The sequence below is a fragment of the Curtobacterium sp. MCSS17_006 genome, from assembly GCF_003234215.1.
Taxonomy (GTDB): domain Bacteria; phylum Actinomycetota; class Actinomycetes; order Actinomycetales; family Microbacteriaceae; genus Curtobacterium; species Curtobacterium flaccumfaciens.
The window spans coordinates 1-54,788 of the sequence record NZ_QKSO01000013.1; the positions used below are offsets into that span (position 1 = coordinate 1).

Annotated in this window: 55 protein-coding genes (1 of these 55 running past the window's edge); 30 read left to right on the forward strand and 25 right to left on the reverse strand. The window is 72.1% G+C overall.

The genetic code is table 11. The features are described from left to right. The first annotated feature begins 79 nt into the window (after positions 1-79). A complete protein-coding gene (locus DEJ21_RS12785) occupies positions 80-2,167 on the forward strand; it encodes a fructose-specific PTS transporter subunit EIIC (RefSeq protein WP_111224823.1) in 2,088 nt (695 codons plus the stop codon). Positions 2,168-2,263: 96 nt separating this feature from the next. On the opposite strand, the gene DEJ21_RS12790 is transcribed toward DEJ21_RS12785, so the two are convergent. Together DEJ21_RS12790 and DEJ21_RS12795 are read right to left on the reverse strand one after the other, a co-directional pair. Continuing rightward, positions 2,264-3,298, reverse strand: coding sequence for a UDP-N-acetylglucosamine 4,6-dehydratase family protein (locus DEJ21_RS12790; RefSeq protein WP_110864239.1), 1,035 nt, complete (start codon positions 3,296-3,298; stop codon positions 2,264-2,266). Positions 3,299-3,359: 61 nt separating this feature from the next. Then, complete coding sequence (locus tag DEJ21_RS12795; protein WP_111224824.1) at positions 3,360-5,057, reverse strand: beta-N-acetylhexosaminidase; 1,698 nt, start codon at positions 5,055-5,057, stop codon at positions 3,360-3,362. A gap of 50 nt (positions 5,058-5,107) precedes the next feature. Between DEJ21_RS12795 and DEJ21_RS12800 the strand changes: the two genes are divergently transcribed. Together DEJ21_RS12800 and DEJ21_RS12805 are read left to right on the forward strand one after the other, a co-directional pair. Beyond that, positions 5,108-6,292 (forward strand): ROK family transcriptional regulator, encoded by a 1,185-nt coding sequence (locus DEJ21_RS12800; protein WP_181435877.1) that lies wholly within the window; start codon positions 5,108-5,110, stop codon positions 6,290-6,292. 51 nt (positions 6,293-6,343) lie between these two features. Beyond that, positions 6,344-7,114: a DedA family protein gene (locus DEJ21_RS12805; protein ID WP_258375046.1), complete on the forward strand. Its 771-nt coding sequence runs from the start codon at positions 6,344-6,346 to the stop codon at positions 7,112-7,114. A gap of 3 nt (positions 7,115-7,117) precedes the next feature. Here the strand turns inward: DEJ21_RS12805 and DEJ21_RS12810 are convergent, their stop codons facing one another. Continuing rightward, on the reverse strand, positions 7,118-7,321 hold the full coding sequence (locus DEJ21_RS12810; RefSeq protein ID WP_071404335.1) for a DUF2945 domain-containing protein: 204 nt from the start codon (positions 7,319-7,321) through the stop codon (positions 7,118-7,120). Positions 7,322-7,519: 198 nt separating this feature from the next. On the opposite strand from DEJ21_RS12810, the gene DEJ21_RS12815 reads away from it, so the two are divergent. Together DEJ21_RS12815 and DEJ21_RS12820 are read left to right on the forward strand one after the other, a co-directional pair. Next, positions 7,520-8,572 carry a serine/threonine-protein kinase gene (locus tag DEJ21_RS12815; protein WP_111224826.1) on the forward strand — a complete coding sequence of 351 codons (1,053 nt, stop codon included), beginning with the start codon at positions 7,520-7,522 and terminating at the stop codon, positions 8,570-8,572. A gap of 55 nt (positions 8,573-8,627) precedes the next feature. Beyond that, positions 8,628-9,248, forward strand: coding sequence for a phosphoribosylanthranilate isomerase (locus DEJ21_RS12820; RefSeq protein WP_111224827.1), 621 nt, complete (start codon positions 8,628-8,630; stop codon positions 9,246-9,248). 100 nt (positions 9,249-9,348) lie between these two features. Here DEJ21_RS12820 and DEJ21_RS12825 read toward each other — a convergent pair whose 3' ends face one another. The 3 genes from DEJ21_RS12825 to DEJ21_RS12835 all read right to left on the reverse strand — a co-directional run bounded on the left by DEJ21_RS12825 (position 9,349) and on the right by DEJ21_RS12835 (position 11,303). Further along, positions 9,349-10,107, reverse strand: coding sequence for an HAD-IIB family hydrolase (locus DEJ21_RS12825; RefSeq protein WP_111033922.1), 759 nt, complete (start codon positions 10,105-10,107; stop codon positions 9,349-9,351). Positions 10,108-10,189: 82 nt separating this feature from the next. Further along, entirely contained in the window at positions 10,190-10,624 is a 435-nt protein-coding gene (locus DEJ21_RS12830; protein WP_017886352.1) for an acyl-CoA thioesterase, read from the reverse strand. An 82-nt stretch (positions 10,625-10,706) separates the two neighbouring features. Continuing rightward, the gene (locus tag DEJ21_RS12835; protein WP_111224828.1) at positions 10,707-11,303 is read right to left on the reverse strand and encodes a nitroreductase family protein; all 597 of its coding nucleotides are present in this window, start codon (positions 11,301-11,303) and stop codon (positions 10,707-10,709) included. An 84-nt stretch (positions 11,304-11,387) separates the two neighbouring features. Between DEJ21_RS12835 and DEJ21_RS12840 the strand changes: the two genes are divergently transcribed. Continuing rightward, positions 11,388-12,311 carry an AEC family transporter gene (locus tag DEJ21_RS12840; RefSeq protein WP_111224829.1) on the forward strand — a complete coding sequence of 308 codons (924 nt, stop codon included), beginning with the start codon at positions 11,388-11,390 and terminating at the stop codon, positions 12,309-12,311. A gap of 139 nt (positions 12,312-12,450) precedes the next feature. On the opposite strand, the gene DEJ21_RS18280 is transcribed toward DEJ21_RS12840, so the two are convergent. Beyond that, positions 12,451-12,600 carry a hypothetical protein gene (locus DEJ21_RS18280; RefSeq protein WP_181433171.1) on the reverse strand — a complete coding sequence of 50 codons (150 nt, stop codon included), beginning with the start codon at positions 12,598-12,600 and terminating at the stop codon, positions 12,451-12,453. Here DEJ21_RS18280 and DEJ21_RS12845 point away from each other — a divergent pair. Beyond that, on the forward strand, positions 12,599-12,946 hold the full coding sequence (locus DEJ21_RS12845) for an aldehyde dehydrogenase (RefSeq protein WP_258375047.1): 348 nt from the start codon (positions 12,599-12,601) through the stop codon (positions 12,944-12,946). The genes DEJ21_RS18280 and DEJ21_RS12845 overlap by 2 nt on opposite strands. A 69-nt stretch (positions 12,947-13,015) precedes the next feature. Here DEJ21_RS12845 and DEJ21_RS12850 read toward each other — a convergent pair whose 3' ends face one another. Beyond that, a complete protein-coding gene (locus tag DEJ21_RS12850) occupies positions 13,016-13,264 on the reverse strand; it encodes a nuclease (RefSeq protein ID WP_111224830.1) in 249 nt (82 codons plus the stop codon). A 135-nt stretch (positions 13,265-13,399) separates the two neighbouring features. Then, complete coding sequence (locus DEJ21_RS12855; RefSeq protein ID WP_111089401.1) at positions 13,400-14,236, reverse strand: exodeoxyribonuclease III; 837 nt, start codon at positions 14,234-14,236, stop codon at positions 13,400-13,402. Positions 14,237-14,376: 140 nt separating this feature from the next. Between DEJ21_RS12855 and DEJ21_RS12860 the strand changes: the two genes are divergently transcribed. The 6 genes from DEJ21_RS12860 (at position 14,377) to DEJ21_RS12885 (ending at position 17,470) form a co-directional block, all read left to right on the forward strand. Next, on the forward strand, positions 14,377-14,883 hold the full coding sequence (locus DEJ21_RS12860; protein ID WP_111022762.1) for an Asp23/Gls24 family envelope stress response protein: 507 nt from the start codon (positions 14,377-14,379) through the stop codon (positions 14,881-14,883). Continuing rightward, positions 14,880-15,071 (forward strand): DUF2273 domain-containing protein, encoded by a 192-nt coding sequence (locus tag DEJ21_RS12865; protein ID WP_027464859.1) that lies wholly within the window; start codon positions 14,880-14,882, stop codon positions 15,069-15,071. The genes DEJ21_RS12860 and DEJ21_RS12865 overlap by 4 nt, the downstream gene beginning before the upstream one ends. Continuing rightward, positions 15,068-15,439 carry a hypothetical protein gene (locus tag DEJ21_RS12870; protein ID WP_111022763.1) on the forward strand — a complete coding sequence of 124 codons (372 nt, stop codon included), beginning with the start codon at positions 15,068-15,070 and terminating at the stop codon, positions 15,437-15,439. The genes DEJ21_RS12865 and DEJ21_RS12870 overlap by 4 nt, the downstream gene beginning before the upstream one ends. Further along, complete coding sequence (locus tag DEJ21_RS12875; RefSeq protein ID WP_111224831.1) at positions 15,436-16,050, forward strand: hypothetical protein; 615 nt, start codon at positions 15,436-15,438, stop codon at positions 16,048-16,050. The genes DEJ21_RS12870 and DEJ21_RS12875 overlap by 4 nt, the downstream gene beginning before the upstream one ends. Continuing rightward, complete coding sequence (locus DEJ21_RS12880) at positions 16,047-16,649, forward strand: hypothetical protein (RefSeq protein WP_111029743.1); 603 nt, start codon at positions 16,047-16,049, stop codon at positions 16,647-16,649. The genes DEJ21_RS12875 and DEJ21_RS12880 overlap by 4 nt, the downstream gene beginning before the upstream one ends. Before the next feature lie 65 nt (positions 16,650-16,714). Then, the gene (locus tag DEJ21_RS12885; RefSeq protein WP_258375049.1) at positions 16,715-17,470 is read left to right on the forward strand and encodes an aminoglycoside 3'-phosphotransferase; all 756 of its coding nucleotides are present in this window, start codon (positions 16,715-16,717) and stop codon (positions 17,468-17,470) included. On the opposite strand, the gene DEJ21_RS12890 is transcribed toward DEJ21_RS12885, so the two are convergent. Both DEJ21_RS12890 and DEJ21_RS12895 read right to left on the reverse strand, forming a co-directional pair. Beyond that, positions 17,467-18,819 carry a M23 family metallopeptidase gene (locus DEJ21_RS12890; protein ID WP_111039186.1) on the reverse strand — a complete coding sequence of 451 codons (1,353 nt, stop codon included), beginning with the start codon at positions 18,817-18,819 and terminating at the stop codon, positions 17,467-17,469. The genes DEJ21_RS12885 and DEJ21_RS12890 overlap by 4 nt on opposite strands. 74 nt (positions 18,820-18,893) lie before the next feature. Further along, the gene (locus DEJ21_RS12895; RefSeq protein WP_146247766.1) at positions 18,894-20,561 is read right to left on the reverse strand and encodes a hypothetical protein; all 1,668 of its coding nucleotides are present in this window, start codon (positions 20,559-20,561) and stop codon (positions 18,894-18,896) included. Positions 20,562-20,657: 96 nt separating this feature from the next. Between DEJ21_RS12895 and pyrE the strand changes: the two genes are divergently transcribed. Together pyrE and DEJ21_RS12905 are read left to right on the forward strand one after the other, a co-directional pair. Further along, entirely contained in the window at positions 20,658-21,209 is a 552-nt protein-coding gene (gene pyrE, locus DEJ21_RS12900) for an orotate phosphoribosyltransferase (RefSeq protein ID WP_071404348.1), read from the forward strand. After that, entirely contained in the window at positions 21,206-23,524 is a 2,319-nt protein-coding gene (locus tag DEJ21_RS12905; protein ID WP_111224834.1) for a septum formation family protein, read from the forward strand. Before pyrE ends, DEJ21_RS12905 begins: the two co-directional genes overlap by 4 nt. A 218-nt stretch (positions 23,525-23,742) precedes the next feature. Here the strand turns inward: DEJ21_RS12905 and DEJ21_RS12910 are convergent, their stop codons facing one another. After that, the gene (locus DEJ21_RS12910) at positions 23,743-24,696 is read right to left on the reverse strand and encodes an aldo/keto reductase (RefSeq protein WP_111224835.1); all 954 of its coding nucleotides are present in this window, start codon (positions 24,694-24,696) and stop codon (positions 23,743-23,745) included. Between the two features lie 108 nt (positions 24,697-24,804). On the opposite strand from DEJ21_RS12910, the gene DEJ21_RS12915 reads away from it, so the two are divergent. After that, positions 24,805-25,449, forward strand: coding sequence for a HEAT repeat domain-containing protein (locus tag DEJ21_RS12915; protein WP_111224836.1), 645 nt, complete (start codon positions 24,805-24,807; stop codon positions 25,447-25,449). Between the two features lie 424 nt (positions 25,450-25,873). Here the strand turns inward: DEJ21_RS12915 and DEJ21_RS12920 are convergent, their stop codons facing one another. Continuing rightward, the gene (locus DEJ21_RS12920) at positions 25,874-26,563 is read right to left on the reverse strand and encodes a metal-dependent transcriptional regulator (protein WP_027464846.1); all 690 of its coding nucleotides are present in this window, start codon (positions 26,561-26,563) and stop codon (positions 25,874-25,876) included. Between the two features lie 37 nt (positions 26,564-26,600). Here DEJ21_RS12920 and DEJ21_RS12925 point away from each other — a divergent pair, with 37 nt between their 5' ends. Further along, complete coding sequence (locus tag DEJ21_RS12925) at positions 26,601-27,491, forward strand: CPBP family intramembrane glutamic endopeptidase (protein WP_181435878.1); 891 nt, start codon at positions 26,601-26,603, stop codon at positions 27,489-27,491. A 190-nt stretch (positions 27,492-27,681) separates the two neighbouring features. Here the strand turns inward: DEJ21_RS12925 and DEJ21_RS12930 are convergent, their stop codons facing one another. The 4 genes from DEJ21_RS12930 to DEJ21_RS12945 all read right to left on the reverse strand — a co-directional run bounded on the left by DEJ21_RS12930 (position 27,682) and on the right by DEJ21_RS12945 (position 33,356). Next, positions 27,682-29,637: an alkaline phosphatase family protein gene (locus tag DEJ21_RS12930; protein WP_258375050.1), complete on the reverse strand. Its 1,956-nt coding sequence runs from the start codon at positions 29,635-29,637 to the stop codon at positions 27,682-27,684. A 91-nt stretch (positions 29,638-29,728) separates the two neighbouring features. Continuing rightward, positions 29,729-31,168 carry an iron uptake transporter deferrochelatase/peroxidase subunit gene (gene efeB / locus DEJ21_RS12935; RefSeq protein ID WP_258375051.1) on the reverse strand — a complete coding sequence of 480 codons (1,440 nt, stop codon included), beginning with the start codon at positions 31,166-31,168 and terminating at the stop codon, positions 29,729-29,731. Next, a complete protein-coding gene (locus DEJ21_RS12940) occupies positions 31,165-32,358 on the reverse strand; it encodes an EfeM/EfeO family lipoprotein (RefSeq protein ID WP_111224904.1) in 1,194 nt (397 codons plus the stop codon). Before DEJ21_RS12940 ends, efeB begins: the two co-directional genes overlap by 4 nt. 200 nt (positions 32,359-32,558) lie before the next feature. Beyond that, positions 32,559-33,356: an HAD-IIA family hydrolase gene (locus DEJ21_RS12945; RefSeq protein WP_027464991.1), complete on the reverse strand. Its 798-nt coding sequence runs from the start codon at positions 33,354-33,356 to the stop codon at positions 32,559-32,561. 178 nt (positions 33,357-33,534) lie between these two features. Between DEJ21_RS12945 and DEJ21_RS12950 the strand changes: the two genes are divergently transcribed. Next, a complete protein-coding gene (locus DEJ21_RS12950) occupies positions 33,535-34,233 on the forward strand; it encodes a TetR/AcrR family transcriptional regulator (RefSeq protein ID WP_163343243.1) in 699 nt (232 codons plus the stop codon). 64 nt (positions 34,234-34,297) lie between these two features. Then, positions 34,298-34,942, forward strand: a complete 645-nt coding sequence (locus DEJ21_RS12955; protein WP_111224840.1) for a TrmH family RNA methyltransferase — start codon at positions 34,298-34,300, stop codon at positions 34,940-34,942. 103 nt (positions 34,943-35,045) lie between these two features. On the opposite strand, the gene DEJ21_RS12960 is transcribed toward DEJ21_RS12955, so the two are convergent. Beyond that, positions 35,046-36,035: a LacI family DNA-binding transcriptional regulator gene (locus DEJ21_RS12960; protein WP_111048005.1), complete on the reverse strand. Its 990-nt coding sequence runs from the start codon at positions 36,033-36,035 to the stop codon at positions 35,046-35,048. A gap of 218 nt (positions 36,036-36,253) precedes the next feature. Here DEJ21_RS12960 and DEJ21_RS12965 point away from each other — a divergent pair, with 218 nt between their 5' ends. Continuing rightward, positions 36,254-37,147, forward strand: coding sequence for an endonuclease domain-containing protein (locus DEJ21_RS12965; RefSeq protein ID WP_111224841.1), 894 nt, complete (start codon positions 36,254-36,256; stop codon positions 37,145-37,147). Between the two features lie 10 nt (positions 37,148-37,157). Then, positions 37,158-37,961 carry an NAD(P)-dependent oxidoreductase gene (locus DEJ21_RS12970; RefSeq protein ID WP_111224842.1) on the forward strand — a complete coding sequence of 268 codons (804 nt, stop codon included), beginning with the start codon at positions 37,158-37,160 and terminating at the stop codon, positions 37,959-37,961. 106 nt (positions 37,962-38,067) lie between these two features. Here DEJ21_RS12970 and DEJ21_RS12975 read toward each other — a convergent pair whose 3' ends face one another. The 3 genes from DEJ21_RS12975 to DEJ21_RS12985 are packed head-to-tail and all read right to left on the reverse strand — an operon-like array spanning position 38,068 to position 41,740. Next, complete coding sequence (locus DEJ21_RS12975) at positions 38,068-40,302, reverse strand: YhgE/Pip family protein (protein WP_111224843.1); 2,235 nt, start codon at positions 40,300-40,302, stop codon at positions 38,068-38,070. After that, entirely contained in the window at positions 40,299-41,087 is a 789-nt protein-coding gene (locus DEJ21_RS12980) for a hypothetical protein (protein ID WP_111224844.1), read from the reverse strand. Before DEJ21_RS12980 ends, DEJ21_RS12975 begins: the two co-directional genes overlap by 4 nt. Then, a complete protein-coding gene (locus DEJ21_RS12985; protein WP_111029758.1) occupies positions 41,084-41,740 on the reverse strand; it encodes a TetR/AcrR family transcriptional regulator in 657 nt (218 codons plus the stop codon). The genes DEJ21_RS12980 and DEJ21_RS12985 overlap by 4 nt, the downstream gene beginning before the upstream one ends. Positions 41,741-41,900: 160 nt before the next feature. Here DEJ21_RS12985 and DEJ21_RS12990 point away from each other — a divergent pair, with 160 nt between their 5' ends. After that, positions 41,901-45,572, forward strand: a complete 3,672-nt coding sequence (locus DEJ21_RS12990; RefSeq protein ID WP_181435879.1) for a S8 family serine peptidase — start codon at positions 41,901-41,903, stop codon at positions 45,570-45,572. Between the two features lie 163 nt (positions 45,573-45,735). Then, positions 45,736-45,900, forward strand: coding sequence for a hypothetical protein (locus DEJ21_RS18285; protein ID WP_155896763.1), 165 nt, complete (start codon positions 45,736-45,738; stop codon positions 45,898-45,900). A gap of 105 nt (positions 45,901-46,005) precedes the next feature. Here DEJ21_RS18285 and DEJ21_RS12995 read toward each other — a convergent pair whose 3' ends face one another. Further along, a complete protein-coding gene (locus DEJ21_RS12995; protein WP_071248465.1) occupies positions 46,006-46,179 on the reverse strand; it encodes an antitoxin in 174 nt (57 codons plus the stop codon). A gap of 210 nt (positions 46,180-46,389) precedes the next feature. Here DEJ21_RS12995 and DEJ21_RS13000 point away from each other — a divergent pair, with 210 nt between their 5' ends. From DEJ21_RS13000 to DEJ21_RS13025, 6 genes are all read left to right on the forward strand, one after another. Next, complete coding sequence (locus DEJ21_RS13000; protein ID WP_017886319.1) at positions 46,390-47,724, forward strand: adenylosuccinate synthase; 1,335 nt, start codon at positions 46,390-46,392, stop codon at positions 47,722-47,724. 2 nt (positions 47,725-47,726) lie between these two features. Then, complete coding sequence (locus tag DEJ21_RS13005) at positions 47,727-48,287, forward strand: low molecular weight phosphatase family protein (protein WP_258375062.1); 561 nt, start codon at positions 47,727-47,729, stop codon at positions 48,285-48,287. A gap of 214 nt (positions 48,288-48,501) precedes the next feature. Next, entirely contained in the window at positions 48,502-48,993 is a 492-nt protein-coding gene (locus DEJ21_RS13010; RefSeq protein ID WP_111224847.1) for an SRPBCC family protein, read from the forward strand. Between the two features lie 257 nt (positions 48,994-49,250). Further along, on the forward strand, positions 49,251-50,225 hold the full coding sequence (locus DEJ21_RS13015) for a CPBP family intramembrane glutamic endopeptidase (RefSeq protein WP_111224848.1): 975 nt from the start codon (positions 49,251-49,253) through the stop codon (positions 50,223-50,225). Further along, a complete protein-coding gene (locus DEJ21_RS13020) occupies positions 50,212-51,537 on the forward strand; it encodes a sensor histidine kinase (RefSeq protein WP_111224849.1) in 1,326 nt (441 codons plus the stop codon). Before DEJ21_RS13015 ends, DEJ21_RS13020 begins: the two co-directional genes overlap by 14 nt. Continuing rightward, the gene (locus DEJ21_RS13025) at positions 51,534-52,205 is read left to right on the forward strand and encodes a response regulator transcription factor (protein ID WP_111224850.1); all 672 of its coding nucleotides are present in this window, start codon (positions 51,534-51,536) and stop codon (positions 52,203-52,205) included. The genes DEJ21_RS13020 and DEJ21_RS13025 overlap by 4 nt, the downstream gene beginning before the upstream one ends. A 31-nt stretch (positions 52,206-52,236) precedes the next feature. On the opposite strand, the gene DEJ21_RS13030 is transcribed toward DEJ21_RS13025, so the two are convergent. Then, positions 52,237-52,731, reverse strand: coding sequence for a hypothetical protein (locus DEJ21_RS13030; RefSeq protein WP_111224851.1), 495 nt, complete (start codon positions 52,729-52,731; stop codon positions 52,237-52,239). A gap of 32 nt (positions 52,732-52,763) precedes the next feature. Next, positions 52,764-53,624: a GDSL-type esterase/lipase family protein gene (locus tag DEJ21_RS13035; protein ID WP_146247768.1), complete on the reverse strand. Its 861-nt coding sequence runs from the start codon at positions 53,622-53,624 to the stop codon at positions 52,764-52,766. Positions 53,625-53,830: 206 nt separating this feature from the next. On the opposite strand from DEJ21_RS13035, the gene DEJ21_RS13045 reads away from it, so the two are divergent. Then, entirely contained in the window at positions 53,831-54,469 is a 639-nt protein-coding gene (locus tag DEJ21_RS13045; RefSeq protein WP_146247769.1) for a TetR/AcrR family transcriptional regulator, read from the forward strand. A gap of 152 nt (positions 54,470-54,621) precedes the next feature. Here DEJ21_RS13045 and DEJ21_RS13050 read toward each other — a convergent pair whose 3' ends face one another. Beyond that, positions 54,622-54,788 carry the end of a PP2C family protein-serine/threonine phosphatase gene (locus DEJ21_RS13050; protein ID WP_111224855.1) on the reverse strand. Its footprint extends 1,117 nt past the window's final position, so 167 of the gene's 1,284 nt are visible here — the last part of the coding sequence; its start codon lies off the right edge, out of view — the gene reads right to left on this strand; the stop codon is at positions 54,622-54,624.

Genomic DNA, 54,788 nt, shown 5'->3' on the forward strand with positions numbered 1-54,788 from the left:
CAGAGCCAGCCAGAACACCCCCACTCCCCGAACACCCGCACGACCCGCGCGATCAGCGCCATTGCGAAGGAGCAAGCACATGTCCGCAGACTCGAGTCCGCGCCTCATCAGCGCACAGCTCGTCGGCCTCGACGAGGACCTCGGCGCCACGTCGACCGACGTCATCCGGGTGCTCGCCGATCGCGTCGCCGCGACCGGCCGCGCCGCCGACGGTGCGACGCTGGCCGACGACGCCATCAAGCGCGAGGCGAGCGTCGGAACGGGCGTCCCCGGTGGCATCGCCATCCCGCACGCCCGGTCGGCGTCGGTGTCCGAGCCGACGCTGGCGTTCTCGCGCCTGGCCCGGAAGGTACCGTTCGGCGCCCCGGACGGCGACGCCGACATCGTCTTCATGATCGCCGTGCCCGAGGGGGCGGACAAGGACCACCTGACGGTCCTCTCGACCCTGGCCCGCGCGCTCATCCGCGAGGACTTCACCGCCGCGCTCCGTGCCGCGACCACCCCCGACGAGATCGTCCGGTTGGTCGACAACGAGGTGAGCGGCGAAGTGGCCGAGGCCGGCGTCGGGAAGGCGAGTGGTGCCTCCGAACCGGCCACCGCGCCGGAGGCGGGCCGCAAGGTCTTCGTCGGCGTCACGGCGTGCCCGACCGGCATCGCGCACACCTACATGGCGGCGGACGCCCTCGTCGCCGCAGCCCAGCGTGCCGGTGCCGAGATGCACATCGAGACGCAGGGGTCCTCGCAGGTCGAACCCCTCGACCCGGCCCTCATCGCCCGTGCCGACGCCGTCGTGTTCGCGGTCGACGTCGACGTCCGCGACCGCGGTCGGTTCGCCGGCAAGCCGCTCGTGTCCGGACCCGTCAAGCGCGGAGTCGACGAGCCCGACAAGATGATCGCCGAGGCCATCCGCGCCTCGGAGGACCCGCACGCCGCTCGCGTGCAGGGTGGCACCGCCGTCGAGGGCGAGTCCACCGCCAAGAACGAGCACTTCGGCCAGTCGCTCAAGCGCTGGCTCCTCACCGGCGTCAGCTACATGATCCCGTTCGTGGCCGGCGGCGGGCTGCTCATCGCGCTCGGCTTCCTGCTCTCCGGGTACGGCATCGCGCTGAACCACGGCGACTCGGGCATGAGCAACGCCGCCTACACGCTCACGAACTCGACGCTGCTGAACCTGCCGCCGGAGGGCCTCGGCTACTACCTCGGCGCCGCCGCGTTCCAGATCGGACAGGTGTCGCTCGGGTTCCTGGTCGCAGCACTCGCCGGGTACATCGCCTACGCCATCGCCGACCGTCCGGGCATCGCCCCCGGATTCGTGGCCGGGTCGATCGCCGTGTTCATGAACGCCGGGTTCCTCGGCGGTCTGGTCGGTGGCCTCATCGCCGGTGCCGCCGCGTACTGGATCGGGCGCATCCCGACCTGGCGCTGGCTGCGTGGCCTGATGCCGGTCGTGATCATCCCGCTGTTCGCGTCGATCATCGCCTCGGGCCTCATGCTGCTGGTGCTCGGCGGTCCGATCGCCTGGGTCATGACCGAGCTCACCGCCTGGCTGAACTCCCTGTCGGGTGCCTCGGCCGTCCTGCTCGGGATCATCCTCGGCCTGATGATGGCGTTCGACCTCGGTGGTCCGGTGAACAAGGTGGCGTACGCGTTCGCCGTCGCCGGGCTCGGTGCCGGGACCGCCACGAACGTGGTGCCGTTCGAGATCATGGCAGCCGTCATGGCGGCCGGCATGGTGCCGCCGCTTGCACTCGCGCTCGCCTCGACCGTGCTCTACCGCAAGGGCTTCACGAAGCCGGAGCGCGAAAACGGCAAGGCCGCGTGGCTCCTCGGTGCGTCCTTCATCTCCGAGGGTGCGATCCCGTTCGCCGCAGCCGACCCGCTGCGCGTCATCCCGGCGTCGATGGTCGGTGCCGCGATCACGGGTGCGATCTCGATGGCTGCCGGCGTGACCTCGCGAGCACCGCACGGCGGGATCTTCGTCTTCTTCGCGATCGGTGACGTCCTGATGTTCGTCGTCGCGATCCTGGCGGGGACCGTGGTGTCCGCGCTGGTGCTCGTCGCCCTGAAGAAGTGGGTCCGTCGTCGCCCTGTCGACGAGGCTGCAGCGGGCAGCGAGGCTGCCGTGGCCGGCGAGACGGTGGGCCAGCGCGCACCGGTCGCCGCGTAGTCGACGCGACCCCGGGAACGACGGGAGGCCCGGTGCCAGCTGGCACCGGGCCTCCCGTCCGTCGTCCGGTCGTGTTGCGGGCTGGACGTGCGCCGGTCAGGCGGCCATCGCGAGCGCCGACGGGTCGACCTGACCGGGGACGCACTCGTCGACGTCGCACGGCGCGATCGGCGCGACCGAGGTGTGGGTGATCTTGGGGTGTACCGGGCGGCGTTCGGTCTCGCCGCGTCCGATGAGGTCCTCGTGGAGCTTCTCGCCCGCCCGCAGGCCCGTGAACACGATGTCGGACGGGCTGCCGGTGGCCTGGAGCATGCGCCGTGCGATGTCGAGGATCCGGACCGGTGCACCCATGTCGAGCACGAGGACCTCGCCGGGGTGGGCGATCGCAGCCGACTGGATCACGAGGTGGCACGCCTCGGGGATGGACATGAAGTAGCGGGTGGCGTCCGGGTGGGTGACGGTGAGGGGGCGTCCGGCACGGATCAGCTCCGCGAAGAGCGGGAGCATCGAGCCGCGGCTACCGAGGACGTTGCCGAACCGGACCGACACGTAGTCGTGGCCCGTGTCGGCGGCGGTCCAGGCGGTCAACCGCTCGGCGATGCGCTTGGTCGACCCGAGCACGCTCGTCGGGTTCGCGGCCTTGTCGGTCGAGATGTTCACGAGCGTCCCCACGCCCGCGGCGGCAGCGGCGCGGAGGACGTTCAGGGTGCCGAGGACGTTCGTCTTCCAGCCTTCGTCCGGGTACTGCTCGAGCATCGGCAGGTGCTTCAGTGCCGCGGCGTGGAAGACGACGTCGGGCCGGCGGGTCAGCATGATGTCGCGGATGGCGTCGGCGTCGCGGATGTCGGCGAGGACGACGTTCTTCGTGTCGAGCAGCCCGTGACCGTCCACGGAGACCTGCACCTGCTGCAGGGCGGTCTCGTCGCGGTCGAGCATGATGATCTCCGCCGGCTCGAACCGGACGAGCTGTCGGCAGAGTTCACTGCCGATCGAGCCGCCGGCACCCGTGATCAGCACCGACCGGCCCCGGACGAAGTCGACGGTGATCTCGAGCTCGGCCTCGGGCTGTCGATCCCCGATCAGTGCGTCGATGTCGAGCCCGTCGAGGCCGGGGATGCTGCGCTGTGGCATGGGGGTCTCCTCCGTGAAGTCCTCCCCAGTGTGAACCTCTCACATGTGAAATGTCAACAGGTCAGTCGGCGATGTTCGCCGTGACCGCGTCGATGTACGCCGCACGCTCCTCACGCGAGTGCGGGCGCCCCGCGACGCCCGGTCGCTGCTCCCACGGGAACGGCCCGGCCTCGTGCCGGTACTCGATGCCCATGGCCTCGAGGCGGGCGGTGTGCTCGGCCAGGCGTCCGCGGAACTCGGCGAGGTCGCGCGGCCCGGTGACGTCGGCCGACCACAGTGCCTCGGCGAGGGCGGCGACGCGGGGGAAGAGCTGGTAGTCGAGCCGACGGGCGGTGTCGACGTGCTCCGTCCACATGTTGCCCTGGCCGCCGATGACGTGGGCGCGCTCGGCGTCGGTGAGCCCCGACGGCACCGGGTCGAAGGCGAAGACGTCGTCGACGGTGAGCGCGATCGACACCGGGATCGGCTCGGTCGGCAGGTCGCTCTGGCGGTAGTCGAGGTACACCTGGTCGTCCGGCGACGAGATGACGTCGTGCCCGCGGCGGGCGGCAGTCCGTGCGCCGGTCAGTCCGCGCCACGAGACCACGGTGGCGGAGGGGTCGAGCGTGCCGCCCTCGAGGATCTCGTCCCACCCGAACGCCCGCCGGCCGTGCGACTCGACGTGTGCGGCGAGCTGCCCGATGATCCAGGCCTGCAGCTGTTCCTCGTCCTGCAGCCCGAGTTCGCGGATGCGCTCCTGGGTGCGGGGGTCGGTCTCCCACTGCACCTTCGGGCACTCGTCGCCGCCGATGCCGATGTAGCCGGAGGGGAAGAGCGCGATGACCTCGTCGAGGACGTCCTTGAAGAAGTCGATCGTGGCGTCCTCGGCGTTCAGGACGTCGTCGGCGATGCCCCACTCCGTCCACACCTCGACCGGTTCGCCCGTGACGCCGAGCGACGGGTAGGCCGCCAGCGCCGCACGGACGTGCCCGGGGGTCTCGATCTCGGGGACGACGGTGACGAACCGGTCGGCCGCGTACGCCACGATCTCGCGGACGTCGTCCTGCGTGTAGTACCCGCCGTGCGGGCGGCCGTCGAACCCGGCGACGACGAGTGTGCCGTCCGGCCCGGGGACGTGCGCGCCGACCTGGGACTCCCGACGCCAGGACCCGACCTCGGTGAGGCGCGGGTACTTCCGGATCTCGATGCGCCACCCCTGGTCCTCGGTGAGGTGGAAGTGCAGGCGGTTGATCCGGTGCGCGGCGAGCTGGTCGACCACCCGCATGACCTCGTGCTTCGTCCGGAAGTGCCGGGCGACGTCGAGCATCACGCCGCGCCAGGCGAAGGCGGGGGCGTCCTCGACGACCACGGCGGGGACGGACCACGGGCCGGTCGCGACCCGGCCGCGGCGGTACACGTCCGGGGGCAGCAGCTGCAGCAGGGCCTGCACGCCGTAGAAGACCCCGGCGGGCGAACCGCCGACGACGTCGACGCCGTCCGGCGTCACCGTGAGGCGGAACGACTCCGCGCGGTCGCCCTCCGGCGTCGTCGGGCCAGCGGGCAGGGACGGGTCGTCGGCGACGCGCAGCGCGATCGTGCCGGCCCCCGGTGCCGTGTCGTCGAGGGCGTCCCGCACCGGCAGCCCGGTCGATCCCCGCAGGGTCTGCTGCAGGTACAGTCGGACGGACTCACTCGCCGGGTCGGCGGCGATCCGGGTCGACGGGGTGATCTCGAAGGCCCCGACACCGGGAGCGGTGCGGCGCGGTCGTGGGACGAGCATGTCGGAGCCACCATTCCTCAATGATCTTTCGTAATGTGGAGGCTATGGCCGTGCAGCAGACCGTGTCAACGACCCCGGGCGCCGCGGGCTCGACCCCGGGTGCCGTCGGGACGACCCCGGGTGTCCTGCGGCAGATGAACTCGCGGGCGATCCTCGACGAGCTCCTGCGCGACGACGTCTCCCGCACGGTCACCGAGCTCGGGCGCACGGTCGGACTCTCCCGCCCCACGGTCGAGGCGGCGCTCGCCGACCTGGTCGACGAGGGCTGGGTGACCGAGGCCGAGGCGATCGCCACCCCGAACAAGGCCGGTCGTCGGGCCAAGCGCTTCGCCGCGGACGCGTCGGCCGGCTCCGTGCTCGGTGTGGACCTCGGTCTGCACGGGATCGTCGGCGTGCGCGCGGACCTGCGCGGCGTCACGCTCGCCCGCGTCGAGGAGCGGTACACCGACCTCGCCGACGCCGAACAGGCCTGGTCGAGCGTGCAGGACGTCGTCCGTCGTCTGACGGCGCCCGTCGGTGGCACGGTCGGCGGCTCCGCCGGGGGTGCGCCGGTGCTCGGTGCCACGTTCGGGGTGCCGGCGGTCGTCGACCGCGACGGCGCGATCGACTACACGGTCGCGGTGCCGGAGTGGGTCGAGCGGCGGGTGCCCGGCCGGATCCAGGACCTCTTCCCCGGGGTCGCCACCTTCTTCGACAACGACGCCAAGCTGGCCGCCACGGCCGAGGCCCGGTGGGGGCGGTTCCACGGCGTCCGGGACGCCCTGTACCTGGTGATGGGTCGGCAGATCGGTGCCGCCCTGGTGGTCGACGGCTCGTTGGCGCGCGGTGCGCGCGGCGCGGCCGGCGAGATGGGCGGCATCGCCTCGACCGGCTGGCCCGCCGCACCCGCCCGCCTGGAGGCCCGGATCCCGTCCGGCGCGGACCTCGAGTCCGTCTTCGCCGCGGCCGCCCAGGGCTCGGTGTCGGCCGTCGAGACCGTCCGTGCGTTCGCGGCCGACGTGGCACCCGGCGTCGTGCAGCTCGTGACGACGATCGACCCCGAGGTCGTCGTCGTCGGTGGCGAGGTCCTGCCGGCTGCCGAGGTGTTCTGCGCCGCGCTCGACGAGATCGTCACGCCACAGCTCCGGCACCCGGTGGTGTTCGCCCCGTCGACCGTCGGTCGCGACGCCGTCGCCCGGGGCGCGCTCGCCCGGTCGCTCGCGCACGTCCGGTCCGCCCACATGGGACTCGGCTGACACCCAGGGAGCGTGCCGGGTCCTGACAGGGCGTTCAGGGATGCTGGGGGCATGACGACTGCCGTGACCGCCCGTGCCATGACCGTCGCCAGTGGCGACTCCACCGCTCCGTCGGACCTCGGCGGGCTCTCCGGCCTGGTGCTGCAGCTGATCGACGGCCTGGGGGAGTGGGGCGTCGGGCTGATGCTCTTCGTCGAGACGGTGTTCCCGCCCATCCCGTCCGAGGTCATCCTGCCGTTGGCCGGGTTCCTGGCGGGTGCCGGCCAGATGAACCTCGTGCTGGTCCTGGTGCTGGCGACGATCGGCTCGTACCTCGGGGCGCTGGTGCTCTACTGGCTCGGCGCGAAGATCGGGTTCGAACGCACCACGCGGTGGTTCGGCAAGCTGCCCCTCGTCGACGAGGACGACTTCCGCAAGGCGGCCGGCTGGTTCCACCGGCACGGCAAGAGCGCGGTGTTCTTCGGCCGGTTCGTCCCGATCGTCCGTAGCCTCATCTCGCTGCCGGCCGGCGCCGACCGCATGCACCTCGGCACGTTCTCGGTGTTCACGATCATCGCGAGCGGCATCTGGAACAGCGCCCTCGTGCTGCTCGGTGCCGCGTTCGGGTCGCAGTACGACCAGGTCGAGGCCTACACCGAGTGGATCGATCGCGTGCTCTACGTCGCGATCGCCGTGGTCGTGGTGACCTTCGTCGTGCGCCGGGTCCGCCGTGTCCGCGCCGAGCGGCGTGCGGGCGGCCCCGATGACCACGACGACGAGGCCGGCAGCCCTGCCGTGGGCGGTGCCCGGGGTCGTCGTCGCGCCGAGCCCGCCCGCGACTGAGCCTCAGGCCTTCGTCAGCGCCGACTCCTTGTGGGCGGCCTGCTTGCCGCTCTTCTCCGACTCGACGATCCAGTACGGGTCGTCGTCGGTCGGCGTGAAGTGCTGCCCGTCGAACTCGAAGTCGCTCGTCCGCTTGCGCACGAGCGTGCCGGTCGTCCTGCCCTGCGAGGTGTTCCAGTGCACCTCGTCACCCTTCGACAACGCCATGCTGTCCTCCTTGCGCGATTCCTCGTCCTGATGGAGGTCGGACTGTACCCCGTCGATCCCCGGGAACTCAGGGAAGTACGGCGATCACGATGTCGTAACGGCCATGCGGATCGAGAGTCGGACGCGTACCGTTTCCCATGAGCCCACACGCCGGCAGGCGCCGCGGAACCACGGGCTCCGGACGGGACGACGGACACCATGACCCTGCTGGACAGCGCGCGGGCGGACACCGTCCTCTCTGCGCGGTACCGGCTCGTGAAGCTCATCGGCACCGGCGGCATGGGATCCGTCTACGAAGCCCGTGACGAGCACACGTACCGGGCCGTGGCCGTGAAGCTCTTCGCGACCCCGGACAAGATGACCACCGCCGACCGCGTCCGCCAGGAGCGCGAGATCCGGCTGCTCAGCATGCTCTCCCACCCGGGCCTCATCCCGCTGTACGACGCAGGCACCCACGAGTTCGAGGACGGTCCGCACCGGTTCATCGTGATGGAGCTCATCGCCGACACGACGCTGCTCCGCCGTCTGTCCGAGGGCGCCCTGCACAACTACGAGGTGGCCGACCTCGGTGCGCAGCTCGCCGACGCCCTGGCCTACGTGCACTCGCGCGGCATCGTGCACCGTGACGTGAAGCCCGCCAACATCCTGATCAGCGACGAGGGCTCGTCCGGGTTCGCCCGCACGGTCAAGCTCACCGACTTCGGCGTCGCCCACTTCGTCGACGGCTCCCGCCTGACGAACGACGGCACGGTCATCGGCACCGCCGCCTACCTCAGTCCGGAGCAGGTCGCCGGCGAACCGATCAGCTTCGCCACCGACGTGTACTCGCTCGGGCTCGTCCTGCTCGAGGCGCTGACCGGCAAGCAGGAGTACTCGGGCACCCTGATCGAGGCCGCACTCGCCCGGCTCCGCCGCGACCCCGAGATCCCGGACGACGTCGCCGACGAGTGGCGCGAGCTGCTCAGCCGGATGACGGCCCGCGACCCGGAGCGCCGGCCCACCGCGGTCGCCATCGCCAACGCGCTGCGCGGCGGGTCCACCCAGATCACCGGCCCGGTGCCGCTCGGTCCGGAACGCGTGAAGCACCAGCGCGACCACCGCATGCACCGCGCCGCACACCGGCACGCCAGGCGCGGCACGTTCTCGGCGGTGCGGCGCTGGCGTCGGCGAAACGTCCTGGTCGGGTCCTTCGCGGCCTTCGGCGTCACCGCGGCGTGCGTGGCCGCCTACGTCGCGGGCGCCCTGCACTGACCCGCCCGGCGGCGCCGGGCTCCGGGCACCGGAGCACCCTGGCAGGATGGACAGCATGACCGACCAGCGCTGGATCAAGATCTGTGGCCTGTCGACGCCCGACACCGTGGACGCCGCCGTCGACGCGGGTGCCGACGCCGTCGGGTTCGTCTTCGCGGCGGGCAGCTCCCGGACCGTCACCGCCGACCTGGCGAAGGAACTCGTCGAGCGGGTGCCGGACGGCATCGACGCCGTCGGGGTCTTCCGTGACCAGAAGATCGACGAGATCGTCGGCATCGCCTCCGAGGTCGGGCTCACCACGCTGCAGCTGCACGGTGGCGAGTCGGCGTCCGACTTCGCCCGCGCGCGCGACGCCGGCTTCTTCACCATCCGGGCCATCGCGGCCGAGGACTACCTGCGCGAGACGCCCGAGCAGCGCGCCGCGTTCGACCACGACCTGCTGCTGCTCGACGCCGCCGTGCCCGGCAGCGGTCGGCTCGTCGACCCGGCCACCATCGAGGGCGTGGACGAGGCCTGGATCCTCGCCGGCGGGCTGACCCCGGCCAACGTGGTCGCCGCGGTCGAGGCGCTCGACCCCGACGGCGTCGACGTGTCGAGCGGTGTCGAGTCGGAGCGTGGCGTCAAGGACCCCGCCAAGATCCGCGCCTTCGTCGAGGCCGTCCGCAGCCTGGGCTGAGCGCCCGGCCGCGTCGGTCGCGTTCGCGGCTCTGGACGCGACCGCGGACGGACAGGAGGCGCGGTGCGGGCCCGCCACGGGCCTCCCGTCCGCCGCGCGGTCAGCGCAGGGTGGGGATGAGCTCCGTCAGGAACGCGTCCGTGTCCTCCCAGCCCTGCACCGCGTGGCAGGGGACCCCGAGTGCCTTCACCGGGTAGTCGTTGCCCTCGGGGTCGAGCCGGTCGCCCACGAAGAGCATGTCGTCGAGCGCGATGCCGGTGATCTCGGCCAGGCGCTGCATGCCGTAGGCCTTGTCGATGCCCTTGCGGGTGATGTCGATGCTGGTGGAGCCGCCCGAGCGGACCTCGAGGTCGGGCAGGTCCTGCTGCACCAGACGGCGCAGGTGGTCCTTCTTCTCGCCGGTCGGGTCCCACTGCTTCTTGACGTCCACCGGGGCGGCCTGGCCGAGGGCGGAGAACGTGATCTGCGACCCGCGGTCCTCGAGGATGGCGCCCCAGGTCTCGGACTCCCAGTACCCGGCTTCCTTCGCACGGGCCTCGACCGCGGCGAGGGCGCGGTCCTTCTGCTCGTCGGTGAGGTCCTCGGCGTACTGCAGCGCCCAGTCCTGGTCCTCCCAGCGGTAGTACCGGGTGCCGCAGGTGGGCAGGAGGTGCAGGGCGTCGAGCGTCAGGCCGTCGCGCTGCCGGAGCGGGGTGACGAGCTGCTGCTCGAACTGGGTGAAGTTGCCGCCGGAGATGACCGCGACCGGCACGACCTCGAGCAGGGACGCGAAGGTCTCGAGCATGCGGGGGTCGAGGGAGGACTTCGACGGGGCGAGCGTGTCGTCCAGGTCGAAGGCGACGAGGCGGGGCGTGGTCATGCCCCCGATCCTGCCAGAGCCCGCCGACCACGCGCAGGGTGCGACCGACAGGGTGCCCCGGTGCTGCGCGAAGTCTGCGGGGTCACGCGCGGTGCGTGGCGGGGACCCGGTCGCGGGCGTAGGTGATGTCCGTGTAGCCGTGCGGGGCCGGGTTGCCGTCCTCGTCGAGGTTCACGAACACGACCTCGTCGATCGTCAGGATGCTGCGGTGCGTGAAGAGGTTGCGCGCCTCGGCCCGCATGGTCAGCGACGTCCGGCCGAACCGGGTGGCGACGAGGCCGATCTCGACGATGTCGCCCTCCTTCGCCGAGGACAGGAAGTTGATCTCCGACATGTACTTCGTGACGACCTTGCCGTTGCCGAGCTGGATGATCGCGTAGACCGCGGCTTCCTCGTCGATCCAGCGGAGCAGGCTGCCGCCGAACAGGGTGCCGTTGGCGTTGAGGTCCTCCGGTCGCACCCACTTCCGGGTGTAGAAGTTCATCTCCGGCGGGGCGTCGTCCTGGTGCTGATCCATGTCACGTCATGGTACGCCGACGGCCGCGTCCCCGCAGGGACGCGGCCGTCGTGGCGATCGCGGGCGGCGGTGCCGCCGGTGCTCACTCCTTGACGAGGACGACCTCGTCGAGGGGGATGCGGGTGCGCGGGGCGACCTCGCGCTCGGCGGCCTTGTCGTCGAGCTGCGACGGGTGCGCGACGGTGCCGACGGCCGTGACCGTGTACGGCAGGAAGCGCTCGGGCAGGTCGAACGCGGCACGGAGCCCGGCGGCGTCGATGCCCGCCATCTGGTGCACGTGCAGGCCCTCGGCGTGCGCCTGCACGGTCAGCGCGGCGAGCGACTGGCCGAGGTCGTACTGCGCGAAGGGGCGCTCCTCACCGTCGGCGGTCACGGTCTCGAGCACGCCGACGACGAGGGCGCTGGCGCGGAAGGCCCAGGCGGCGTTGAAGCCGAGCAGGTTCTCGTTGATCTTCCGGAACGTCTCGGTACCGCGGCGGCCGGCGATGAAGCGGCGGGGCTGGAAGTTCATGGCCGAGGGTGCCCAGCGAGCGGCCTCGAGGACGGCGTCCAGCTGGTCGTCCGAGATCGTCGTGGTCTCGTCGTAGGAGCGGGGGCTCCAGCGCTCCTCGAGCAGCGGCACGAGCGGCTGGCTGGAGTCGGTGGACCGGGTGAGGGTGTCGGCGTTCGTCGAGGTCATGATGCGCTCAACGGTATTCGATGCGTACGCATTTCCGACCTGAGTGACGTCACATCACCGCCGGCAGGTGCCAGGATGGACGGGATGGGTGGCGTGTTGACCGGCTTCGCGATCATCGGCGCGATCATCGCCGGTGGGTACGTCGTCGGACGCATCGGCCTGCTGGGCCCGCACGCGCAGTTCGTGATGAGCCGGCTCGCGTTCTTCGTGCTGATGCCGTGCCTGCTGTTCCACACCATCGCGACCGCCGACATCGCGTCGCTGCTGTCCTCGATGCTCTGGGTCTCACTGCTGAGCGCCGCCGTGGTCGCCCTCGGTGCCGCCGCCGTGTTCCGCTTCGTGCTGCGCCGCCCCGTCACCACGACCACCGTCGGGGCCCTGGCGTCGAGCTACGTGAACGCGAACAACATCGGGCTGCCCGTGGCCGTGTACGTCCTCGGCCAGGCGACCGCGGTCGTCCCGGTGATCCTGCTGCAGCTCGTCGTGATGGCCCCGATCGCGCTGACGATCCTCGACGCTGCGACCGCGGGTGGCGGCGGATGGGGGAGGCGGATCGCGGGGCCGTTCCGGAACCCGATCATCATCGCCTCGCTCGTCGGGCTGGTGTGCTCGGCGACCGGGATCACGCTGCCCGCCCCGGTGCTCGAGCCGTTCTCGCTCGTCGGCGCGGCCGCGGTGCCCGTCGTGCTGCTGTCGTTCGGGATGAGCCTGCACGGTGCGACCCCGCTGCGGGACCCGGCGATCCGGACCGACGTCATCGTGGCGTCGTCGATCAAGCTCGTGGTGATGCCGGCCGTGGCGTTCGTGTTCGCCCGGTTCGTGTTCGGACTCGGCGACCAGGAGGTCTTCGTGCTCACCACCCTCGGTGCCCTGCCGGCGGCGCAGAACGTCTTCAACTACGCGCAGCGGTACGGGGCAGCGGTCCCGGTGGCGCGCGACGTCGTGCTCATCTCGACGCTCGGTTCGGTGCCCGTGTTGGTCGCGATCGCCGCCCTGCTGCACCCGTAGCGCGCCCTGGACGCGCCGCGCGGCGGACGGGAGGCCCGTGGCGGGGGCGCACCGGGCCTCCCGTCCGGCTGTGGTGGCGACCACCGCGGATGGTGAGCAGTAATGGTCGAGTCGCGTCCGCCGACTCGACCATTCCTGCTCACGAAGCGCGGACGGCACGCGCGTACCCTGGCGGGCACGCGGGGCGGACCGCCTCGTGACCGATGACCACGACGAGGAGACCGGCGATGGACACGATGGCGATGATGAAGAACATGTCGATGACGGACATGCCCATGGAGATGGACATGGACATGATGCAGGACACGATGATGGCGATGAACGCCGCGTCGATGGCGGCGACGATGTGCTCGGCTGCCGACATGCGGATGGGCGGCGAGATGGCCACCTGCGCCGCGATGTGCTCGAATACCGCGATGCTCGCCGACACCGGCATGCGGATGATGATGCGTCCGATGGGGATGGACACCGCCGCGATGCAGGCGATGCTCATGGCCGTCGTCGCGATGGGCACCGCGTGTGCCGCCGAGTGCCGCCAGCACCAGGACATGGACGAGTCGTGCCGGTACTGCGCCATGGCCTGCGACGAGATGGTGTCGAAGTGCCAGGCGATGCTCGACTCGATGGCGGTCTGACCCGCTCCGTGCGCGCTCCGCGACGCGTGCGCGCTCCGCGACGCGTGCGCGCTCCGCGACGCGTGCGCGCTACGCGACCCGTGCCGTGGTCTGTCGACCGCCGGCGCTGAGGATCTCTGCGACCGGGTGGTGGGCGACCGGCTCGCCGACCGACAGGGCGCTGTCGGCGTCCGCCACCCGCAGCTGCGTGATGCTCCCGTCGAGGAACAGCACCACGGCGTCGGCTGCGCGGGTCTCGACGACGATGCCGTCGCGCCACGCACCGGGGGCTGCGGTCGCCATGAGGCGCTGGATGGGAAGGATCGTCGTGCGGGACATGGCTTCACCTGCTCTCGAAGGGGTTCGGTGCAGGAAACCTACGTCGGCGTGACGGACGGCTCAATCACGGCGGACGCCGGGCGTAACAGAGCCGGACGGGCGCCGATCCGAGCCGGGCCGGTGACCCGACTCCGATCAGAAGATCATCGGGCGGTCGTCGTCGAGCGACGTGTCCAGGTCGAGGTCGACCACCACGGGGACGTGGTCGCTCGGGGCGTCGCCCTTGCGCTCGTTCCGGTGGATCGAGGCGTCGGTGACGACGTCCGCGAAGGCCTGCGAGCCGAGCACGAAGTCGATGCGCATGCCCTCGTTGCGCGGGAACCGCAGCTGCTTGTAGTCCCAGTAGGTGTAGCCGTCGGGCACGATCGGGCGCACGACGTCCTGCAGGCCCCGCGCCTCGAACTCGCGGAACGCTGCCCGCTCGGGCTCGCTGACGTGCGTCGACCCCTCGAAGACCCGCATGTCCCAGACGTCCTGGTCGAGCGGTGCGACGTTCCAGTCGCCCATCAGTGCGAGCGGGGTCTCCGGCGACGCCTCGATCCACTCCGAGGTGCGGTCGGCCAGCTGGGCGAGCCAGTCGAGCTTGTACGTGTAGTGCGGGTCGCCGAGCTCGCGGCCGTTCGGCACGTAGAGGCTCCAGAGCCGCACGCCGTCGACCGTGACGCCGATCGCGCGGGCCTCGACCGGCAGGTCCGGCCCCTCGTGGCCCTTCAGGAACCCGGGCTGGCCGGGGAAGTCGCGGGTGACGTCCTCCATCGGCAGCCGGCTGGCGAACGCGACGCCGTTCCACTGGTTCAGACCGTGCGCCTCGACGTGGTACCCCGCGGCCTCGAACTGCTCGACCGGGAACTGCTCCGGCTTGCACTTGATCTCCTGCATGCCGAGGACGTCGATGTCCTCACGCACCAGCCAGTCGACGATCCGACCCACTCGGGTGCGGACGGAGTTCACGTTCCAGGTCGCCACGCGCATGAAACAAGAACCTACCGGTGTCGACTGACGACGAGGTCGGCGAGACCAGCGGCACGGGCGGGCGCGACGTGCGCCGCCTGTGCGGCGTACGGCACGATGGTGTTCGCTGGAGGCCAGCAATCGACCGCACGGAGGCAGCAATGGCATCGACGACCAACCGCGTCGACGGGACCCCGACCGGGACCACGACCGGAGCCACGCTCGGCACCGGGGCCGGGAGCACCCAGCCCGCCGGCACCACCACGACGCAGGTCACCGCCAAGGGCAGGACCATCATCGACGACACGGTCGTCGCGAAGGTCGCGGGCATTGCCGCCCGAGACGTCCCCGGCGTCTTCGCGCTCGGCGGCAACGCCTCGCGGGCGTTCGGTGCCATCCGCGACGCCATCGGCTCGAGCGCGCTCGGTCAGGGTGTCCGCGTCGAGGTCGGCGAGACCCAGGTCGCCGTCGACCTGACCATCGTCGTCGACTACCCGACGCCGATGATGGAGGTCGCCTCTGCGGTCCGTGCCGCCGTGACGAACGCCGTCACCGAACTCGTCGGCCTCGAGGTCACCGAGGTCAACATCGCGATCAACGACGTGAACATCCCGGCGCTCAACGGCGTCGCGGACGAGCTCGACACCCGGGACGGTCGGGTCCGGTGAACGCCACCGTGGTCGGGATGGGCACCGGCGCCCTGCTCGCGATCGTCGCCGTGACGCTCGGGTTCTGGGCGTTCGTCGTCGTCGCCGTCTGCATGGCGGTCGGTGCACTGGTCGCCCGCATCGTCACGGGTGACGTCGACTTCCGTCGCCTGCTCGACGTGCTGCGCGGACGCCGGAGCTCGTCGTGAGCGACGCCGCCGTCGCCACGACCGGCGACAGCGGCGTCCGGCTCCGCGGCTCCGACCGCATCGGCACGTCGGCGCTGGTGCACACCGCCCAGGCGGTCGCCGCCGAAGCACTGCGGGTGGCCTTCCGGGAGGTCCGTGCCCGGGTCGCGGACGATGGTCGCGGTGCACTGGCGGTCGAGATCACCGCCCCGCTCGCCCTGCCGGTGCTGGGCTCGAACGCACTCCCCGACGAACCGGTCGTCGCCACGGCGCACCGGGCTCGCGGCACGATCGCCGAGCGCTTCCGGACCATCACCGGCCGACAGGTCGCCCGCGTGACCGTGACCTTCGCCTCGTCGGTCGTGGACACCCCGCGGAGGGTCCGGTGACCGCCCCACCCCTCGTCGGCGCGCCCACCGGGGACCACGCTGCCACCCACCGCCGCCTGCTGCGCCGCGAGACCCACGTCTCCCGCTCCGGTGCCGTCGTCGTCGCGATGCTCATCGCCCTGGTGCTCGCCGCCGCTGCGGTCTTCGCCGGGGCGCTCGTCCTGCTCGACCAGAACGTGCTCGGTGTCGACCCCCGTGCCGTGGTCGACGCCGCGCTCGCCGCTCCGGACGGCCTCGACTCCACCATCGGCATCGGCATCGGCGCCGTCGTGGCCCTGATCGGCCTCGTGCTCCTGCTGCAGGGGATCCTGCCCCAGCGCCGTCCGCGGCACGTGATGTCGTCCGACCGGCTCGCAGTCGTCGTCGACGACGAGGTCCTGGCCTCCGCCGCGGCCCGAGCCGCCCGATCCGCGACCCGTCTGGGCGCCGACGCCGCCGTGGGCACCGTCGGCCGCCGCACGGTCGACGTCGTGCTCCGGCCCGCAGCCGGGGTGGACGTCCCCGCGGTCGCCGCGACCGAGGCCGTCGAGCGGGAGTTCGCCGTGATCGACGCGCACCCGCCGCTGGCCGCGCGGGTCCGGGTGCAGCCGACCGGACGGGTGGACGGATGAACGCCACGAACCGCGGGCTCGGCCGGACGGCGCTCGTCGTGCTCGGGCTGGTCCTGCTCGTCGCCGGGGTCGCCGCGATCCTGGTGCAGACCGCGCAGGGGCTGCCCCTCGTCGCCTCGTGGTGGCGCACGGTCGGCGATGCCCTCGCCGGACTCGGCACCGGGGCGTCGCGTGACGACTCGGTGTTCGCGTGGACCTGCGTGCTCGGCGGTGGCGTCGTGCTCGGTGTGCTCGCACTCGTCGTGCTGACGACGCTCGGCGGTGGCCGCGAGAGCACCGTCGTGGACAGCGACGGTTCGGCCGACGGCGTCGCCGGTTCGGTGCGCATCGAGTCCACCGCCGTGCAGCACGCGCTCTCCTCGGCCATCGGCGACATGCCCCAGGTCGGCTCGCTCGCCGTCGACGTCTACCGGGTCCGTGGTGGTCGGGCGATCCGGGTGCGGGTCCGTCCGCGCCGGGGTGCCGCGCCGCGGGAGATCACCGAACGGGTCGAGGCCGTCGTCGCCGACCTGGACGCCCTGCTCGGCGAACGTCTGCCCGTGCTGCTCGAGATCGCCCGTGGTGGGTCGGGGTCCTCCCGCCCGGACCGCGTGCACTGAGCGTCGCCGTGGTGCGCTCGATCGGTGGACTTCCCCGGCCGGGTGAGACCGTCCCGGTACCGCGCGTGGTCACCGACGTCGCCCGGGGGCGTGAGGTCGCGCTCGTCTGGCACAACCAGATCGGCGGGACGACGTTCCGCATCGGTCCTGATGCGCACGCCGAGGAGTTCGTGAAGGTCCTGCCACACGCCTACGGATCGTGGATCAGCAGCGAGGCAGCGCGGCTGACGTGGGCGTCCCGGTACGCGCGAGTCCCCGAGGTGCTCGACCACGGCGCCGACGACGACGGCGTCTGGCTGCACACCCGCGCGGTGCCCGGCTGGAGCGCCGTCGACCCGCGCTGGCACGACGAACCCCGGACCGCGGTGGTCGCGGTGGGCGAGGGTCTGCGCGCGCTGCACGACACGTTGCCCGTCGACGGCTGCCCGTTCACGTGGGCGACCGCGGACCGGCTCCGTCGCGCGCGTGAGGCGAGCGCCGACGCCGACGCCGTCCGCGGCCCGGGCGGTCTCGGTCCGGAGCCGTCGACCGACCGGATCGTCGTCTGCCACGGTGACCCGTGCACGCCGAACACGCTCATCGGTGCGGACCGGCGGTGGAGCGGGCACGTCGACCTGGACGCGATGGGGGTCGCGGACCGCTGGGCCGACATCGCGGTGGCGACGATGGCCCTCGGCTGGAACTACGGACCCGGCTGGGAGCCGCTGTTCCACCGGGCGTACGGGCTGCCGGACGACCCGGAGCGCACCGCGTGGTACCGGGCGCTGTGGAACGCCGGCGACGACGGGATCGACGACCCCGAGCCGGGGCCGATCGGCTAGAAGGCGACCCCGCGAGCGCCCATGAAGGGCACCGGGTCGGTGGTGGCGCCGTTGATGTGCACCTCGACGTGGCTGTGGCAGCCGGTCGACGCCCCGGTGGAGCCGACGAGCGCGATGAGCTGCCCCGCGGAGACCTGCTGCCCGGTGGCGACCCGGAAGCCGCCGTCGACGATGTGGCCGTACGCGGTCTGCACGCCGCCGCCGTGGTTGATGCGGACGTAGTTGCCGTAGCCGCCGTACCAGCCGACGTAGTCGACGGTGCCGGCCGAGGCCGCGACGATGGGCGTGTAGCAGCCGCTCGCCAGGTCGGTGCCCTCGTGCATGGTGACGACGCCGGTGATCGGGTGGACGCGGTACCCGTAGGGGCTGATCACGTAGCCGCTGGCCGGGCGGACCCAGCCGGTCCCGGAGCCCGCGCCGACGGAACCGCCGCCGCCCGAGCCGCTGCTGCCGGTCGAGCCGCCGCCTGACGGCGCGCCCCCGCCGGAGTTCGCGGCGGCCTGTGCGGCAGCTGCTCGCTGCGCGGCGGCTGCGCGCTCTGCGGCTTCGCGTGCCGCCTTCTCCTCCGCCGCCTTGCGGACGCGCTCACCCTTGGCGAACTCGGCTTCGGTCCGGACGCGGCCGGAGGTCAGGGTCGCGAGCTGGGCGTCGAGTCGGGCCTTGTTCGACTGCTGCTCGTCGTAGGCGGCCTGCACGGCGTCGGACGCCGCCTGGGCTTCCTGCATGCGGTCTTCGGCTTCGGCAGCGAGGTCGCCCAGCGCTTCGGCGGCGCGGTCGGCCTGTGCCTCGAGCGAGCTGGCGACGGCGGCGTCGGCGCTCGCGGCGGCCTGCACACGCTCGGCCTGCTCGGAGAGCTTGCTCAGCGCACCGAGGTTGTACAGCAGGTCACTGGCGTCTTCGCCCTGGGTGATCACCGAGGTGGTGACGTCGGCGCCACCGGAGCGGGACATCTGCGCGGCGAACTGCCCGGCCTGCGCGGCGCTCTGGTCGGCGACCTTCGCGTGGTCCTTGGCGTCGGCGCGGAGCTGCTGTTCCTTCTCGGCCGCGGTCTGGGCCTTGCGCTGTGCCTTGTAGAACACGTCGCCGAGCTTCTGTGCCTTCGCCTCGGCAGCCTCGACCTTGGCGTCGAGCTCGCTGATGATGCCCCGGATCTCGGTGATCTGCCCCTGCTTGGCGGATTCCTTGCCGCGGGCGGACTTCACTTCGTCCCACGTGGGGTAGGTCACCGCCTGGGCGGCCGGAGCGTCGGCGATGACCGTGCCGACGAGGCCCGCGAGTGCCAGGCCGGTGACGGCGAGGCGCAGGCGCACGGGGACACGGTGGGCGCGGGGGCTGGTGGGACGAGACATCGAGCACGAGCCTATACATCCGTACAGCGAGCATCGGACGGCAACGCGCCGCTGTGGACAACTTCAGCAGTGGATCAGAAGCCACGGTCGCGACGGATGACGTCGGCGCTCCCGACGACGTCGCGCCGCAGGATCGCCTGCCCGGCGGTGCCGGCGTAGTCGTAGACGTCGAACCCGGTGCAGTGGGTGATCGTCGCCGGGGGGCCGAGGGAGTCCTCGACCGCGGTGGTCCAGAGGTCGTGCGACCCGACCACCACGAAGCTCGGGTCGGCGTCGCGGTAGGCGCCGAGGTCGACGAGCCACGGGTACGTCTCGAAGGTGTCGCGGACCTGCAGCAGCCCGACGTTCGTCGCCGCGTAGGTGGCGAGGGGCCGGACCGTCCAGAACTGCCCGACGCCGGTGACCTGGCGTCCGTCGGCCCAGCGGTCCAGGCACGCGGCCGCCGGGTACCGCGCGGTCGACACGGCGTGGGCGGAGCCGGGGGCCACGGCGATCCCGGTCGCGAGGACGGCGGCCATCGCGACCGCCACCCCCGCCCGGACCCCGCGGTGCGGGCGGTGCACGCGGGTGCGGCGGACCGCGGTGCGGGTGAGCTCGGCCACGGCGACGAGCGCGAGCAGCGGTGCCGTCACGATCGGCTGCAGGTAGCGCGGGGTCTCGGACCCGGCGACGACGACCCCGACGGACACTGCGACGACGGTCACGAGCGGCAGCACCGTCGCGACCAGCACGGTGCGTGCGGTGCGGACCCGCCAGGCCCAGACCGTGCCGCCGACGGTGACGAGCACCCCGGCGAACAGCAGCAGGAGCCCGAGGTCGCCCGGTGCCGTGCCCGCCCGGTCGTCGGTCAGCGCCGCGAAGAACCGCAGGGTCTCGCCGGCCCGCGACGGCTGCACGTACGTCGCCGGGTCGAGGGAGACGAACGGCCGGAGCGGGATCCGCACCAGGTACCCGACGACCGATCCGACCGTGACGGCACCGGCGAGCAGCGCAGCGGGGCGCCACGGCACCCGCCGTGCCAGCACGAGGAGCCCGAGGGTGACGACGACGGGAGCGGCGGACCAGGGCACGTACAGCGGGTTCGACGCGGTCGTGCACGCGGCGACGAGTCCGAGCACCACGAGCGGGGGCACCGACGCCCGACCGAGGCGCACCGCCCGCAGCACGAGCACCGCGGTGCCGAGCATCGCCAGCACGGCACCGTAGTAGTAGGTCGTCGTGAGCAGCAGGGACGCCAGCTCGAGCGAGGTCGCGGTCGCCGACGACTCGGTGAGCACCAGCAGCGTGACGAGGCCGAGCGCCCCCGCCGACACTGCGATCCGCGCGGGTCGCCCGGCAGACGGCATCAGTTCGTTCGCGGCTGCCCGCACCAGCGCGTAGACCGCGAGCAGCACGAGCACCCCGTTCAGCGCCAGGGCTTGCTGCGGGGTCCCGGTCACCAGCGAGCAGAACAGGTACACGGGCAGCTCGGGGAAGAAGAAGAGTGCGGGCGACATCGCCCACTCGAACGGCTGGCCGGCCTGCAGCGAGCGCTCGACGAGCGGCAGCAGCACCGAGTCGCCGTCGTACCAGAGCAACGCCACCCGTTCCGTCGCGACGACGTGGCGCAGGGCGATGACGGCCAGGGCCAGCGCGACCAGGCCGCCCAGGGCCTCCCGTCCGATCGTGACGGCCACCCCACCGGTCCGGCGGCCGCCGGACGGAGCCGGCTCCACGGCGGGGCGACGCGGTGCTCGGGACATGCCCCGGAGCGTACCGAGGCCGCCTCGGTGCCGGTACGCACAGACCCACAGGCTGGGGGAGCGCGTTGCGGGCCCGACCGACTACCCTTGTGCGCTGTGACCGACGCGCGCGAACAGTTGATCCAGTACATCTCCTCCGAAGCGGTGTTCCACGGCGACTTCACCCTGACCAGCGGGAAGAAGGCGACGTACTACATCGACCTGCGGAAGGTCAGCCTGGACCACCGCGTCGCGCCGCTGATCGGGCAGGTCATGACCGAGCTCGTGCAGCAGGTGCCGGACGTCTCCGCAGTCGGTGGGCTGACCATGGGCGCCGACCCCATCGCCAGCGCCGTCCTGCACCAGGCCGCGGCCCAGGGCCTGACCTACGACGCCTTCGTCGTCCGCAAGGAGCCGAAGGACCACGGCCGCGGCAAGCAGGTCGAAGGACCGGACCTCAAGGGCAAGCGCGTCGTCGTGCTCGAGGACACCTCCACCACCGGCGGCTCGCCGCTCAAGGCGGCCGAGGCGCTCGAGCGTGAGGGCGCGATCATCGCCGCCGTCGCGGTCGTCGTCGACCGGGACACCGGTGCCAAGGAGACGATCGAGGCAGCTGGCTACCCGTACTTCGCGGCCATCGGGTTGGCTGATCTGGGGCTGACCGCGTGACCGAGGAGCGTCCGGACGACGCACGCGAACCCGACGGCACCGCCGGCCCGGCAGACGGGGACGACGGCCTGGAGGCTCGGCGTGCGTCCGGATCGGACGCTCCGTTCCACGGTCTCCGCAGCGCTGCGGACATCTTCGGGGCTCCGCGCGGCGAGGAGGACTGGCCGTCGCGGCGGGAGCGCCGCGAGGCCGAGCGCACCGCCCGTGAGACGGGCGCGCCGCTGCCGGAGCCGTTCGTGGCCGAGGGGGAGGCGGAGGGCGCCGAGCCTGCTGCTCCTGCTCCTGCTCCTGCTGCGCCGGCTCCTGCCGCGTCTGTGCCAGCCGCTTCGGCTCCGGCGCTCGACGACGGCGCGACCCAGGCCATCTCGATGCCGCCCGAGCTGCTCGCGCCATCCGAGAACCCCGACGCCGTCGTCGAGCACGAGCGATCGACGCTGCACGACCGGATCCCGGCCGCCGCCGACGTCGCGCCGGACTCCACCGCGCCGCACCCGTCGTCGATCGTGCTGCCGACGGCACAGACCCACCGCGACGAACGAGCTGCCGCGTCGAAGGCCATCGAGGACGAGCGTCGCCGCGTCGACCCGTTCGGCGAGGGCCGCGCCGACGTCGACTGGCTCGGCCGAGCGACCGGGAACCACCCGGAGTCCGTGGCGCCCGCTGCCCCCGCTGCCCCGCAGCCCCTCGGCGTCGAGAACGTGCTGCCGCCGACCGAGGAACCGCCGACCTTCACCGACCTGCTGCGCATCACCAGCACCGGGCCGGTCCCCACGCAGACCGGCGCCCACGACCGGCCGTTCGACTGGGCCATCGGTGACGACGAGCCCGGCGAGGTCCCGGCGACGCTGACCACCGACTCGTTCGACACCACCGCGCTGTCCGCCGGGTCCTGGTCGCTCGCCGACGAGTTGGACGACGAGGACGAGGTCGTCGCCGGCGAGGTCGACACCCCGGCCTCCGGGCTGCCGCAGGCACCGCGGACCTACCCGGTGCCGCCGGCGGTCCCGGTGCCCCCAGTGGTTCCCCCGGCGGTCCCGGCCGCGCCCGTGTCGGACACGGCTGCTCCGGCTGCCGTTCCCGCTGCTGATGCCGCTGGTGCTCCGTCGGAGGCGACCGAGGCCGTGGACGTGCCCCGTGCGCCCGCCGAGGCCGACGTGCCGGACGCGACCGAGGGCCTCCAGGCCGATGCCCCGACCACCGCGATGCCGGCGGCCGGGACGCCCTGGTGGTCCGAGCCCGACGCGACCGTGCCGCCGACCGCGGCACCGCCGCTCGTCGAGCCGGCGGCGGGTGCCCAGGAGTACCCGGCGCACCTGCCGCCGTCGGTGGGGCAGGACCTCGACGCCGTGCTCGGACTGCGTGGGAACGACACCGGTCCGCAGCCGGAGTCCCTTCCCGCTGCGGCGCCGGACGACCTGGACCAGTCCGAGTGGGACGGCCGCGAGACCAGTGACACGAGTGCCATCAAGGACCTGTTCGGCACCGAGGCCGTCGGGCAGCTCGGCGGGACCGGCTACGACCCGGAGGACACCGGGACGCGGATGATGCCCGCGGCTGCCGTGCCCGCGGCTGCTGCCGCTCCTGCTGCTGCCCCCGCGCCGGCCGCTGCTGCCGGACGGCCGGCTGGCGGTCCGGACCGGCAGTCCGGCGACCGCGACAACTTCATCAACGAGGGCTTCGCGCGGCTGCGGAACGAGGGCAAGCGCGGCAAACAGCTGCTGATCTACGGGTCGATCGCGCTGATCCTCGTGCTCATCGTGCTGGTGTTCCTGCTGTCGAAGTGGATCCTCGGCAACAACATCGCCGACCAGGCCGTGCCGACGAAGTCGCCGGTGGCTGCCTCGTCAGCGCCGGCGACACCGAGCGCTGCGCCGTCGGCGTCGGCCTCGCAGCCGGGTGACGCCGCAGCACCGGCCGCCACGCTGCAGTTCGCCACGACCCCGGCCCTGCCCGGCGAGCACCCGTGGACCGACCTCGCCGGCGGGGAGTGCCTGTCGCCGTTCACGAACGCGTGGTCGCAGACCTTCACGGTGGTGGACTGCGCGACGCCGCACATCGGGCAGCTGACCGCACGGCTCGCGGTCGAGGGCGACACCTACCCCGGTGCCGAGGCCCTCGCGACCCAGGCGGCCGACCAGTGCCAGTCCGACACGGCGCTGAACGCCTCGGCCGCCGCTGCCGTGGGGGACGTGCAGGTGCAGGGTTCCTACGCGCCGGACCAGGCGACCTGGGACCAGGGTGACCGGTTCATCGCGTGCTTCGTGACGCGCTCGTCGGGGCAGCCGCTGACCGGGTCGTTGGCGCCGGGGGCGTAGGGGCGGGTCGGGCGGGCGGCGCGGGTCGGGCGGCCGGTCGACGTCCGACGTAGAACGACGATGTCGACGTCGTACGACAACGACATCGTCGTTCCTCGTGCCCCGGGACTGTCCGCGTGTGCAACGAACGACATCCCCGATGTCGTGCGACGTCGGGGATGTCGTTCTGCGTCGGAGGCGGCGCGGGCCGCGCGGCGGGTAGCGCGGGCAGCGCGGCGTCAGGCGCTCGCGGGCACCTTCGCCGACACGTCGGACAGCGTCTGCAGCTCGTCGGCCGTGAGCTCGAGCTCCGCCGAGGCCAGCAGCGCCGGCAGCTGCTCGGTGTTCCGGGCGCTCGCGATCGGCGCGACGACGTCGGGCTGCGCCTGCAGCCAGGCGAGTGCGACGGTGGCGATCTCCGAGCCGTGGGCGTCGGCGATCGAGGACAGCGCGTCCACGACGGCGAGCCCCTCGTCGGTGAAGTAGCCGGACACCTGGCCCTCGCGGTCCTTGCCCGCGAAGTCGTCCTTCGAGCGGTACTTGCCGGTCAGGAACCCCGCGGCGAGCGAGAAGTACGGCACGACGCCGAGTCCGTGCTCCTGCGCGAGCGGTGCGATCTCCGCCTCGTACGGCTGGCGGGTGACCAGGTTGTAGTGCGGCTGGATGGCGACGGGCTGGGCGAGGCCGTTCTCCGTCGCGATGCGGATCCACTCCGCGGCGCGGTCCTTCGAGTAGTTCGAGATCGCGGTGTAGCGGACCAGGCCGTCCTGCACGAGCTGGTCGAAGGCGCGGACGGTCTCCTCGAGCGGGGTCGACTGGTCGTCGAAGTGCGCGTAGTACAGGTCGATCCGGTCGGTGCCGAGGCGCTCGAGGCTCGCGCGGGCAGCGGCGGCGACGGTGTCCGCGGCGAGGCCCTGGAACTCCGGGTGCTGTGAGCCCTTCGTGGCGATGACGACGTCGTCCCGCTTGCCCGAGGCGCGCAGCCACGAACCGATGACCCGCTCGGACTCACCGCCCGAGTTGCCCGGCGCCCAGGCCGAGTAGACGTCCGCGGTGTCGATGAAGTCGCCACCGGCCGCGGTGTAGGCGTCGAGGACCTGGTGCGAGGTCGACTCGTCCGCCGTCCACCCGAAGACGTTGCCGCCGAGGGCGAGGGGGAACACGTGCAGGTCACTGGTACCGATGCGGGGCATGCGGAGGTCCTTTCGTGGTCGGAGGTGCGGTGGGAGCGAACCGCACGTCTCCCGACGCTATGCCCCGATGCTTGACACGGCCCCGGCGCGAGGGGCTTCGATGGACGGATGACCACGCTCACCGATGCCCTCGCCGATCCGCGATCCTCCGCCCGGCTGCAGGCGGTGATGGCTGCGGGGACCACCCCGGACCCCGCGGACCTCGAGGTGCTCGTGGCACAGTGCGCCGTCGAGCCGGACTTCTTCGTCCGCGACATGCTGACGTGGGCGCTCACCCGGCACCCCGCCGACGACGTCGTCGCCCGCGTCCTGCCCGAGCTCGAGCGCCCCGAGCCCCAGGCCCGCAGCCAGGCGCTCCACACCCTGTCGAAGATCGGCGACCCGGAGGCGTGGCCGGCGGTGCGCCCGCTGCTCGAGGACCACGACGACGAGGTGCTCCGCGCCGCCTGGCGCACGGCCGTCGCACTGGTGCCGGACGACGAGCGGGCGTCGCTCGCGCGGACCCTCGCCGTGCAGCTCGGCATCGGCGACCGCGAGCGTCGGCTCAGCCTGTCGCGTGCTCTGGTGGGACTCGGCGAAGACACCGTCGGACCGGTCCTCGTCGCGGCCGCCGACCGGGGGACCGACGCCGTCCGGGAGCACGTGCACGAGACCGAACGGCTGCTGCACGACCCGGATGCGGCATCCGCGCTCGCCCTCGAACGGGCCCGGCGTGAGGTCGCCCTCGGCCGGACGCGGTCCGTCAAGGGCTAGGGCAGGCGGGCGCTCCCGGCCGGGAGCGCGGGGCGGTCGCGAACCGTCGCTGTCACGGTGGTGGGGTGGGCGCGTCGCGCGGTCACGACACCCCGTGGCCGGGGTGCCGAGTGGTCGCGAACCGTCGGTTGCGGGGCTGCCGGGCGACAGATGGTGACCGCTCGGCGGACGTGAGCGGGGTGCCGTGACCGGTGGGGGCGTCGGACGGGAGGCGCGTGGCGGCCGCGCGCCGGGCCTCCCGTCCGTCGCCACGCGGGTTCGCGGGCCGCGGTGCGGTCGCGACGCCCCGTGCGTTGGGTGCCGAGTGGTCGCGAACGGTCGGTTGCGGGGCTGCCGGGCGACAGATGGTGACCGCTCGGCGGACGTGAGCGGGGTGCCGTGGCCGGCAGACCACCCGACCATCCCGCCCGCGCACGCCGCGCGGTCAGTCGCCGTCGGGTGCGAGCCAGATGGAGGACGCGGCGGCAGCCGGCAGGTCGACGAGGGACTCCGAGCCGTCGGTCGCCCGCCGCGACACCGCGATGACGCCGGCGTAGTCCCGCACCCGCTCGACCCGCAGGTGCGTGCCCAGCCCCACCCCGAGCTCGTCGAAGTACCGCAGCAGCGAGGGGTCGTCGTCCGAGACCCGGTCGACGGTGCCGCACGCTCCCGGCTCGATCGCGCCGAGGAGCGTGCCGGGGGAGTCCGGCACGATGCCGTCCGCCCCGGGGATCGGGTCACCGTGGGGGTCGTGCGTCGGGTGGCCGAGGTCGGCGTCGACCCGGTCGAGGAACTGCTCGGACACGGCGTGCTCCAGGGCCTCGGCCTCGGTGTGGACCTCGTCCCACGAGTAGCCGAGCCGCTCCACCAGGAACGTCTCGATCAGCCGGTGTCGCCGGACCATCGCCACCGCGACCTGCTGCCCGAGCGGGGTGAGCACGACGCCGTAGTACGGGGTGTGCTCGATCAGGCCGTCGCGGTCGAGCTTCTTGAGGTTGCCCGACACCGTCGACGCCGACACCTTCAGCGACGCCGCGATGTCCCGCGTCGCCAGGCCGGGCCCGCCGCGCTCGCTGGCCTTCCAGATGAGCTTGACGTAGTCCTCTGCCATGGTGGACAGGGATGGCAGGCGCATACCGCCAATCGTACGACCCGCCTGGTACAACCGGGAGGTGACCACCACCGCCCCCGTCCGAGCCCGCCGCCGTCGCTGGCCGGTGCCCCCGTCGCTGCTGCTCGGGCTCGCGCCGATCGTGGTCTTCGCGGCGATCAGCGCCTGGCGGTCTCGGCCGAGCGACGACTACGCGACCCTCGCGCAGACGGTCGACAGCGTCGTGCACGCCCTGGTCATCCCCGAGGGCATCGCCGTCGTGGCACTCGCCCTGTTCGTCACGGCGCTCGGCTGGTGGCGGATCGCCACGGTCGACCCGGTCCGGACGCGGCTGCGGTGGACGATGCTCGCACCGATCCTCGTGCTCGTGGTGTGCGTCGTCCGGCTGCCCCTGATCGACTGGACGGCGCTGCCCGCGCACTACTTCCTGCTGCTCGCCGTCGGGGTGCTGTTCGTCGGGGTCTTCGAGGAGCTGATGGCCCGCGGGACCCTGCTCGTCGGGCTGCGGCGGCGCCTGCCGGAGATGGGGGTCTGGGCCCTGTCGTGTGCGCTGTTCGGGCTGCTGCACCTGCTCAACGCGCTCGCCGGAGCCGGGATCGGGCCGACGCTCATCCAGGTCGTGTTCGCGGCGTCGTTCGGGTCGACGCTGTACGTCGCGCGTCGGCTGACCGGGTCGCTGCTCGCCCCGGTGCTGCTGCACGCCTTCTGGGACTTCGGGTCGATCGGGTTCTCGGCGACCGCGGACCCGAGCGACTTCGGCAAGCTGACGCTGCTCGGCGTGATCGGGCTGTTCTCGTTCGGGGTGCTCGCGTTCGGCATCGTGGCCGGCGGGGTCATCGCCTGGTACGACGACCGGCCGCGGCGGCTCGCGAAGCGGTGGCGGACGGTACCGCCCATGGGGGCGGTCGTGGTGGCGGGAGGCGAGCCGCGCCTCCAGGTCGACGTGGTCTGAGGGAACGGACGCGACGGCCGCTGCACTGGCGGACGCTGACCCGACCGGCGCGTGGCGACCCCGCGCGGACGCGACGGTGCCCCGGAGCGCAGCACGCTCCGGGGCACGGTTCGGTCGTGTCGGTCGACGCGACGCGACGCGACGTGTCAGTCGGCTCGGCGTGTCGTGTCGGTCGACCCGACGCTCCGTGTCAGTCGGCCCGACACCGGAGCTGTCGACGGCGGACGACGACCAGCGCGATGCCGGCCATCAGGAACACGATCGCGGCGATGGTGACCCCGGTGAGCTGCACGCCGGTGAACGCCAGGCGCGTCGCGGACGGATCGGCGGCGACGGTCTGCCCCGCGGCCCCGGCTCCTGCTGCGGCGCTCGAGGCAGTCGCGGCCCCGCTGCCCGTGCCGGCGCCCGTTCCTGCCGTTCCTGCCGTTCCTGCCGTTCCACCGGAACCGGTGCTCGCGCCCGTGCTGCTGCCGCCGGTCCCCGTGTGCGGCTTCGTCGTGGGCTTCGGGGTCGGCTTCGGCGTGACGGCCGTGGACACGATCCGCGAGACCGCACCGCTCCTCGTGTTCAGGAGCACCTCGCGGTGCTGCGGGTGCGTGAAGTCGAACATGCTCCGGATGGACCCGGCCCGGGCGTCGAACGACTGGTCACCGATCCGCCCGGTCGACCAGTTGTCCTCGATGAACTTCGTGGTCGACGTCTGCTCGATGGCGGTGTGGTCGATGTGGTTCTGCTTGGCGAACGGCGAGATGACGAGGTACGGCAGCCGCTGCGAGGGGCCGCAGCGGTCGAGGTACCCACCGGCGACACCGACCTTGGTCGCGGCCGTGGTGCAGACCGTGGTGTCGTTCGAGGAGTCCGTCGAGCCGTTCAGGATCGTCGGCGCGACGTGGTCGTACCAGCCGTCGGAGTCGTCGTAGTTGATGACGATGGCCGTGCTCGACCACTCCGGCGACCGCTCGATCTCGTTGATCTTCGACGTCAGGAACTTCTGCTCGTCGAGCGGGTCGGAGTACGCGGCGTGGCCGTCCTGGGCCTCGGGCGCCTTGAGGAAGGACACGGCGGGCATCCGGTGCTCGGCGAGCGCGGTGTCGAACGCCGACAGGTCGTACTGGTGGTTCGCGCGGTCGGTGGAGCCGATCATGCGGTCGCTCGTCGGTGCCAGGTGGTGCGGGTTCGAGGTCGACGCGTAGTACGCGAACGGGTTGTGGTGCGGCGAGTAGTCGTTGCTGACCGAGCCGCCCACGTTCGTCGTGGTGGCGTCGCACTTGGCGAGGGTCCCGGTGCCCGCGTAGGCCGTCGTCGGGGTGAAGCCGCCCTGGAACCAGCCCCAGGTGACGCCCTTCGCGTTGAGCAGGTCGCCGATGTTCTTGCCCGACATCTTGACCAGGTTCGACGTCGACGTGTGGTCCTTGTCGGAGCAGTCGTCGAAGGCGGGGTCAGGGTCGGCGGTGACGGTGCCCTGGCCGGCGGCGTCCTTCGCGACGACGGCGGTCGAGGTCGGCACCGTGGCACCGGTGACCGAGTCGACGCCCGTGCCACCGTGGGTGTTGCCGCTGATCAGGTTGAGCGCCCCGGGGGTGGAGGGGCCGAAGCCGGTGTCCCAGGCGTTGTCGCTCATCGCGTAGTTCTGGGCGTAGTTCCACAGCCCGGTGGTGGTGTTGCCGTCGTAGTAGTCCATCGTCAGGCCGGGGGACCCGTACAAACCGGTGCAGGTGTCCACCGAGGTGCTCTCGACGAACTTGTCCATGGCACCCCCGTCGACGGCCTTCTGCTCGGGCAGGTAGTTGTGGTTCTGGTCGCACGTGAGCGCCTGGGCGGGCGTCAGCCGTGACGGGGCGTAGGCGTTCGGGTTCTTCGTCAGGGTGCCGGAGGACGCGAGCGTGTTCACCTTCGGGGTGCTCCGCGCCGCGGTGAAGCGGGTGCCGTCGGTGTTCGCGGCCTTCGGGTAGGTGCCGAAGTAGTGGTCGAACGACACGTTCTCGTCGTACATGACGACGACGTGCTTGATCGGGGTGGTGGTCTTCAGGGAGTTGTCCGCGGCGGACGCCGACTGCGGGATGGCGAGGGCCGTCCCGGCGACGGCCGCCAGGGCCATGATGGCGAGCGCGCCCTGCTGGACGCGTCGTTCGGAAGGTCGGAACACGTGGAACCTCTCACTGGTCGGGACGGTGGGGCGGTGGGGGAGCGGTGGGGCCCTGCGGCGGGCGGGCGGGCGCGTTCGAGCGACGGCCCGGCTAGGTCCGTGTGAGCAGCCGACGGCCCAGCCAGTCGTCCGCGTGGCGGACCCCGGGCAGGGCGAAGTAGTAGCCGCCGCCGACCGGTGACACGTAGTCGACAAGGGGTTCGTCGACCAGGCGCTTCTGCACGGCGACGAACTGCCGTTCCAGGTCGGCCTGGAAGCACGCGAACAGCAGGCCCATGTCGAGGTCGCCGTTCGTGTCGGTGCCGTTGTCGTAGTTGTACGGACGACGGAGCATCTGCTGCGCACGGGCCTCGGCGGTGCGCGGGTTCGCCAACCGGATGTGCGCGTCCATCTGGATGACGTCGCCGGTCGGGTCGTCCTGGTACCGGGGGTCGTCGAACTCGCCGCTGCGGGTGAGCGGGGCACCGGAGTCGCGGTGCCGGCCGATCATGTTCTCCTGCTCGTGCAGCGAGACGCGGTCCCAGAACTCGACGAACATCCGGATGGTCCGCACGACGTGGTAGCTGCCCCCGGTGACCCAGTCGGGTTCGCCGTCCTGTCCGCCGCGGGTCCAGACCAGGTCGTCCATGACGCTGCGGTCCGCGGTGGAGGGGTTGCCGGTGCCGTCCTTGAACCCGAGCAGGTTGCGCGGGGTGCCGGAGGGGCGCGGCGGGGACGCGAAACCGTCCTGCCGCCAGCGCACCTGCATGCCGCCGCGGGTCGCCCGGGCGATGTCGCGGACCGCGTGCAGGACGGTGTCGGTGTTGTGCGCGCACACCTGCAACAGCAGGTCGCCGTCCGAGATCGACCGGTCGAGGTCGTCGTTCGGGAAGTCCTCCATCGTCCGCAACCGCGCCGGGCGCTGCCCCGACAGGCCGTACCGGTGGTCGAAGAGCGAGGCGCCGACGCTCGCCGTCACGGTGAGTCCGTCGGCCGCGACCTCCGGTCCGAGCACGCCGGAGTCGGCCGGCGGCGCGGTGATCCCGACGTCGGCAGGCGTGCCGCCGCGGGTGAGGAACCGGGCCCGCTCGGTGATCGTCCGGAGCAGGTCGGCGAGCTCCCCGCGGTCGGCCGCGGTCACGTCGAACGCCAGGAACGCCGACTGTCGCTGCGCGGGCGTGGTGATCCCGGCCTGGTGCGCCCCGTGGAACGCGTACGAGGAACCGGGCGGAGCGTCGGCACCGCCCGTGGTCGCGGCGGCTGCCTGGAGGCCCGTCCCACCCCCGGCGGTCAGGCTCGCCGCCGCGGCGGCGGCTCCGGCACCTGCCCCGACCGCGCTGGTCAGGAACGCGCGGCGGCCGACGCCGCGGGTGGGGCCGGTCGGCGGATGCTGGTCGCCCGGGGCACCGGCGGGACACGCGCTGCCGTCGGCGGACAGTCCGAGGCGGGCGTGCGCCTCGGTCATCCGTCGGTACGTCGCCGCGTCCATCCCGCGTGGGAGTTGCCGGCTCTGGAGGCCCTGCCGGCCCTGGCGCTGCGGTCGTTCGGTCACGAGGTCCTCCTCGGGTCGCAGATGGCGGCGACGGGGGCGAGTCGTTCGAGCGCAGCGTCGAGGTCGGCGTCGAGGTGCTCGCGGGCGGTGCGGTCGAGACCGCCGAGGGTGTCCCAGCTGCCGTCGGGCCGTCGGTGTGATTCCACGTCGGCGCGGAGGGTCGCCAGCGCGCGATCGGTGGCCCGGAGGCCCGGGTAGCGGGTCCGCAGGATCGACCGGAGCGGCTCGAGCGCGTGTTCCGTCCCGCTGGTGTTCGCGTCGATCGTCGCCAGTGCGGTGTGGCTGCCGGCGTCGGTGGCCCCGGTCGCCTCGAAGCGGAGCGCGTTCTCGAGGATCTCGTGCGAGCGCAGGCCGATGTCGAGCGGGTCGACCCGTTGGGTCGGGAACGTCCGGCGCAGGTGTGCGACGGCGGCGACCAGGGCGTCGGCGGGCGCGACGGCGCGACGGCTGGGCGCGCCCGACCACAGCAGCGCCTCGACGCGGTGGAAGCCGGTCAGGTGCGGGTCGTCGAGTGCGGTCCGTCCGGCGGCCGGGAGCCCGTTGATCGCGGTGTCGTCGTCGCCGAACGCACCGTAGGCGGCTCCGAGCTGCTCGTACTCTCGGTGCCCGGTCAGCCAGTCCCGCCGTGCAGCGCGGACGTCACCTGCACGGACGTCGGCGTCCAGCGCACGCACGTCGTCGAGCAGCGCCGGCAGGCGACTCTCGATCCAGGCGCCGTACGACTTCGCGGCGGGGATCAGGTCGTCGCGGGTGACCGGGACGATCCCCGGGGTCTCGTCGCTGACGTGGGTGGCGCCGCGCAGGTGGACGACGGGTCCGGTGCTCGGGTTCGCGTCGGCGGGCAGGCAGCGGAACCGGTACTGGCCGCGGGGGAGTCGGACGCCGTAGTCGTGCGTCGCACCCGATCCCAGGCCCTCCGCGTCGAGGTAGACCGCGCCGTTCGTGGGGTCGACCAGCTGCACCTCGATCCCGGCGACGGAGGTGTTGTGGATCCGGAACGTCTGGGGGCCGGCGAGGGCGCGGTCCGGGCTCGCGGGCCACCCCGCCCCGCAGGCGTCGGTGCCGGCCTGCACGGTGACCGCCGACGTCTGCGGGGCCGGCGAGGGGACCAGGTGCGGGGCGACGATCGCGGTCCCCACGAGTGCCCCGAGCGCGCCGACGACCACTGCCGTCGTGGCACGAACCGACATCGGCACCGATGACCCCATCCTGTAGCAACTCACAGAAAACCCTGATCAGAGCCACTTTCGGCTCGATCAGGGCAACCATAGAGTCGCTGCGGGGGCAGTTTTCCCGTCGTTCACCGCAGGGCGGTTCTGTTCACCGGATCGTCATCGAGCGGTCTGCGGCGAACGGGCGCACCGGGTGGCGTGGGCCGCTAGAGCTCGAGCTAGAGCTCGACCTCGAACGGCTCGGTGCGCACGAGCTCGTGCACGCCGGAGATGACCTCGCTCGGGCGGAACGGGTACCGGTCGATCTCGGCCTGGTCGCTGATCCCCGTCATCACGAGCACGGTGTGCAGCCCCGCCTCGATGCCGGCCTGCACGTCGGTGTCCATGCGGTCGCCGATCATGCCGGTGTTCTCGGAGTGCGCGCCGATCCGGTTCATCGCGGAGCGGAACATCATCGGGTTCGGCTTGCCGACCACGTAGGGCTGCTTGCCGGTGGCCTTCTCGATCATCGCCGCGATGGCGCCGGTGGCCGGCAGGACCCCCTCGGCGCTCGGGCCGGTGGCGTCGGGGTTCGTCACGATGAAGCGGGCACCGGCGCGGATGAGCCGGACGGCCTTGGTGATCGCCTCGAACGAGTAGTTGCGGGTCTCACCGACGACGACGTAGTCGGGCGCGGTCTCGGTCATGATGAACCCGGCCTCGTGCAGGGCGGTGGTCATGCCGGCCTCACCGATCACGAACGCCGAGCCACCGGGCATCTGCGACTTGCAGAAGTCGGCCGTGGCGAGCGCACTCGTCCAGATCCGCTCCTCGGGCACGTGCAGGCCCGAGCCCCGCAGCCGGGCGCTGAGGTCGCGCGGCGTGAAGATCGAGTTGTTCGTCAGCACGAGGAACTCGGTGCCGTCGTCGAGCCACTGCTGGATGAGTTCCGGCGCGCCCGGGAGCGCCTGGTTCTCGTGGACGAGCACGCCGTCCATGTCGGTCAGCCAGCACTCGACGTCGTCTCGGGTCGCCATGGCCCTCACCCTACTGCGCAGGGGTTCAGGCCCGGCTCGTGGCCGGCTCGGAAAGGGCCGGGAGGCCCGGGGCGGCTCTTGCGCGCTGCTGCCAGACCCGAGAAGGTCGAGACACCGAACCGCGGTCGGCTTTTGCCCTACGCTTTTCGGGACACGTACCGAATCAAGGAGGCCCCTCGTGCTCGTCGAACCCGGAACCCCGTCCGCCGCGCCCCGACCCACCCCGGTGTCGGAGACGGAGCTCGAGGTGACGCCACGACGACGCCGAGGCCGCCCGAACGTGCTCTCCCGCGAGCAGGTGATCGACGCCGCCACGACCATCGCGAACGAGGACGGCCTCGACCGGCTGTCCTTCCGAGCCCTGGGCGTGCGGCTCGGGGTCGCTCCGATGACCGTGCACCGGACCATCGGCGGGCTGGACGACCTGCACGCCGAACTCGTCCGCCGCACCGTCGACGAGTTCACCGCGACCTTCGTCTGGCCGGACGAGTGGCACGCCGTCGTCCGCACCTTCGCCACGACGTTCCGTGACCTGATGCGCACCCACCCGCTCGTGCTCGAGTCGCACAGCCAGCGCGCCCCGCTCGCCTCGACCGAGTCCGACGCCGTCGTGGCGAAGGTCGTCGGTGCCCTGCAGGACGCCGGGCTGCCGCCGGCCGAGGCGATGTACACCTTCTTCGTCGTCTACGACTTCGTGGTCGGGCACGCCGGGGTGCAGGTCGGGCGCGGGGACTCCGAGGCCGGCCGCCCCGAGCGGCACCGGCTGGTGGGCGAGATCCTCGGCGAGCACTCCTACGACGACCGGTTCGCGCTCGGCCTCGACATCCTGATCGCCGGCATCGAGTCGCGCATCGCCCACGGGGCCGGCACCGCCTGAGCCCGCGCCGCCGCCGGGCGCTGCCGTCGTCGGGCCGGTCCCGTGTGCGCCGTACGCTGGTCGGGTGACCACTGCGCCCGAACCGTCGCACGAGCTGACGACCAACGGGGTGGGGCCGCACCCGGAACCCTGGCCCGACGACCCGCGGCTCGACCCGGAGCTGCTGGCAGCGGGGGACTCCCGGAACGTGCTCGACCGCTACCGGTACTGGTCGATGGACGCCATCGTCGCCGAGCTCGACACCCGCCGGCACGCGTTCGACGTGGCGATCGAGAACTGGCAGCACGACCTGAACATCGGGTCGATCGTGCGGAGCGCCAACGCCTTCCTGGCCGGCACCGTGCACATCATCGGACGACGCCGGTGGAACAAGCGCGGAGCGATGGTCACCGACCGGTACCAGCACATCCGCTACCACCCTGACGTCGAGGCGTTCCTCACCGCGATGGCGGAGGAACAGCGTCCCGTCGTCGCGATCGACAACACCCCGGGTGCCGAACGCATCGAGACCGCGACGATCCCGGAGCGCTGCGTGTTCCTGTTCGGGCAGGAGGGCCCCGGGCTGACCGAGCAGGCAGTCGCCGGTGCCGACGCACACCTCGAGATCACGCAGTTCGGGTCGACGCGGAGCATCAACGCCTCGGCGGCGGCCGCGATCGTCATGCACTCGTGGGTCGTCCAGCACGCGGAGTTGCCGGGCGCTTCGTGAGCAGAAATGGTCGGGTACGGGCCCTGGACCCGATCATTCGTGCTCACGAAGCGGGCGGGGCGGAGGCGGGGCGGGCCTCCAGGCCGGGGTCCGTGCTGACGCGTCAGCGTGCGGCGGTGGTGCGGCGCGCGACCAGGCGGGGTTCGACGAGGAGTTCCGTGGCGGCGATCCGCGGATCGGCGATGCGGGCCAGCAGGCGCTCGCCGGCGCCGCGACCGATCTCGACACTGCGGTCGTCGATGCTCGTCAGGCCGACGTACCGCATCGCGGCAACCGGGGTGTCGTCGTAGCCGATGACGGAGACGTCCTCGGGGACGCGCAACCCGCGTTCGGCGAGTTCGGACAGGGCGCCGAGGGCCATCACGTCGTTCGCGGCGAAGACGGCCGTGACGTCCGGGTGCTCGTCGAGGAGCATGCCGAGGGCGCGGGAACCGGCCTCCTCGGTGGGTTCACCCGGCAAGACCGTCGTGACGACAGAGGCGCGTGCTGCTGCGGCCTGCTCGAAACCGGACTGGCGTTCGGCCGAGGCCGCCGAGCTCGCACCGACGAACCCGAGTCGGGTGTGGCCGAGGTCGAGCAGGTGCTGCGCCGCGATGCCGCCACCGGCGTGGTCGTCGTTCGCCACGGTGTCCGCGCGGGGGATCGCGACCCGGCCACCGGCGATGACGAGCGGCATCGAGGCGGGGATCGCGAGGTCGGTGGTGGGCTCGCCGGCGATCACGATGCCCTCGACGCGCATGGAGAGGAAGCCCTCCACCGGAGAGGCATCGAGCCCCGTGTTGAGGAACCGATCGGCGACCACGAGCCGGTGCCCCTGGTCCTGCAGGCTCTCGCGCAGGCCGGTGAGCAGGTCCACGAACCACTGGTTGCGGAAGTCGTCGAGGACCACGCCGATGGTGCGGCTGCGCGTGCCGGCGAGGGAGACAGCCGCGGTGGAGGGGCGGTAGTCGAGTTCCTGGATGGCCTTGAGCACGGCGGCCCGGCGCTGGTCGCTGACCCGGGGGGAGCGCTGCAGCACGAGGGAGACGAGGGACTTCGAGACCCCGGCGCGTGCGGCGACGTCGTAGATGGTCGCGGGCTTGCCGTCTCCCATGATGCGCTTCGACCTCCGTTGGCTCGTGGGTCGATCGTAGCGGGCGGGGTCGGTTTCGTTTCGTGAGCAGAAATGGTCGGGTGCGGAGCGGCGACCCGACCTTTTCTGCTCACGATCCGCGCGTGGCTGGTCCTCCACACGGGAGGCCCGGGGTGCGTTGTGCACAGAAGTCGCGTTCAGCGCGCGGGCAGTGGGCGCGGGGCGCGAGCGTGGTCGTCATGCGAGCACGACCACTTCCGACACCGCTGCGCGGGCGCGCGTTCGACGTCGGTGCCGCCGACCGCGCGGGCGTCTCCCGACAACGACTCCGACGGCGTGACCTGATCCGGCCGACCCGGTCGATCCGATGGGCACGTGACCGTCCGCCCGACCCGGTCCACCGGATCCGGGCGTTCCGGCCGGTCCTGGTTCCCGGGCAGTTCATCAGTCACGTCTCGGCGGCGGTCCTCTGGCAGCTGCCGGTCCCTGCCGCCGACGGCCCCGTGCACGTCACGAGTCCCGTGCCGATCGCACAGCCGCGCCGCCACGGGGTCGTCGGGCACCGCATCACACCGGACCGCGCCCGGGTGACGGAGCGGTGGGGGATGCCGACGAGTACACCCGCGGCGCTGTGGGTGGACTGCGGTGCGATGCTCTCGGTCGACCAGCTCGTCGTGCTCGGGGACGCCATCGTCACGGAACGACGGTGCAGGACGACGATCGACGACCTCGCTGCCGCCGTCGCCCTGGCCGGAGCGCGATCGGGTGTCCGACGACTGCGCGTCGCGCTCGAGCTCGTGCGGGTGGGGGCCGGGTCACCGCAGGAGACCCGAGCGAGGCTGGCGATCGTCCGCGCGGGGCTGCCCGAGCCCGAACTGCAGGTCGACGTGCTGGACGAAGCCGGTCGGTTCGTCGGCCGCGTCGACCTGGCCTACCCGGAGCACCGCATCGTCATCGAGTACGAGGGTGACCACCACCGGACCGACGCCGAGCAGTGGGGCCGTGACCTCCGCCGCTACCGCGAGATGGAACGACTCGGCTGGGCGGTCGTCCGGTGGACGAAGTCCGACCTCGACACCCCGGCGTTCGGCGCGGTCGCACAGCTGAGGTCGCTGCTCGCGCGCCGGGGGTAGCGTCCGCGGCATGGCGACGCTGCTCATCACCGGAGCCGCGGGCCGGATCGGGAGCGCCCTGCGTCCTCGACTGCGGTCCGCGGGACACGACCTCGTGCTGCTCGACGAACAGCGACCCCACGATCCGGTCGTCGCCGGGGAACGGTTCGTGCCCGGTTCGGTGAACGACGCGGCGGCGGTGGATGATGCGCTCGCCGGGGTCGACACAGTGGTCCACCTGGCGGGCATCCCGACCGAGGCCGCCTGGGGCGACCTGATCGCGGCGAACCTGACCGGCACGAAGAACGTGCTCGAACGGGCGGCCGTCGCCGGGGTGCTCCGGGTGGTGCAGGCCAGCTCGATCCACGCGGTGGGGCTGGTGCCCGAACCCCTCGACCAGCCGGGGAGCGTGCCCGGCGACCGGCTGCCCCGTCCGGACACGTACTACGGCGTGACGAAGGCCGCGATGGAACTGCTCGGCAGCCTGTTCGCCGACCGGTACGAGATGTCGATCGTGTCCGCGCGGATCGGTGCGTTCGGTGCGCTGCCGCCGACGACCCGGGGGCTGCTCATGTGGACCTCGCCCGACGACCTGACACGCCTGGTCCTCGCGGCCGTGGAGCTCCGCGACCCCGGGCACCACGTGGTCTGGGCACTGTCGCGGAACACCGGGTCGCCGGCTGACCTGTCCGCCGGGGAGCGCATCGGGTTCCATCCCCTCGACGACGCGTCCGCCGTGCTCGATGCGGACGCCCGAGCAGCCCTGCCCACCGACGACCTGACCACCCTCGGCGGCGGGATGGTGCACCAGCCGCTCGGCGAACGCACTTCGTGAGCAGAAGAGGTCGGGTGACCTGATGTCACCCGACCTCTTCTGCTCACGAAGCGTGCGCGCGGGCGCCCGCGTGCAGCGGGCGCCGGCCCCCGGCGCCCCGGCCCCGCTACCCGATCAGGCTCGGGCGCAGGTCGCGCAGCGTGCGGGAGCGGGTCTGCCGCGCCGTGACCACGAAGGACACCAGGAGCGCCCCGAGCAGCCAGCAGAGCAGCACGCCCGCGTCCGACCACGCGGCGCCGAGGTTCCCGCCGTACATCGTCTGCCGGATCGCGTCGACCGAGTACGTCATCGGCAGCGCGAAGTGCAGCGCCGCCAACGGCCCCGGCAGCGTCTGCCACGGGAACGTCCCGCCGGCGGTGACGAGCTGCACGAGCATGAGCACCAGGCCGAGGAACTGCCCCACCGATCCGAGCAGCACGTTGAGCGCCATGATGATCGCCGCGAAGGTCGCCGAAGCCAGGACCATGATCCCGATCGTGCCGCCGACGTGCACCACGTTCAGGTCGAGGGCGAAGCGCACGATGAAGAACAGCGCCACCATCTGCACCAGGCCGAGGAGTGCCGGGGTCAGCCAGCCGCCGAACACCACCGCGAGGGGCTTCCGCACCGCCGTGATCGCACGCTTGGAGATCGGCTTGAGGATGAGGAACAGCGCGTACATGCCGATCCAGGCCGCGAGCGAGATGAAGAACGGCGCGAGGCCGGCACCGTAGTTCGACGCGGCGGCGACGTTGTCGTCCCCGACCTTGACCGGGTCGGAGATGACCGAGGCCTGCGACGCACGCTCCGAGGCGTTCGACGCCGGGATCTTCGTGCGGCCCTCGTCGAGCGACGACGCGAGCTTCGATGAGCCGGTCGTGAGCTTGTCCAACCCCGACGCGAGCGACGAGGCGCCCTGGTCAGCGGTCTTCGCACCGGTCGCGAGCTGCGACGCACCGGACGACAGCGTCGGAGCGGCCGAGGCCAGCTTCGATGTACCGGCGGCCACCTTCGACGCGCCCGACGAGACCTTCGAAGCACCGTCCGCGGCGGTGGCGATGCCGGACGACAACTCCGGGGCCTTCGCGGCGAGCTTGCCGGTGCCGGCGGCGAGTTTGTCCGAGCCGTCGGAGAGCTGCTGGATGCCGCTCGTCAGCGCCGGGGCCTGCTCGGCGAGCTGGGAGGCGCCCGCGGACACCTGCGCGCTGCCGGTCTTGAGCTTCTGCAGGTTGCCGGACAGGTCGCCGGCCCCGGTACCGAGCCTGGTGCTGCCGGCCTGCAGGTTGTCGAGCCCGGCGAGCAGCCGGGTCTTCTGTTCCTCGGAGAGCACCGTGGAGGCTTGGACGACGGGCTTCAGCGACGCGACGAGTTCCGGCGATTGCGCAGAGAGCTGCTGGACGCCCGCGATGAACGGTGCAGCCTCGTCGGCCAGCGTGGCGTTCCCGGCGGCGACCTGCGACGCACCAGTGGACAGGCGCGCAGAGTCGGAGGGAAGCGAAGCCGTCTGGTCACGGAGCTGGTGCAGCCCGGACTGCAGCTGCTGCGCCCCACTGTCCAACTGCTGCGTCTGCGACGGCAGCGCAGCCGTCTGCTGCTGCGCGCTGGCCAGCCCGGACGCCAGGGTCGACGCCCCCGACGCCACCTGCTGCGCCCCGCTGTCGAGCTGCTGGGTCTGCGACGGTAGGTCGGCCGTGCCGGACGCGAGCTCCGCCGCGCCGGACGACAGCTTGCCGGTGCCGTCCGCGAGCGTGTGCGCACCACGGTCCGCCTTCTTGGTCCCGGAAGCGAGCTCATCGGCACCGTCGACGGCGTCGCCGAGGCTGTCGCGGACGTCGGCGAGTCCGACGAGCAGGGTCTTCGCGGCCTGCTTGCCGACGCGCTCGGCGACGGCGGTGCGCATGGTCTTGCCCGCCTGCTCGGCGATGGTCGAGGCCAGGTACGAGTTGGTGTCGGCCGTGGTCATGACGAGCTTCGCCTGCGTCGGGTCGTCGGACTGCGCGGACACCAGGTGCTCGGAGAAGTCGTGCGGGATGGTGACGACGAAGTCGTACGTGCCGTTGCGGACGCCGGAGCGGGCGTCGGCGGCGCTGGTCTTCGTCCACTTGAAGTCGGCGCCGTCGATGGCCTCCTTCGTGACGTCCTTGCCGTAGTCGACGTGGTCGCCGTCCAGCGTGGCACCGGCATCGAGGTTCACGATCGCGGCGGGGATCTGGTCGAGCTTCGCGTACGGGTCGCGGTTCGCCCACAGGTAGGCGCCGCCGTAGAGCAGCGGCACGATCATCAGCGCGATGAACGCCAGGCGTGCGAGCGGTGTCGCGGTGAGCCGCGCGAGTTCTGCGCGGACGAGCGAGGTGGTGGTCACTTCTGTGCCTCCGTCGGGACGGTTGCGGATGCTTCGGTGACGGAAGGAGCGGCCGGGAGGCCCGGCTCGGTTCCGTCGGTTCGGGCCACGTCCTCGGGGTCCTCGGTCTGGGGCGTCGCGAGCGTCGCGACGTCGTCGTGCGTTTCGACGCCGCCGTGCGTCTCGACGCCGTCGTGCGTGTCGATCGTGTCGAGCAGGTGCTCGACGGTGGTGGCGGCGGCCTTCGAGGTCACGAGGACCACGGTCACGCCCCGTCGTGCGACGTCGCGGACCACCTGGAACCAGTCCTCGACCGCGCCGCCGTGCCGCTCGGGCGAGGTGATCACGATGCCGGTCACACCGTCGCGCAGCAGGGCGAGCTCGACGAGCAGCCGGACGCGCACGGCGGTCGGCACCCGCTGCACCGCGGTGTCGACGTAGTCCCGCAGTCCGAGCTCGTCGAGCACGGTGTCGACGTGCTCACGGTTCGGGCGCTGCCCGGCGAACGCGAGCTCCTCGCGCACGATCTGCTTGAGGGTCATGACGGGGAAGGGCTCGGCGACCCCGGGGGTGTCCACGAGGGCGAACGAGCGGCGGACGGCTGCCGGGTCCTCGTGGCCGTCGAGCAGCAGCCGGCCGGTGTCGGGCTGCATGCGGCCGCCGGCGACGAGTGACGCGAGCACGGGTGCCTGCTCGGTCTCGACGGCGAGGACCCCGGGGCGTCCCGGGGCGACGACGGCGGAGACGACGGGCAGGGGTGCGCCGGGCTCCTCGCCGATGCCGACGTGGTCGAGTTCGAGCGTCATGCGTGGTCCTTCGGGGCAGGAGTGGGAGCGGGAGCAGCGGGTTCGGAGAGCAGTGCTGTGCGCCAGTCGATGCCGGCCATGCCCAGCGCCGACACCACCACCATGCGCCGTCCGTCCTCGTCGCTCGTGCCGGAACGGGTGGCCTCGTCGAGGACGGCGATGCACGCGCCCTCGACCAGACGGCCGAGGGTCTCGGGGTCGACGTCGTCCCGCATGGCGCCGTCGGCGATTCCGAGCGCGCACGCCTGGCGTACCTGCGAGCGCAGCGGCGCGAACACCTCGGCGACGGGTTCGGCGAACGGGCTGCGCACGGCGACCCGGGCCATCGAGCGGACGTGCGACACCTCGGTCCAGAGCGTCACAGCGATGGCGGCGAGGCGTGCGGCCGGCGGGAGCTCCTGCAGGTCCGATGCGGTGGGCATGGCTGCGGCGATCCGGGCGGCACCGGCGGTCACGACCTCGCGCACCAGGTCGTCGCGGGAGGGGAAGTGTCCGTACACCGCACGGCGCGAGAGTCCCGCAGCCGCGGCGATCGTCTCGATCGAGGCGTCCGGGTCCTGCTGCAGACAGGTCTTCGCCGCATCGAGGAGGGCTGCCCGGTTCTCCGTGGCGTCGCGGCGGGGCGCGCGGGAGGGCTGCTCGGTGGTGGTCACGCACCCCATCGTAATAACGTGCACACGGGTGTGCAACTTAACAGGTTCCGTCCCCCGGACGAGGGGAGTCCCCCAAAGTGCGGACTGTCTTCCCTGAGAACGAACGCATAGCTTCACAGGAATCTCATGCGAACCACGGACTGAGCCAGGAGTGCCCTCTTTGAACCGTGCAACACCGAACACCGACCCGAACCCAACCCCCCATCGCTTCACCCGCGTCCTGACCGCCGGCATCGCCGTCGCGGCCCTCGCGTGTGGCGGTCTCGCAGTCGGGGGCGCGGCCTCCGCAGCTCCGGCCGGGATCTCGGTGGCCGACCTCAAGCTCTCCGCCCCGCTCCGTGACGCCAAGCCGACGAAGACCGTCGCCGCGTTCGTGCGCACGACCGGCCAGGGTGCCCTCGAAGTGGACGCCAAGGCGAAGGGCGGGGACCTGACGAAGTCGCGGACCCAGTCCTCCGCGGCCAAGAACCGCGTCGAGGCGATCCAGTCGACCGTCGCCGCGGTGCGGTCGGCCGTCAAGCGCGCCGACGCCGACGCGACCGAGCTCTACTCGACCGAGTACACCGTCCCGGGCGTCGCGGTCGTCGCCGACGTCGACGCGTTCCGGGAGATCGCGGAGCGCTCCGACGTCGAGAGCATCATCCCGCTCACGCCGAAGAAGATCGTCGAGCCGACGGTCAACGAGAACGCCGGCGCCGCTCCCTCGGGTGTCGACCCCAGCCTGGTCCAGCCCGGTGTCGACGGCGTCGCGCCGAAGAACGCCGCGAGCGACGTCTACACGCGCTCGCTCAACGCCTGGCAGCAGACCGGCCACACCGGCAAGGACGTCAACGTCGCCGTCCTCGACACCGGTCTCGACTACACGCAGGCCGACTTCGGTGGCCCCGGCACCACCGAGGCGTACCAGCAGGCCCTGGCGAACGCGAGCGGCGGCGCCCCGGACCCCAGCCTGTACGACGCGTCGAAGTTCCTCGGCGGGTACGACTTCGCCGGTGCGACCTACAACGCCGACCCGACGGACCCGGACGCCTACGACCCGGTGCCGGCTCCCGACGACAACCCGATCGACGGCAAGGGCGGCGACCACGGCACGCACGTGTCCGGCTCGATCGCCGGCTACGGCCTGACCGCCGACAAGCAGCAGTTCGACGGCGACTACACCAAGCTCACCACGCAGCAGGTGCAGGACATGTGGATCGGTCCGGGCACCGCGCCCGAGGCCGGCCTGTACGCCCTGAAGGTCTTCGGTGACAACGGCGGCTCGACCGACGTCACCGGTGCCGCGCTCGACTGGGTGGGCCAGGCGCTCACCGAGGGCAAGGACATCAACGTCCTGAACCTGTCGCTCGGCTCCGACTACGGCGCACCGGACGATCCCGACAACGCCAAGATCGACGCACTGACCGCGCGCGGCGTGCTCCCCGTGATCGCCTCGGGCAACGCCGACGACTTCACCGACATCGGTGGGTCGCCGGGCAACGCCGAGGGCGCGCTCACCGTCGCCGCGAGCGCGACCGGACAGTCGCTCTACGACGGCGTGCAGGTCACCGCTCCGGCCGACGTCGCGAAGACCTACCGGTCGCAGTACTCGTCGAACTTCAAGGGCACCCTGCCGGTCGAGGGCGACGTCGTCGTCCCGACCGCGAACATCGACGGCTGTGCCGCGTTCAGCGCCGCCGACGCCGCGAAGATCGAGGGCAAGGTCGTCTGGCTGAAGTGGACGGACGCCGCGCTCGAGTGCGGTTCCGCCGTGCGCTTCAACAACGTCGAGGCCGCCGGCGGTGTCGGCGTCCTGCTGGCGGGCACGCTCGACACGTTCGAATCCGGCATCGGTGGCAACGCGACCATCCCGGGTGCCGAGCTGACCGCGAAGAGCGTGGCGAGCCTCCAGGCCACCGCGAAGGCGGGGACCCTGCACGTGCGCTTCGCGGACGAGCTCAAGGGCTTCGAGGTCGCCATCGAGGCGGACGCCGTGAACACGCTCGCGTCGTTCACCAGCCGTGGTGTGCACGGATCGTTCGACGACATCGTCAAGCCGGACATCGCCGGCCCCGGGGTCAACGTGATCTCCGCGGCCAACGGCACCGGTGACGGCCGCATGTCGATGAGCGGTACCTCCATGGCCACGCCGGACGTCGCGGGCATCGCGGCGCTGACGTTCCAGTCGCACCCCACATGGTCCGCCCCGCAGGTCAAGGCGGCCCTGATGAACACGGCGACGCACGACGTGAAGGACGGCAACCGTTCGGCCACCCTGCTCCGCCAGGGCACCGGTCGCGTGGACGCACTGCAGGCGGTCACCGCCGGCACCACGGTCCGCAGCGCCGAGAACGACCAGCTCGTCACCGCGTCGTTCGGCGTCGTCGAGGTCGCGAGCGGGACGAGCGAGACCCGCACCCTGCAGATCGACAACACCGACAGCACGGCGCACACGTACAACGTGTCGTACCAGCCGCAGGTGTCGCAGCCGGGTGTGACCTTCGCGCTCAGCTCGAAGCAGGTCACGGTGCCCGCCAACGGCACCGCGTCGGTCACGCTGACGTTCTCGGTCGCCGACGCGACGAAGCTCCGCCGGGTCATCGACCCGACCCAGGAGGCCGTCCAGCAGGGCTACCAGCGCGAGTTCGTGGCAGCAGCCTCCGGCATCGTGGCGTTCGCGCCGACCGACAGCTCGCTCAACCCGATGCGCCTCGGGGCCTACGTGGCCCCGAAGCCCGTCAGCGCGGTGCGGGCACGGACCACGGTCTCGTTCACGGGGCCGGGCAAGTCGGCCGAGCTCACGCTCAAGGGCCGCACGCTCGACCAGGGCGGGCTGACGACCGGCTACCACGCCGCCGTCGCTCCGTTCGTGCTCGGCGGCACCGACCCGGCCGAGGCGTTCCCCGAGGGTTCGGCGACGCGCTCGCTGCAGGCGGCCGACGTCCGTTCCTACGGTGCGTCGTACGACAAGGCGTCGGGAACCCTGGCGTTCGGCGTGCAGACCGCTGGTCCGGACGCGAACCCGGGCGCCGTGACCAACGTCGAGGTCCTCATCGACACGGACCGTGACGGCGAACCCGACTTCCTGGTGTACAACGCGAAGTCGGCTGCCGTGGACGCCACGTTCGCCACGACGGTCGACCTGGCGAAGGCCGCCCTGGACGACCCGGACGTCGACCCCGTCGTCGACGTCCAGCCGCTCAACGGCGGTGCGCCCGGACAGGACGTGAACACCTTCGACAGCTCCGTGAAGGTGCTGACCGTCGCTGCGAAGGCCATCGGTTCGTCGAAGAAGTTCGACTACACCGTGCTGACGGAGTCGGCCTACGCCCCGGGCGCCGCCACCAGCGGTTCCTCGGTCGTGGACGAGACGAAGACGGCCACGTTCGACCCGTCGAAGCCGAAGCTGTCGTTCTCGCAGGACGGCACCACCGGCGTGCTGTTCGCCGACGCCGACTCGCTCACGGTCACCCGCGCCTCGGGTGTCACCAAGGCGACGGTGCTGCTGCTCCACCTCGACAACGCGGCGGGCAAGCAGGCCGACACGTCGACGATCAACGTGGTCCCGCCGAAGCTCGCACTGGCGAAGGGGAGCAAGGTCACGGTGAGCGGGACGGCGAAGGTCGGCTCGACCCTCACCGCGAAGCACGGCACGTGGAGCACGACGAAGGCGACCTACAAGTACCAGTGGCTGCGTGACGGCAAGGTCGTCAAGTCGGCAACGGGTACCAAGTACAAGCTCGGCTCGTCCGACGTCGGGCACCGCATCAGCGTGCAGGTGACGGCCCACGCCTCCGGGTACGAGGACGGCACGGCCAAGTCCGGGGCGACCGCGAAGGTCACGCGCCGCTAGGACAGGGTGCGCGCGGTTCACGCGCCACATGGTGAGCAGAAGAGGTCGGGTCCCGAGTGGGGATCCGACCTCTTCTGCTCGCGAAGCACGGGGTGCCCTGCGCGAACGCGTGTTCAGGACAGGTAGTTAGACAAACTAGTGAATTGGTGCCAGTGTGGCTCCCATGCAGAACACGCTGAACCAGCTTCGGTCCAACCCGGTCGAGTGGCGCCGTCGTGGACTCACCCCGCCGGACGTCATCCAGGCCATGATCGAGCAGCGCCTGGCCGAGCCGGGGCACTCCCAGCCCGTCGGCGACCCGTCGTACCAGGACTTCTTCCGGAGCTGATCCGGGTCGGCCCGGGTGACCCGGGACGCACCGACCGACAGACGGGAGGCGCGGTGCCAGCTGGCACCGCGCCTCCCGTCCCTGTCTTTGGTGACGTCTCGGACGTCACTTGCCGATCTTGCCGTCGGCCGCGTCCTCGGCCTTGCCGATCTGGTCGCCGTGTCCGCCGCCGGTCGCCTTGTCGGCCGCGTCGCCGGCCTTGTCGAGGCCGGCGTCCGTTGCCTTCTCGCCCTTGTCACTGTCGGCGAAGTCCTTCGCCTTGTCTCCGATGCCGCTCATGTCGTGCTCCTTTCGCGTCTTGGATCTGGACGCGTCCGACCGTGCTCCGACCGATCCGGACGGACATCCAGGTGCGCTCCATGTGGACAAGCGACCCGCCGTCCACAGGACGTCACAGCGGGTGACGCGCAGGTGACCAGCCGATAGACTCGGGTGGACCACCGGCCCGGACGGCCGTGTGCGGTCCTCCGCCAACGTGAGGAGAACCAGATGCCCGCAGCAGTCATCATCGGAGCCCAGTGGGGCGACGAGGGCAAGGGGAAGGCCACCGACCTCCTCGGCTCCCGCATCGACTACGTCGTGAAGTTCAACGGCGGCAACAACGCCGGCCACACCGTCGTCGTCGGCGGCGAGAAGTACGCCCTGCACCTGCTGCCCTCCGGCATCCTGACGCCCGGCGTGACCCCGATCATCGGCAACGGCGTCGTCGTCGACCTCGAGGTGCTGTTCCAGGAGCTCGACGCCCTGCGCGCCCGCGGCGTCGACGTCTCGAAGCTCCTCGTGTCGGCCAACGCCCACGTCATCACGCACTACCACCGCACCGTCGACAAGGTGACCGAGCGGTTCCTGGGCAAGCGCCAGATCGGCACCACCGGTCGCGGTATCGGCCCGACCTACGCCGACAAGATCAACCGCGTCGGCATCCGGATCCAGGACATCTTCGACGAGAACATTCTGCGCCAGAAGGTCGAGGCAGCGCTCGACCAGAAGAACCACCTGCTGGTCAAGGTCTTCAACCGCCGCGCGATCGACCCGGAAGAAGTCGTCGAGTCGCTGCTGTCCTTCGCCGAGCGCCTGCGCCCGATGGTCGCCGACACCGCCCTCGAGATCCACCGTGCGCTCGAGCGCGGCGAGACCGTCCTGTTCGAAGCCGGCCAGGCCACCATGCTCGACGTCGACCACGGCACCTACCCGTTCGTCACCTCGTCGTCCGCGACCGCCGGTGGCGCCGCGACCGGTTCGGGCATCGGCCCGGGCAAACTCGAGCGGATCATCGGCATCGTCAAGGCGTACACGACCCGCGTCGGCGCCGGTCCGTTCCCGACCGAGCTGTTCGACGAGTCGGGCGAGTTCCTTCGTGCCAACGGCTTCGAGTTCGGCACCACCACCGGCCGCCCGCGCCGCTGTGGTTGGTACGACGCCCCGATCGCCCGCTACACGGCACGCATCAACGGCGTGACCGACTTCGTGCTCACCAAGCTCGACGTCCTGACCGGGCTCGAGACGATCCCGGTGTGCGTCGCGTACGAGGTCGACGGCGTCCGCGTCGACGAGGTCCCGGTCAACCAGTCCGACTTCCACCACGCGAAGCCGGTGTACCAGGAGTTCCCCGGCTGGACCGAGGACATCACCGGAGCCCGCACCTTCGACGACCTGCCGAAGAACGCCCAGGACTACGTCCTGGCGATCGAGGCGATGTCCGGCGCACGGATCTCCGCGATCGGTGTCGGCCCCGGCCGTGACGCCATCGTCGTGCGGCACGACCTGCTCGGCGACGACGAGCGTGCCGACCAGCGCGCCGGCGAACGCACTGACGCAGCGTGACGATGCGGATCCTGTTCGTCTGCAGCGGCAACATCTGCCGGTCGCCGCTCGGCGCGCAGGTCCTGACGGCACGACTCGGCCCGGACGCCCCCGCGTTCGTGGTCGAGTCGGCCGGCACCATCGCCGACGACGGTGCCGCGATGGACGGCGCCGCGGCGGAGCAGTCCGTCCGGCTCGGGGGCGACCCGTCGGCCCACCGGTCGCGGTACCTGACGGCCGAGATCGTCGCGAGCGCCGACCTGGTGCTGACCGCCGAGCGATCGCACCGTGCGGCCGCCGTCTCCCTGGCGCCCCGGGCATCCAAGCGGACCTTCACGATCAAGCAGTTCGCGCGGGTGCTCGCCGGCCTCGAGCCCGGTGACCTGGCCGACGTGACGACCCCGCAGGAACTCGTGGAGCGGGTCGCCCGGCTGCGGGGAACGGTCCCGCCGCCCGCCGACCCGGCGGACGACGACGTGGACGACCCCTACCGTCGCTCGACGGCGACCCATCAGCGCGTCGCCGACGAGATCGACGTGGCGCTGGCGCTCATCGCCGACGCACTCCGGGCAACGCTGCGCTGACGCCGCTGCCGCTGCCGCTGCCGCTGCCGCTGCCGCTGCCGCTGCGCACGGTGCGCGGTTGTTCGCCCGGTGCGAGGTTGACGGCCTGGTGCAGGGCTCTAGCGGCGCACGGAGCGAGCAAGCTCGCACGGGCCGAGGGACGCCGCACGGTGCGAGTCCGGCGAAGTTCGCACGGGCCGCCGCACGCCGCACCGTGCACGTGCGAGGATGACTCATGCCCGTCGTCGAGTCCCGCTGCGTCGTCCCGGTCGAGCCCGACGTGGCCTTTGCCGTCTCGCAGACACAGGGGGCGATCCGGAAGCGGTGGGACCCCTTCATCCGCCGCCAGCACCTGATGGACGGCGCCACCGTGCCGGCGAAGGGCGTCCGGACGTACACGGTGCAGCGGTTCGGGCTGGCGATGGAGAGCGAGTACGTCTCGTACCACCCGCCGTCGAACGTGGGGATGAAGATGACGAAGGGCTCGTGGTTCTTCGAGCGCATGGGCGGGGGCTGGCGCTTCACGGCGGCCGAGGGGCAGCCCGGACACACCCTGGCCGTCTGGCGCTACAACTTCACGTGCCGGCCGAAGTGGCTCGCGCCGATCGCCGAGCGCATCGGCGCGCTGGTGCTGCAGCGGGACATCGACCGGCGCATCCTGGGGTTCGCCCGCGGCTGCGAGGACCCCGTCGTCCTGGCCCACGTGGCCGCACAGCGCGCTGCCTGACCGGACCCGCGAGACGCCGGTGTCGTGCGGCGCGAGTCGGTTCGGAAGACGCCGTCGTCGTGCGGGGACGCCGCCGAGTGCTCGAGACGCCTCCGAATACGGCGGCGTTTCGAGCGCACGGCGGCGTCGAGCGATGACGACGGCGTGTTCATGAGTGCCAAATCGACCGAAAGGCACTTGCATCCTTCGATGGAACTCCCACAGGTGCATCCCGAAGCCGGTCGTCCCCGAGCGCCCGGTTTCCTAGCGTCGTGTGCATGACGAACACCACCGAAGTCCGGCCCACCGCCGGCACCGCAGCCCGCGACCGAGGGGGTGTCCGCGGCCTCATCGCCCGGCACCCGCTCGTGTCCTTCTTCACCATGGCACTCGGCCTGAGCTGGCTCGCGTGGGTGCCGTACATCCTGTCCCCGCACGGCATGGGCGTGTGGGACATCCACTTCCCCGAGGTCCTGGGCAGCGCTCAGTTCACGGGCGTCCTGCCCGGGGCGCTCCTCGGCCCGTTGGGCAGCGCGTTCATCGTCACCGCGGTCGCCGACGGTCGCGCGGGGCTCCGCCGCTGGGTGGGACGGCTGTTCCGCTGGCGGGTCGCCTGGTACTGGTACGCGCTGGCGCTCGTCGTCGTGCCGGCCCTGATCGTCGTCTCCGCGCTGCCGTTCGCCGGTGGTGACGTGCGTGCCCCTTCGGCACTTGCCTTCGCCATGCTCGTGCCCGGCCTGATCATCCAGCTGTTCTCGACCGGCCTGAGCGAGGAGCCCGGCTGGCGCGACTTCGCCCTGCCCCGCCTGCAGCACCGCTTCGGGGGCCTCGGCGCCGCCGCGATCCTCGGCCCGATCTGGGCGCTCTGGCACATGCCGCTGTACCTCAGCGACTGGGGCGGCTGGCCGAACGCGCACTGGAGCGAGCCCGTCGTGTTCGCCCTGTTCACCATCACCTTCAACGTCGTGATGATCCAGGTCTTCAACAAGACCCGCGAGAGCCTGCCCCTGGCCCTGCTGCTGCACGTCGGCGTGAACAACACGATCTCGACGCTGTTCCCCGAGATGTACCCGAGCATGACCGCCGGCACGCTGATGATCGGCCTGACGATCATGTCGACGATCGCCGCCGTGGTGCTGCTCGCTGTGACCCGTGGCCGCCTGGGCTACGACCCCGCCCGACGCGGCCTGCCCCTCGACGCACCGGTCCCCACCCGCGCCCGCCTCGTAGGATCCAACGATGGCACCCGCTGAGCACGACGCGCTGCGCGCACCGGCCGAGCCGGCAGCGCAGCGCGCCCGCCGCGTCGACGTCGTCGTCGCCCTCGGCACGGCCGTCGTCGCCCTCGGGCTGCTGCTCGGCCTGCCGCCCCTGGACGCCCTCGAACCGGACGGCCCCGCCCTGGCGATGCGGGTCCCCGCACCGTTCACCCTGGCGTGGAGCGTCCTGGCCCTCGGCCTGCTGGCCCAGTCGGCCGCCCTGCTCGCCGCCCGTCGAGCACCGCGCACCGTCCTGATCGTGGTCGCCGCCCTGCCGGTGGTGGTCGCGGCGCTCGCCCCGGAGTCGTCCGACCTGTTCGGCCTCACCGCACTGCCCGTGGTCGTCGCCGTCGTCCTCGCCGCACTCCGCGTCCCGCTGGCCCGCCTGTGGCCGACGCTCCTGGTCGCCGGCGCACTGGTCGCCGCCGGCAGCGCGGTGCTGGCCGCCGTCGCCGGTGACACGACGGCCGCCGTGTCCGGCTCGCTCGGGCAGGGCGTGCTGCAGGCGATCGGCGCGGTCGGCCTGCCCCTGCTGGTCACCCTGCTCGTGCAGTCCCGCCGCGAGGTCCGTGTCGCCCGCACCGCCGAGGCCAGCGCCGTGAACCGGGAGCAGGACGCCCTGGTCGACGCCGCGGTGTCCCGCGAACGTGCGGCGATGGCCCGTGAGCTCCACGACATCGCCGCCCACCACCTGTCCGGCATCGCACTGATGGCCGCCGTCATCGACCGGCAGATCGACGCGGACCCGGAGCGTGCCCACGAGGGTGCCCGCCAGGTCCGCGAGCAGAGCACCGCCGTGCTCGAGGACCTCCGCCGCCTGGTCGGCCTGCTCCGCGACGACGCCCCTGCCGAGCGCGCCGTCGAGACGGTCGCCGGGATCGTCGACCTGGCCGAACGTGCCCGGTTCCGCAGCGACGTCCGGCTCGACGTGCTGCCGGGGGACCGCCCGCTGGCCGACGGCGTCGGCCCGCTCGCCCAGCTCGCCGCCTATCGCACCGTCCAGGAGGCGCTGGCCAACGCCGCCCTGCACGCCCCGTCCGCCCCGTGCACCGTCACCATCGACGACCGCGACGCGACCCGGGTGGTGATCCGGGTGGAGAACGCACCGGCCACCGTGCCGGCAGCGGGGACCTCTCCCTCGGGCGGCAACGGCCTGCGGGGGATGCGCGAGCGGGCGGACCTGGTCGGGGCGCGCCTCCAGACCGGCCCGACCGCGACCGGCGGATGGCTGGTGGAGCTGGCGCTCGGCCGGGAGGCACCTGCCGCACCCACGCAGGCCGCCGACGGAACCGGGGTGGTCGCGTGATCCGCGTGCTGGTCGCGGACGACCAGCCCCTGGTCCGCGCCGGGGTGTCCGCGCTCCTCGGTGCGGAGCCGGACATCGAGGTGGTCGGCGTGGCCGCCGACGGCGGCGAGGCGCTCGCGCTGGCGCGCGAGACGCGACCCGACGTCGCCTGCCTGGACATCCGGATGCCGGTGATGAACGGCATCGAACTCGCCCGGACCTTCTGCGCCCCGGACGCCGATCCGGCGATCCCCGCGCTCATGCTGACGACGTTCGACCTGGACGACTACGTGTTCGGGGCGCTCGAGGCCGGTGCCTCCGGGTTCCTGCTCAAGGACGCCGAGCCGGACACCATCGTCGACGCCGTGCGGCAGGTCGCCGCCGGCAACGGCACGCTCGACCAGGCCCTGACCCGGCGGGTGCTGCGGGAGTTCGTGTCGCGGCGGAGCCTGCAGCCGGTCTCCGGCGACCGGGCCGACGGTGTGCTGACCGCCCGCGAGCGCGAGGTGCTCCTGCTGCTGGCGCAGGGGATGTCGAACGAGGAGATCGCTGCTGCGCTCGTGCTCGAGGTGTCGACCGTCAAGTCGCACCTGGCGCGGATGCTGCCGAAGCTCGGGGTGCGGTCGCGGCTGCAGGCCGTGGTGTGGGCGTACCAGAACCGGATCGTGACGGTGCCGGAGCAGCCGTAGCGGGCCCGGTGTCAGCCGGCGGGCTCCGGCGTCAGCCGGCGGGCTGCGGCTCGGCGGCGCCGGGGACGACGAGCTGCCAGACGTCGTCGTCTCCGTCGCGGGTCAGGTAGAGGCGGAAGGTGCCCTCGTCGGCGAGGGGGTCGCCCGAGAGGTACTCGACCGGTTCGCCGCTCGTCTCGCACTGGTCCGAGGTGCTGATGACCTGGATCGTGTCGCCGGGGGCGGCGGCGTCACCCTTCGTGACGTCGGTGACCGTCGCCTCGTACACCTCGTAGATGCCCTGCGGTTCCACGGTGCGGTCGGTCTTGGTGACGTCGGCGTCGACGACGAGTTCAGCGGCGTCGCGGCGTTCGGCCGGGGTCTTCAGCTGGACGTAGTCGGTGCACCCGGTGCTCTGCACGTTGTCGTCGTTGCTCGAGTTCGTGGGGGCGCCGGTGCCGCTGCCGACTTCGGGGGCGCAGCCCGCGAGGGTGCCGCCGAGCACCACGACGAGTGCCACGACCGGTGCGATCCGTCCCCACTGCATGGGGCGAGTATGGCTCACGACGCGACCGGGGGCTAGCCCGCTGCGCCCTTGGCGCCCTCTGCGGCGATGTGGATCGCCTGCTGCATCCGGATCGAGACCTTCTTCGACATCGCGACCGTCGGGTGGACGCCGTCGTACGTGCGCGAGGACGGCCAGCCGCCGTCGAGCCGGCGGTCGGCTGCCCACGGGTCGACGAACATCCAGCCGCGGGTGAGTGCGTGGTTCTGCAGGTCGCGGTTCAGGATCTCGCCCTGCTTGCGGCGGTCGATGTGCTTCTTGCTGTAGTTCGTGATGTTCGACGGCGCGATCGCGGCGATCACGACGTGGCGCGCGCCGACCTTCTTCGTGATCTTGTCGATGTTGTTCAGGATCGACTTCGTGCTGTACCCGTAGCGCAGGTCGTTCGTGCCGGCCATCACGACGAGGACGTCGGCATCGTGCGCCGAGCTCCGTTCGAGGATCCGCGTCGAGGTGGCTCCTCCGATCGAGGTGCCCCCGACGTTGGCCATCGTCGGGTCCTTCAGCTGCCGCATCCACGAGGCGTCCATGGCCGTGAGCGAGTCGCCGGCGTAGGTGAACGTCAGCTTGCTCGGTGTCGGCGCAGGCGTCGGGGTCGGCACCGGTTTCGGCGTGGCCGTCGGGGCGGTGCTCGGCGTCGGGGCGCTGGTCGGAACGGGCGTGGGCTCGCTCGGCTGGCTCGGCTGGCTCGTCGGCTCCGTGGTCGGGGACGGTGCCGGAACGTCGGTCGGCGCGGGGGTGGGGGCGCTCGTCCCGGTTCCCTCCACGGCGGTCGCGGTGTTCGGGACTGCGGCGAGCAGGGTGCCAGCGAAGACGGCGACGGATGCGGCTGCGGCGATGAAGGGCAGGCGGGAGGAGCGCTGGTGGTGAGGCAACGTGAGCTTTCGTTTCGGGTGCGAACTTCACCACCCTAGAAGTTCCGTGACATGTCATCGTCCCCCAGGTCTGGGGGGCCGCACGGCTCGCGTTCCGCGGACAGACAGATCGTTCCCCGTGCTAGACGATCCGGTCGCTGTCCGGGGAACGCGCGTTCCCGTTCGGGGGACTGTGCACCGACGCGTCTGGCTGGTGCAGTGTATGCATGCACATCGAAACGCCGCCGGTGACCACCCCCGACGACCCCGCCCTGCGGGGTGAGGTCATCCACGGGATGATCACGGTGCTGCGTTCCCGTCCGCTGCACGAGGTGACCCCCGACGTCGTCGCGGCTGCGGCCGGGGTGGACACCGACGTCGTCGGCCGCACGTTCCCGAGCTGGGACGGCCTGCTGCTGGCGACCATCGACCGGTGGAACGAGGACCGCACCGTGCCGCTCATGCCCCTGGCCGAGCAGCACGGCACCATCCGGTTCCTGCGCGCGATCGTCACCGCGAACGTGGCCGACCCGTCGCTGATGCGGTTCCTGACGGCGACGCTGAACATCGCGGCATCGCCAGAGCACCCGCTCGCGCCGATGCTGCACGCCCGGTGGCGACGGTTCCACGCCTTCGTGCAGCACGCCCTGGAGCGCGACGTGCTGCTCGGGCGCGAGCCGAGCACGATGGAACCGGCCCGCGGCTCGGAGCAGCTGCTCGCGACCTACGAGGGGCTGCAGCTGCAGTCCATGGTGCGACCGGAGATGGACCTGCTCGAGGCCTTCGACCGCGCCGTGACGCGCCTGCGCGAGGGCTGGTCCCGCGCGTACGTGCCGCCCGTCTGGGACCTCGCCCGGGTCGGTTGACCCTCCGGGTGGCTCGTCGGGCCGCCCCCACAGACCGAGGACGCTAGGGCGTCCGAGGGCAGACGCTCACCGTCTGCACGCGTCGCCGCACGATTCGGGTTCGAGCGGCGGCGCGTACCAATCGCCGCGAGACGAACGTGCGTTCCGCGCCGTCAGTCCGCGTGCATCGCGAGCGGTCGCTCGGTGTCCACCTCGACCGGCTGCCGGCGAATCGCGATCACCGTGACGTCGTCGTCGTGCGGCACCTCGTCGGCGCGGGCCGACAGTGCGAGGACGACCGCGTGCGGGTCGCGGCCGGCGCGGGCGATCGCGGCGACGG

What these genes read in the sequence shown, in the direction of transcription:
- DEJ21_RS12785 (WP_111224823.1), top strand. Translation starts at nt 80, where the DNA reads ATGTCCGCAGACTCGAGTCCGCGCCTCATCAGCGCACAGCTCGTCGGC.
- DEJ21_RS12790 (WP_110864239.1), bottom strand. Translation starts at nt 3,298, where the DNA reads ATGCCACAGCGCAGCATCCCCGGCCTCGACGGGCTCGACATCGACGCA.
- DEJ21_RS12795 (WP_111224824.1), bottom strand. Translation starts at nt 5,057, where the DNA reads ATGCTCGTCCCACGACCGCGCCGCACCGCTCCCGGTGTCGGGGCCTTC.
- DEJ21_RS12805 (WP_258375046.1), top strand. Translation starts at nt 6,344, where the DNA reads ATGACGACTGCCGTGACCGCCCGTGCCATGACCGTCGCCAGTGGCGAC.
- DEJ21_RS12810 (WP_071404335.1), bottom strand. Translation starts at nt 7,321, where the DNA reads ATGGCGTTGTCGAAGGGTGACGAGGTGCACTGGAACACCTCGCAGGGC.
- DEJ21_RS12815 (WP_111224826.1), top strand. Translation starts at nt 7,520, where the DNA reads ATGACCCTGCTGGACAGCGCGCGGGCGGACACCGTCCTCTCTGCGCGG.
- DEJ21_RS12820 (WP_111224827.1), top strand. Translation starts at nt 8,628, where the DNA reads ATGACCGACCAGCGCTGGATCAAGATCTGTGGCCTGTCGACGCCCGAC.
- DEJ21_RS12825 (WP_111033922.1), bottom strand. Translation starts at nt 10,107, where the DNA reads ATGACCACGCCCCGCCTCGTCGCCTTCGACCTGGACGACACGCTCGCC.
- DEJ21_RS12830 (WP_017886352.1), bottom strand. Translation starts at nt 10,624, where the DNA reads ATGGATCAGCACCAGGACGACGCCCCGCCGGAGATGAACTTCTACACC.
- DEJ21_RS12835 (WP_111224828.1), bottom strand. Translation starts at nt 11,303, where the DNA reads ATGACCTCGACGAACGCCGACACCCTCACCCGGTCCACCGACTCCAGC.
- DEJ21_RS12840 (WP_111224829.1), top strand. Translation starts at nt 11,388, where the DNA reads ATGGGTGGCGTGTTGACCGGCTTCGCGATCATCGGCGCGATCATCGCC.
- DEJ21_RS12845 (WP_258375047.1), top strand. Translation starts at nt 12,599, where the DNA reads ATGGACATGATGCAGGACACGATGATGGCGATGAACGCCGCGTCGATG.
- DEJ21_RS18280 (WP_181433171.1), bottom strand. Translation starts at nt 12,600, where the DNA reads ATGTCCATCTCCATGGGCATGTCCGTCATCGACATGTTCTTCATCATC.
- DEJ21_RS12850 (WP_111224830.1), bottom strand. Translation starts at nt 13,264, where the DNA reads ATGTCCCGCACGACGATCCTTCCCATCCAGCGCCTCATGGCGACCGCA.
- DEJ21_RS12855 (WP_111089401.1), bottom strand. Translation starts at nt 14,236, where the DNA reads ATGCGCGTGGCGACCTGGAACGTGAACTCCGTCCGCACCCGAGTGGGT.
- DEJ21_RS12860 (WP_111022762.1), top strand. Translation starts at nt 14,377, where the DNA reads ATGGCATCGACGACCAACCGCGTCGACGGGACCCCGACCGGGACCACG.
- DEJ21_RS12880 (WP_111029743.1), top strand. Translation starts at nt 16,047, where the DNA reads ATGAACGCCACGAACCGCGGGCTCGGCCGGACGGCGCTCGTCGTGCTC.
- DEJ21_RS12890 (WP_111039186.1), bottom strand. Translation starts at nt 18,819, where the DNA reads ATGTCTCGTCCCACCAGCCCCCGCGCCCACCGTGTCCCCGTGCGCCTG.
- DEJ21_RS12895 (WP_146247766.1), bottom strand. Translation starts at nt 20,561, where the DNA reads ATGTCCCGAGCACCGCGTCGCCCCGCCGTGGAGCCGGCTCCGTCCGGC.
- DEJ21_RS12910 (WP_111224835.1), bottom strand. Translation starts at nt 24,696, where the DNA reads ATGCCCCGCATCGGTACCAGTGACCTGCACGTGTTCCCCCTCGCCCTC.
- DEJ21_RS12915 (WP_111224836.1), top strand. Translation starts at nt 24,805, where the DNA reads ATGACCACGCTCACCGATGCCCTCGCCGATCCGCGATCCTCCGCCCGG.
- DEJ21_RS12920 (WP_027464846.1), bottom strand. Translation starts at nt 26,563, where the DNA reads ATGCGCCTGCCATCCCTGTCCACCATGGCAGAGGACTACGTCAAGCTC.
- DEJ21_RS12940 (WP_111224904.1), bottom strand. Translation starts at nt 32,358, where the DNA reads ATGTCGGTTCGTGCCACGACGGCAGTGGTCGTCGGCGCGCTCGGGGCA.
- DEJ21_RS12945 (WP_027464991.1), bottom strand. Translation starts at nt 33,356, where the DNA reads ATGGCGACCCGAGACGACGTCGAGTGCTGGCTGACCGACATGGACGGC.
- DEJ21_RS12960 (WP_111048005.1), bottom strand. Translation starts at nt 36,035, where the DNA reads ATGGGAGACGGCAAGCCCGCGACCATCTACGACGTCGCCGCACGCGCC.
- DEJ21_RS12965 (WP_111224841.1), top strand. Translation starts at nt 36,254, where the DNA reads ATGCGAGCACGACCACTTCCGACACCGCTGCGCGGGCGCGCGTTCGAC.
- DEJ21_RS12970 (WP_111224842.1), top strand. Translation starts at nt 37,158, where the DNA reads ATGGCGACGCTGCTCATCACCGGAGCCGCGGGCCGGATCGGGAGCGCC.
- DEJ21_RS12980 (WP_111224844.1), bottom strand. Translation starts at nt 41,087, where the DNA reads ATGACGCTCGAACTCGACCACGTCGGCATCGGCGAGGAGCCCGGCGCA.
- DEJ21_RS18285 (WP_155896763.1), top strand. Translation starts at nt 45,736, where the DNA reads ATGCAGAACACGCTGAACCAGCTTCGGTCCAACCCGGTCGAGTGGCGC.
- DEJ21_RS12995 (WP_071248465.1), bottom strand. Translation starts at nt 46,179, where the DNA reads ATGAGCGGCATCGGAGACAAGGCGAAGGACTTCGCCGACAGTGACAAG.
- DEJ21_RS13000 (WP_017886319.1), top strand. Translation starts at nt 46,390, where the DNA reads ATGCCCGCAGCAGTCATCATCGGAGCCCAGTGGGGCGACGAGGGCAAG.
- DEJ21_RS13005 (WP_258375062.1), top strand. Translation starts at nt 47,727, where the DNA reads ATGCGGATCCTGTTCGTCTGCAGCGGCAACATCTGCCGGTCGCCGCTC.
- DEJ21_RS13010 (WP_111224847.1), top strand. Translation starts at nt 48,502, where the DNA reads ATGCCCGTCGTCGAGTCCCGCTGCGTCGTCCCGGTCGAGCCCGACGTG.
- DEJ21_RS13015 (WP_111224848.1), top strand. Translation starts at nt 49,251, where the DNA reads ATGACGAACACCACCGAAGTCCGGCCCACCGCCGGCACCGCAGCCCGC.
- DEJ21_RS13020 (WP_111224849.1), top strand. Translation starts at nt 50,212, where the DNA reads ATGGCACCCGCTGAGCACGACGCGCTGCGCGCACCGGCCGAGCCGGCA.
- DEJ21_RS13030 (WP_111224851.1), bottom strand. Translation starts at nt 52,731, where the DNA reads ATGCAGTGGGGACGGATCGCACCGGTCGTGGCACTCGTCGTGGTGCTC.
- DEJ21_RS13045 (WP_146247769.1), top strand. Translation starts at nt 53,831, where the DNA reads ATGCACATCGAAACGCCGCCGGTGACCACCCCCGACGACCCCGCCCTG.